This window comes from Enterobacter cloacae complex sp. HYC003_NIDB, assembly GCF_056673375.1.
Genome location: NZ_CP114221.1, coordinates 227,588 through 282,957, shown reverse-complemented (window position 1 = coordinate 282,957; position 55,370 = coordinate 227,588). Strand labels below are relative to the sequence as shown.

The 55,370-nt window shown below is 46.8% G+C and carries 64 protein-coding genes and 5 pseudogenes (1 of these 69 cut by a window edge); 34 read left to right on the top strand and 35 right to left on the bottom strand.

The genetic code is table 11. From position 1 onward, the window contains the following. The 5 genes from O1722_RS25050 to O1722_RS25030 form a co-directional block, all read left to right on the top strand. Positions 1-449 carry the 3' portion of a hypothetical protein gene (locus O1722_RS25050; protein ID WP_000004208.1) on the top strand. 352 nt of this gene lie to the left of the window's left edge, so 449 of the gene's 801 nt are visible here — the last part of the coding sequence; the start codon falls outside the window, past its left edge; the stop codon is at positions 447-449. Position 450: 1 nt separating this feature from the next. Further along, positions 451-963: a hypothetical protein gene (locus O1722_RS25045; RefSeq protein WP_001140952.1), complete on the top strand. Its 513-nt coding sequence runs from the start codon at positions 451-453 to the stop codon at positions 961-963. 591 nt (positions 964-1,554) lie between these two features. Beyond that, positions 1,555-2,601, top strand: a complete 1,047-nt coding sequence (locus O1722_RS25040; RefSeq protein WP_000196727.1) for a thioredoxin family protein — start codon at positions 1,555-1,557, stop codon at positions 2,599-2,601. Further along, on the top strand, positions 2,591-4,006 hold the full coding sequence (gene trhH, locus O1722_RS25035) for an IncHI-type conjugal transfer protein TrhH (protein ID WP_001257292.1): 1,416 nt from the start codon (positions 2,591-2,593) through the stop codon (positions 4,004-4,006). Before O1722_RS25040 ends, trhH begins: the two co-directional genes overlap by 11 nt. 8 nt (positions 4,007-4,014) lie before the next feature. Further along, complete coding sequence (locus O1722_RS25030; protein ID WP_000386160.1) at positions 4,015-7,965, top strand: conjugal transfer protein TraG N-terminal domain-containing protein; 3,951 nt, start codon at positions 4,015-4,017, stop codon at positions 7,963-7,965. Positions 7,966-8,087: 122 nt separating this feature from the next. On the opposite strand, the gene O1722_RS25025 is transcribed toward O1722_RS25030, so the two are convergent. The 4 genes from O1722_RS25025 to O1722_RS25010 all read right to left on the bottom strand — a co-directional run bounded on the left by O1722_RS25025 (position 8,088) and on the right by O1722_RS25010 (position 10,968). Next, a complete protein-coding gene (locus O1722_RS25025) occupies positions 8,088-8,594 on the bottom strand; it encodes a YrhA family protein (protein ID WP_000654195.1) in 507 nt (168 codons plus the stop codon). Between the two features lie 9 nt (positions 8,595-8,603). Continuing rightward, the gene (locus O1722_RS25020; protein ID WP_000902297.1) at positions 8,604-9,665 is read right to left on the bottom strand and encodes an HNH endonuclease signature motif containing protein; all 1,062 of its coding nucleotides are present in this window, start codon (positions 9,663-9,665) and stop codon (positions 8,604-8,606) included. A gap of 123 nt (positions 9,666-9,788) precedes the next feature. Beyond that, a complete protein-coding gene (locus O1722_RS25015; RefSeq protein ID WP_001371950.1) occupies positions 9,789-10,346 on the bottom strand; it encodes an HAD domain-containing protein in 558 nt (185 codons plus the stop codon). Between the two features lie 82 nt (positions 10,347-10,428). After that, positions 10,429-10,968 (bottom strand): lytic transglycosylase domain-containing protein, encoded by a 540-nt coding sequence (locus O1722_RS25010; protein ID WP_000494968.1) that lies wholly within the window; start codon positions 10,966-10,968, stop codon positions 10,429-10,431. 147 nt (positions 10,969-11,115) lie between these two features. Between O1722_RS25010 and O1722_RS25005 the strand changes: the two genes are divergently transcribed. From O1722_RS25005 to O1722_RS24995, 3 genes are all read left to right on the top strand, one after another. Next, the gene (locus tag O1722_RS25005; RefSeq protein WP_000720274.1) at positions 11,116-11,865 is read left to right on the top strand and encodes a thioredoxin fold domain-containing protein; all 750 of its coding nucleotides are present in this window, start codon (positions 11,116-11,118) and stop codon (positions 11,863-11,865) included. A gap of 24 nt (positions 11,866-11,889) precedes the next feature. Beyond that, positions 11,890-12,282 carry a hypothetical protein gene (locus tag O1722_RS25000; protein ID WP_000843243.1) on the top strand — a complete coding sequence of 131 codons (393 nt, stop codon included), beginning with the start codon at positions 11,890-11,892 and terminating at the stop codon, positions 12,280-12,282. 195 nt (positions 12,283-12,477) lie between these two features. Beyond that, positions 12,478-12,738, top strand: a complete 261-nt coding sequence (locus O1722_RS24995; RefSeq protein ID WP_001439466.1) for a hypothetical protein — start codon at positions 12,478-12,480, stop codon at positions 12,736-12,738. A gap of 59 nt (positions 12,739-12,797) precedes the next feature. On the opposite strand, the gene O1722_RS24990 is transcribed toward O1722_RS24995, so the two are convergent. Continuing rightward, on the bottom strand, positions 12,798-13,253 hold the full coding sequence (locus O1722_RS24990) for a hypothetical protein (RefSeq protein WP_223230168.1): 456 nt from the start codon (positions 13,251-13,253) through the stop codon (positions 12,798-12,800). Between the two features lie 262 nt (positions 13,254-13,515). Here O1722_RS24990 and O1722_RS24985 point away from each other — a divergent pair, with 262 nt between their 5' ends. Further along, the gene (locus tag O1722_RS24985; protein WP_000031378.1) at positions 13,516-14,325 is read left to right on the top strand and encodes a DsbA family protein; all 810 of its coding nucleotides are present in this window, start codon (positions 13,516-13,518) and stop codon (positions 14,323-14,325) included. Between the two features lie 45 nt (positions 14,326-14,370). On the opposite strand, the gene umuC is transcribed toward O1722_RS24985, so the two are convergent. Together umuC and umuD are read right to left on the bottom strand one after the other, a co-directional pair. Further along, positions 14,371-15,624, bottom strand: a complete 1,254-nt coding sequence (gene umuC / locus O1722_RS24980) for a translesion error-prone DNA polymerase V subunit UmuC (protein ID WP_001371894.1) — start codon at positions 15,622-15,624, stop codon at positions 14,371-14,373. After that, entirely contained in the window at positions 15,614-16,048 is a 435-nt protein-coding gene (umuD, locus tag O1722_RS24975) for a translesion error-prone DNA polymerase V autoproteolytic subunit (RefSeq protein WP_000111290.1), read from the bottom strand. The genes umuC and umuD overlap by 11 nt, the downstream gene beginning before the upstream one ends. Before the next feature lie 325 nt (positions 16,049-16,373). Here umuD and O1722_RS24970 point away from each other — a divergent pair. From O1722_RS24970 to O1722_RS24955, 4 genes are all read left to right on the top strand, one after another. Next, positions 16,374-17,071 (top strand): IS1-like element IS1B family transposase gene (locus O1722_RS24970; RefSeq protein ID WP_095033700.1). Its coding sequence is split into 2 segments (ribosomal slippage): positions 16,374-16,623 and positions 16,623-17,071, totalling 699 coding nucleotides; the frame shifts between segments, so codons are not numbered across the junction. A 287-nt stretch (positions 17,072-17,358) separates the two neighbouring features. Next, complete coding sequence (locus O1722_RS24965) at positions 17,359-18,273, top strand: IS5 family transposase (RefSeq protein WP_100185530.1); 915 nt, start codon at positions 17,359-17,361, stop codon at positions 18,271-18,273. Continuing rightward, positions 18,255-18,470: a hypothetical protein gene (locus O1722_RS24960; protein WP_122966916.1), complete on the top strand. Its 216-nt coding sequence runs from the start codon at positions 18,255-18,257 to the stop codon at positions 18,468-18,470. The genes O1722_RS24965 and O1722_RS24960 overlap by 19 nt, the downstream gene beginning before the upstream one ends. After that, positions 18,367-18,756: a hypothetical protein gene (locus tag O1722_RS24955; RefSeq protein WP_236689843.1), complete on the top strand. Its 390-nt coding sequence runs from the start codon at positions 18,367-18,369 to the stop codon at positions 18,754-18,756. Before O1722_RS24960 ends, O1722_RS24955 begins: the two co-directional genes overlap by 104 nt. 50 nt (positions 18,757-18,806) lie before the next feature. Here the strand turns inward: O1722_RS24955 and O1722_RS24950 are convergent, their stop codons facing one another. The 4 genes from O1722_RS24950 to O1722_RS24935 all read right to left on the bottom strand — a co-directional run bounded on the left by O1722_RS24950 (position 18,807) and on the right by O1722_RS24935 (position 21,033). Next, a complete protein-coding gene (locus tag O1722_RS24950; RefSeq protein WP_001371904.1) occupies positions 18,807-19,214 on the bottom strand; it encodes a hypothetical protein in 408 nt (135 codons plus the stop codon). 457 nt (positions 19,215-19,671) lie between these two features. Beyond that, positions 19,672-20,343, bottom strand: a complete 672-nt coding sequence (locus tag O1722_RS24945) for a S1 family peptidase (protein ID WP_000285959.1) — start codon at positions 20,341-20,343, stop codon at positions 19,672-19,674. Between the two features lie 44 nt (positions 20,344-20,387). Next, entirely contained in the window at positions 20,388-20,693 is a 306-nt protein-coding gene (locus O1722_RS24940) for a hypothetical protein (RefSeq protein ID WP_001100610.1), read from the bottom strand. A 22-nt stretch (positions 20,694-20,715) separates the two neighbouring features. Continuing rightward, entirely contained in the window at positions 20,716-21,033 is a 318-nt protein-coding gene (locus tag O1722_RS24935) for a hypothetical protein (protein WP_000785965.1), read from the bottom strand. A gap of 213 nt (positions 21,034-21,246) precedes the next feature. Between O1722_RS24935 and O1722_RS24930 the strand changes: the two genes are divergently transcribed. Next, complete coding sequence (locus tag O1722_RS24930) at positions 21,247-22,650, top strand: ISNCY-like element ISKpn21 family transposase (RefSeq protein ID WP_001567368.1); 1,404 nt, start codon at positions 21,247-21,249, stop codon at positions 22,648-22,650. Between the two features lie 28 nt (positions 22,651-22,678). Here O1722_RS24930 and O1722_RS24925 read toward each other — a convergent pair whose 3' ends face one another. Next, positions 22,679-23,311 (bottom strand): DUF6904 family protein, encoded by a 633-nt coding sequence (locus O1722_RS24925; protein WP_001567369.1) that lies wholly within the window; start codon positions 23,309-23,311, stop codon positions 22,679-22,681. 74 nt (positions 23,312-23,385) lie between these two features. Here O1722_RS24925 and O1722_RS24920 point away from each other — a divergent pair. Together O1722_RS24920 and O1722_RS24915 are read left to right on the top strand one after the other, a co-directional pair. Then, positions 23,386-23,757 (top strand): annotated as a pseudogene (locus O1722_RS24920) (IS5/IS1182 family transposase); the annotation flags it as partial. 31 nt (positions 23,758-23,788) lie between these two features. After that, positions 23,789-24,757, top strand: a complete 969-nt coding sequence (locus tag O1722_RS24915) for an IS5-like element IS903B family transposase (protein WP_013815099.1) — start codon at positions 23,789-23,791, stop codon at positions 24,755-24,757. Positions 24,758-24,814: 57 nt separating this feature from the next. Here the strand turns inward: O1722_RS24915 and O1722_RS24910 are convergent. From O1722_RS24910 to O1722_RS24880, 7 genes and pseudogenes are all read right to left on the bottom strand, one after another. Further along, positions 24,815-25,174, bottom strand: a pseudogene (locus tag O1722_RS24910) (SulP family inorganic anion transporter); the annotation flags it as partial. Between the two features lie 491 nt (positions 25,175-25,665). Next, entirely contained in the window at positions 25,666-25,941 is a 276-nt protein-coding gene (locus O1722_RS24905) for a hypothetical protein (protein WP_000864986.1), read from the bottom strand. Positions 25,942-26,081: 140 nt separating this feature from the next. Then, the gene (locus tag O1722_RS24900) at positions 26,082-26,279 is read right to left on the bottom strand and encodes a hypothetical protein (RefSeq protein WP_001371914.1); all 198 of its coding nucleotides are present in this window, start codon (positions 26,277-26,279) and stop codon (positions 26,082-26,084) included. A gap of 986 nt (positions 26,280-27,265) precedes the next feature. Beyond that, positions 27,266-27,523, bottom strand: coding sequence for a hypothetical protein (locus tag O1722_RS24895; RefSeq protein WP_000637193.1), 258 nt, complete (start codon positions 27,521-27,523; stop codon positions 27,266-27,268). Between the two features lie 73 nt (positions 27,524-27,596). Further along, the gene (locus O1722_RS24890; RefSeq protein WP_001005009.1) at positions 27,597-27,911 is read right to left on the bottom strand and encodes a hypothetical protein; all 315 of its coding nucleotides are present in this window, start codon (positions 27,909-27,911) and stop codon (positions 27,597-27,599) included. Positions 27,912-27,958: 47 nt separating this feature from the next. After that, positions 27,959-28,855 carry a hypothetical protein gene (locus tag O1722_RS24885; RefSeq protein WP_000975181.1) on the bottom strand — a complete coding sequence of 299 codons (897 nt, stop codon included), beginning with the start codon at positions 28,853-28,855 and terminating at the stop codon, positions 27,959-27,961. Positions 28,856-28,857: 2 nt separating this feature from the next. Further along, positions 28,858-29,373: a thermonuclease family protein gene (locus tag O1722_RS24880; protein WP_000464825.1), complete on the bottom strand. Its 516-nt coding sequence runs from the start codon at positions 29,371-29,373 to the stop codon at positions 28,858-28,860. Between the two features lie 214 nt (positions 29,374-29,587). On the opposite strand from O1722_RS24880, the gene O1722_RS24875 reads away from it, so the two are divergent. From O1722_RS24875 to O1722_RS24860, 4 genes are read left to right on the top strand one after another with little or no spacing between them, the layout of a single operon-like run. Beyond that, complete coding sequence (locus O1722_RS24875) at positions 29,588-31,015, top strand: DNA cytosine methyltransferase (protein WP_000833380.1); 1,428 nt, start codon at positions 29,588-29,590, stop codon at positions 31,013-31,015. A gap of 60 nt (positions 31,016-31,075) precedes the next feature. Next, the gene (locus O1722_RS24870) at positions 31,076-31,243 is read left to right on the top strand and encodes a hypothetical protein (RefSeq protein ID WP_000220758.1); all 168 of its coding nucleotides are present in this window, start codon (positions 31,076-31,078) and stop codon (positions 31,241-31,243) included. 22 nt (positions 31,244-31,265) lie between these two features. After that, positions 31,266-32,585, top strand: coding sequence for a DUF1173 family protein (locus O1722_RS24865; protein WP_000078513.1), 1,320 nt, complete (start codon positions 31,266-31,268; stop codon positions 32,583-32,585). 12 nt (positions 32,586-32,597) lie between these two features. After that, a complete protein-coding gene (locus O1722_RS24860; protein ID WP_000121164.1) occupies positions 32,598-32,801 on the top strand; it encodes a hypothetical protein in 204 nt (67 codons plus the stop codon). A 63-nt stretch (positions 32,802-32,864) separates the two neighbouring features. On the opposite strand, the gene O1722_RS24855 is transcribed toward O1722_RS24860, so the two are convergent. The 3 genes from O1722_RS24855 to rcnR all read right to left on the bottom strand — a co-directional run bounded on the left by O1722_RS24855 (position 32,865) and on the right by rcnR (position 35,623). Then, positions 32,865-34,070, bottom strand: coding sequence for a coiled-coil domain-containing protein (locus O1722_RS24855; protein ID WP_001371952.1), 1,206 nt, complete (start codon positions 34,068-34,070; stop codon positions 32,865-32,867). Further along, positions 34,067-34,885, bottom strand: a complete 819-nt coding sequence (locus O1722_RS24850) for a DUF4942 domain-containing protein (RefSeq protein WP_000193207.1) — start codon at positions 34,883-34,885, stop codon at positions 34,067-34,069. Before O1722_RS24850 ends, O1722_RS24855 begins: the two co-directional genes overlap by 4 nt. Positions 34,886-35,350: 465 nt before the next feature. Further along, positions 35,351-35,623 carry a Ni(II)/Co(II)-binding transcriptional repressor RcnR gene (rcnR, locus tag O1722_RS24845; RefSeq protein WP_000019951.1) on the bottom strand — a complete coding sequence of 91 codons (273 nt, stop codon included), beginning with the start codon at positions 35,621-35,623 and terminating at the stop codon, positions 35,351-35,353. Positions 35,624-35,745: 122 nt separating this feature from the next. Between rcnR and O1722_RS24840 the strand changes: the two genes are divergently transcribed. Next, positions 35,746-36,861 (top strand): nickel/cobalt efflux protein RcnA, encoded by a 1,116-nt coding sequence (locus O1722_RS24840; RefSeq protein ID WP_001572377.1) that lies wholly within the window; start codon positions 35,746-35,748, stop codon positions 36,859-36,861. A 257-nt stretch (positions 36,862-37,118) separates the two neighbouring features. On the opposite strand, the gene O1722_RS24835 is transcribed toward O1722_RS24840, so the two are convergent. Together O1722_RS24835 and pcoS are read right to left on the bottom strand one after the other, a co-directional pair. Continuing rightward, on the bottom strand, positions 37,119-37,553 hold the full coding sequence (locus O1722_RS24835; protein ID WP_000723070.1) for a hypothetical protein: 435 nt from the start codon (positions 37,551-37,553) through the stop codon (positions 37,119-37,121). A gap of 217 nt (positions 37,554-37,770) precedes the next feature. After that, positions 37,771-39,117, bottom strand: coding sequence for a copper resistance membrane spanning protein PcoS (gene pcoS / locus O1722_RS24830; protein WP_004248839.1), 1,347 nt, complete (start codon positions 39,115-39,117; stop codon positions 37,771-37,773). Positions 39,118-39,155: 38 nt separating this feature from the next. On the opposite strand from pcoS, the gene O1722_RS24825 reads away from it, so the two are divergent. From O1722_RS24825 to O1722_RS24810, 4 genes are all read left to right on the top strand, one after another. Then, complete coding sequence (locus tag O1722_RS24825; protein ID WP_072196614.1) at positions 39,156-40,124, top strand: IS5-like element IS903B family transposase; 969 nt, start codon at positions 39,156-39,158, stop codon at positions 40,122-40,124. Positions 40,125-40,312: 188 nt separating this feature from the next. Beyond that, positions 40,313-41,932 carry a phosphoethanolamine--lipid A transferase MCR-9.1 gene (locus O1722_RS24820; protein WP_001572373.1) on the top strand — a complete coding sequence of 540 codons (1,620 nt, stop codon included), beginning with the start codon at positions 40,313-40,315 and terminating at the stop codon, positions 41,930-41,932. 76 nt (positions 41,933-42,008) lie between these two features. Further along, the gene (locus O1722_RS24815; protein WP_001572372.1) at positions 42,009-42,485 is read left to right on the top strand and encodes a WbuC family cupin fold metalloprotein; all 477 of its coding nucleotides are present in this window, start codon (positions 42,009-42,011) and stop codon (positions 42,483-42,485) included. A gap of 165 nt (positions 42,486-42,650) precedes the next feature. Continuing rightward, positions 42,651-43,355 (top strand): IS6-like element IS26 family transposase, encoded by a 705-nt coding sequence (locus O1722_RS24810; RefSeq protein ID WP_001067855.1) that lies wholly within the window; start codon positions 42,651-42,653, stop codon positions 43,353-43,355. A gap of 33 nt (positions 43,356-43,388) precedes the next feature. Here the strand turns inward: O1722_RS24810 and O1722_RS24805 are convergent, their stop codons facing one another. The 3 genes from O1722_RS24805 to O1722_RS24795 are packed head-to-tail and all read right to left on the bottom strand — an operon-like array spanning position 43,389 to position 44,650. Then, entirely contained in the window at positions 43,389-43,613 is a 225-nt protein-coding gene (locus tag O1722_RS24805; RefSeq protein WP_148839772.1) for a conjugal transfer protein TraM, read from the bottom strand. A gap of 9 nt (positions 43,614-43,622) precedes the next feature. Next, positions 43,623-43,904 carry a transcriptional repressor KorA gene (gene korA, locus O1722_RS24800; protein ID WP_016338364.1) on the bottom strand — a complete coding sequence of 94 codons (282 nt, stop codon included), beginning with the start codon at positions 43,902-43,904 and terminating at the stop codon, positions 43,623-43,625. A gap of 8 nt (positions 43,905-43,912) precedes the next feature. Then, on the bottom strand, positions 43,913-44,650 hold the full coding sequence (locus tag O1722_RS24795; RefSeq protein ID WP_013279384.1) for a lytic transglycosylase domain-containing protein: 738 nt from the start codon (positions 44,648-44,650) through the stop codon (positions 43,913-43,915). 108 nt (positions 44,651-44,758) lie between these two features. Between O1722_RS24795 and O1722_RS24790 the strand changes: the two genes are divergently transcribed. From O1722_RS24790 to O1722_RS24765, 6 genes are all read left to right on the top strand, one after another. Beyond that, positions 44,759-45,064, top strand: coding sequence for an H-NS family nucleoid-associated regulatory protein (locus O1722_RS24790; protein WP_012561154.1), 306 nt, complete (start codon positions 44,759-44,761; stop codon positions 45,062-45,064). A 15-nt stretch (positions 45,065-45,079) separates the two neighbouring features. Beyond that, complete coding sequence (locus O1722_RS24785; RefSeq protein ID WP_012561155.1) at positions 45,080-45,424, top strand: hypothetical protein; 345 nt, start codon at positions 45,080-45,082, stop codon at positions 45,422-45,424. Next, complete coding sequence (locus O1722_RS24780) at positions 45,421-45,735, top strand: TrbM/KikA/MpfK family conjugal transfer protein (RefSeq protein WP_016338363.1); 315 nt, start codon at positions 45,421-45,423, stop codon at positions 45,733-45,735. Before O1722_RS24785 ends, O1722_RS24780 begins: the two co-directional genes overlap by 4 nt. 113 nt (positions 45,736-45,848) lie before the next feature. After that, the gene (locus tag O1722_RS24775) at positions 45,849-46,082 is read left to right on the top strand and encodes a hypothetical protein (RefSeq protein WP_012561157.1); all 234 of its coding nucleotides are present in this window, start codon (positions 45,849-45,851) and stop codon (positions 46,080-46,082) included. Between the two features lie 55 nt (positions 46,083-46,137). Beyond that, positions 46,138-46,779, top strand: coding sequence for a restriction endonuclease (locus O1722_RS24770; RefSeq protein ID WP_012561158.1), 642 nt, complete (start codon positions 46,138-46,140; stop codon positions 46,777-46,779). A gap of 4 nt (positions 46,780-46,783) precedes the next feature. Then, the gene (locus O1722_RS24765) at positions 46,784-46,990 is read left to right on the top strand and encodes a hypothetical protein (protein WP_001749967.1); all 207 of its coding nucleotides are present in this window, start codon (positions 46,784-46,786) and stop codon (positions 46,988-46,990) included. 10 nt (positions 46,991-47,000) lie between these two features. Here O1722_RS24765 and O1722_RS24760 read toward each other — a convergent pair. Continuing rightward, a pseudogene (locus O1722_RS24760) lies at positions 47,001-47,273 on the bottom strand (IS1 family transposase); the annotation flags it as partial. 98 nt (positions 47,274-47,371) lie between these two features. Between O1722_RS24760 and O1722_RS24755 the strand changes: the two are divergent. Then, the gene (locus O1722_RS24755; RefSeq protein WP_001288432.1) at positions 47,372-48,805 is read left to right on the top strand and encodes a DNA cytosine methyltransferase; all 1,434 of its coding nucleotides are present in this window, start codon (positions 47,372-47,374) and stop codon (positions 48,803-48,805) included. Between the two features lie 33 nt (positions 48,806-48,838). Here the strand turns inward: O1722_RS24755 and O1722_RS24750 are convergent, their stop codons facing one another. Next, positions 48,839-50,047 carry a type II restriction endonuclease gene (locus O1722_RS24750; protein ID WP_001749969.1) on the bottom strand — a complete coding sequence of 403 codons (1,209 nt, stop codon included), beginning with the start codon at positions 50,045-50,047 and terminating at the stop codon, positions 48,839-48,841. 61 nt (positions 50,048-50,108) lie between these two features. Between O1722_RS24750 and O1722_RS24745 the strand changes: the two are divergent. Further along, positions 50,109-50,174: pseudogene (locus O1722_RS24745) on the top strand (EAL domain-containing protein); the annotation flags it as partial. Between the two features lie 139 nt (positions 50,175-50,313). Here the strand turns inward: O1722_RS24745 and O1722_RS24740 are convergent. The 3 genes and pseudogenes from O1722_RS24740 to aph(3'')-Ib all read right to left on the bottom strand — a co-directional run. After that, positions 50,314-50,655: pseudogene (locus O1722_RS24740) on the bottom strand (IS6-like element IS6100 family transposase); the annotation flags it as partial. A gap of 106 nt (positions 50,656-50,761) precedes the next feature. Next, positions 50,762-51,598, bottom strand: a complete 837-nt coding sequence (locus tag O1722_RS24735) for an aminoglycoside O-phosphotransferase APH(6)-Id (RefSeq protein ID WP_000480968.1) — start codon at positions 51,596-51,598, stop codon at positions 50,762-50,764. Further along, positions 51,598-52,401, bottom strand: a complete 804-nt coding sequence (gene aph(3'')-Ib, locus O1722_RS24730) for an aminoglycoside O-phosphotransferase APH(3'')-Ib (RefSeq protein WP_001082319.1) — start codon at positions 52,399-52,401, stop codon at positions 51,598-51,600. Before aph(3'')-Ib ends, O1722_RS24735 begins: the two co-directional genes overlap by 1 nt. Before the next feature lie 157 nt (positions 52,402-52,558). On the opposite strand from aph(3'')-Ib, the gene intI1 reads away from it, so the two are divergent. Next, positions 52,559-53,572: a class 1 integron integrase IntI1 gene (gene intI1 / locus O1722_RS24725; protein WP_000845039.1), complete on the top strand. Its 1,014-nt coding sequence runs from the start codon at positions 52,559-52,561 to the stop codon at positions 53,570-53,572. Here the strand turns inward: intI1 and O1722_RS24720 are convergent. Genes O1722_RS24720 through O1722_RS24710 form a run of 3 tightly spaced genes read right to left on the bottom strand, consistent with a single transcriptional unit; the run spans position 53,559 to position 55,208 of the window. After that, positions 53,559-54,164, bottom strand: coding sequence for a hypothetical protein (locus O1722_RS24720; RefSeq protein ID WP_048228299.1), 606 nt, complete (start codon positions 54,162-54,164; stop codon positions 53,559-53,561). The genes intI1 and O1722_RS24720 overlap by 14 nt on opposite strands. A gap of 10 nt (positions 54,165-54,174) precedes the next feature. Then, positions 54,175-54,744: a trimethoprim-resistant dihydrofolate reductase DfrA19 gene (gene dfrA19, locus O1722_RS24715; protein WP_000019304.1), complete on the bottom strand. Its 570-nt coding sequence runs from the start codon at positions 54,742-54,744 to the stop codon at positions 54,175-54,177. Next, a complete protein-coding gene (locus O1722_RS24710; protein ID WP_000645230.1) occupies positions 54,744-55,208 on the bottom strand; it encodes a BRCT domain-containing protein in 465 nt (154 codons plus the stop codon). Before O1722_RS24710 ends, dfrA19 begins: the two co-directional genes overlap by 1 nt. Positions 55,209-55,370: the final 162 nt, after the last annotated feature.

Here is a 55,370-nt window from a genome sequence, read left to right as displayed (position 1 = left end):
AAAAAGTGACTTTTCTGAATGGTACAGTGGATATCTATAATCCCAAGAAGATTCATGAGTTGCGTTCTAAATGTGTTGATATACAGAATGACTACTTTATGCAGGTGTTCTTTATCTCAATGCTCGCACCAGAGTTTGTAAGTATTTTCTTTGGTTTAAAACCAACTACAGCTGATGCTATTAAAGACATTGGTTATTCATCGTTAAAAACAATTAACGATGTCGTTCTTTTCCCACGTACAATTGCTTTCTCACAAGGGCATATTGAAGAGAGTGTTTCACTTAAAACGAAAGTTTTTGCCTGGGCTTATGAATTGTCTGCTGACATCCGGTTAGGAAAAGTTAGTGATGATTTGATGGAACTATTACGTTATGACACTATGTTCACCAGTCACCGTCAGGATGTGTTCAACACTTTAACAAATAAAGTTATGTTAAAGGATTATTGATATGGCAAAGGTCGATCAAACAAAAGCTAATGCTCTATTGCGAGCAGCAAGAACTATGTCGCTTGGGGCAAATAAAAATACAATACGAATTTTGTACGGTAATCATGTTGCTGAAAATATCGATTTTGAGCCTGGTGCAAAAACAAAACTCAAAAAAGGTATCCGGGGCTGGAGCAAACGCACAGATAACCGCCGAGCCTTTTCTGCTGTTATTGATGTCGCAGTTAACTATTTTGGTTTTGATCCAATAAATCCGGAAGCGAGTTTTCGGCAAATTGACTTCAACCGAATAATGAGTGTCCTTCATAATCTGGGATACTTTGTATGCGCACCGGAAGTTAATAAAATAATAGAAATCCTTACTTCTATGAAAGAAATTGAAGAACTAGGTGCCTGCGAAAAATGTAAACGCCCATACATTGTGCCAGTGACAAATGATGCTCATTGTCCACGTTGCAGATTATCTTCAACTGCTTCAGCCATAGAGAGGTATTCTCAAGAAGAATTAGATTAAATTTAAAAAAGATATCGCGAAACTTGCCTTGTCTGAATCTAAATATTGACTTAAGTCAAATTCTGTTGTTTGCTTTACAATCAAATATTAGTTACAACTTAAATATCAACTCTTGACAAGTAAAGATATAATTTGATTTTTCTTTATTCAGTTTTTCTTCGTTCCAAAAATGTGCACCTTTTTTTCTGTTGAAAACGTAAAACTACTTAGGTTCTCAAAACCTTCTATGCATGACGACTTCTTAATCGCTTTCAATTAATATATTTTATATTCTTGTCTAAGTTCGCTTCTTTGATCCTTAGCTATTCCTTTTTTGAAATATAGAAACAGCATTACTTGTGATGATTTTTTTCAGCTCTAAATACACCTGTTTTCAAAGCAATATTTGCTTTTAGATATTCGATAAAACCATGTTTTTGTTACACCGGATTTTTGACAACGTGCAAGATGGATGATCTTTCCATCACCGAGACTATCTTCTTAGTCAGCACTCCTTTTCCGTCCTTTTCAACATAAAAACGACCATGCTATACGAGCTCTAACCTTTTTTTTGTATGCCATCATAACCGCATCAGAAAAGGAGAACGGTCTATGACTCGTATTGCATTAGCGCCTTCAAAGATGGTTTTGCTTATGTCTTTGGTAATTACTGGTGCCCACGCCAGCCCTGAGCAACCCCTAATAAAAGATACGCCCTTTGTATCTGGCCAGGCTTATAAGAAGGGTTTCTTCTGGTATGACGATCCTGCTAAAAAAAGCGAAGCTGAAGAAGAAGAGGTTTTGCCACCAACCGGTGCTGCTAGCTCGCCTTCAAAAGAGGAAATGGTAGATTTAAATTCAAAATGGCTAAAAGAGAATATGCCTCGACTGTTAACGCAGGCAATGGATAACCCTACCGCAGAAAATCTATCACGTTATTACACGGCGCAAAGGTTAATGCTGGATATCAGTACGCGTTTTTCTGACAAATCAAAAGATTATTTTCTTAAAAACCCGATGATGTCTGAAAAACGCAGGCAACCAGTGGAAAAGGTGGCACTGGATGCTCACCGCACTGTTGTTGAAAAAAATCAGCAAACGGTAATGAAAGATATCTTTACTAAGTCAGGTTTATTTTTCTTTTTCCAGAGTACTTGCCAGTTTTGCCACGAAGAAAGCCAAATACTTCAATTTATGCAGAACTATTATTCGGTAGATATTCTTCCAATCAGTATGGATGGAAGGCCATTGCATAATGGCCTTTTTCAGGATTTTAACATCCCCAACGCACAAATTATTGATCAATTTAAAATTCGAGAGGTACCTACAATTTTCCTGGTTTCAAAGGATGGGACATCAGCTCAGCGCATTAGTGAAGGCATGATCTCCGCTGATGAATTAAAGAACACTATTATACTTGCCGCGAAGGGCATGAATCTGATCGATGACGCTTCGTTCCAGTCAACTCTAGATATTAAAAGGCAATATACCATCGGCGATGATGGCGTTATTACCGTTAATAAATCCGAAATGGAATCAGACCCATTCCTACTTCAAAAAATAATGGACCAAAAACTCGAAGGCTATGACATGCCTACGGCCGATCCGGTCAATTATCTCAATGCTGGCGGCAGTTTTGGAGGCACTTATGCGCAGTAATGCCGTTTTCAACTTCAAAAAGTTACTTTTGTCTCTTTCTGTTTGTGCTGCAATTTTAGCCCCGACTGCAAATGCAGACAACGCAATGCGTAACATTTTCAATGGCATGATGACGTCTACCAGCCCGGCCACCTTTTCCACAGCAACCCGTACAGGCATAGTTGGCGGGTCAATGTCTTACCGAACAACAAACGTTAATACCAACCTTGTTTCCATGTCGTTTCCAAAAGCTTCTGTCGGTTGTAACGGTATTGACGTTTTTCTTGGGTCCTTCAGCATGATCAACGGGGACCAGCTTGTGCAGGTGGCCCGTGGTATTGCCCAGGGTGCGGCTATCTATGCTTTTAACGTTGCTGTTTCAGCTATTTGTGCTGACTGTGCTGCAACGATTAATGACATCCAAAACAAACTGCAAGCGCTAAATAAATTTGCGAAAGATTCATGCAATGCAACTTACTCTTTCCTTTCTGAAAACGTGGGTACGCCAAGCCAGTTCGCTAACTCAGTTAGCTCTGGACCAGCCTCAATTCTGGGATCGATTAATGGTCTTATTCCTGATTTTGGCTCATCGATGACAAAGTCACCTGAAGCTGTCACTTCTCAGGTTAAAGCAAAGGATCCCGAAGAGTTCGCTGAAAAATTCAGTGGTAACCTCTTCTATATGTCGTTCATGGATATTGATAAGGGAACGATGAACATCGGAGGGGTAACGGAGTTATCCGGTTATAAACTGGCAGAACAACTTATGTCTCTCGTAGGTACTGTCATTATCAACTGGGATAGCAAAGGCGAAAAAGCGGGAATGGAAGTCCGCCCGTCTACCATGACTGTCACGGATTACATCATGGGGCCACCAGCTGGCGGATCAATTAAAATGCTCAAGTGTTCTCCGGCACCAGATCCATCATCCCCACGAAAGGCTCAGTGCCTTGTCATGTCAGAAGTTAATGACGGTGGTTTTAAGGGATTGAAGGATACCATTTCTGATCTTCTTTTAAACGTACAGAAAAAAATCATCAACGACGTTCGTGTTTCAGATGATGAATTACGCATTATCTCCTATATCGGCATCCCGACCATTATCGACTCTTTGCAAACATTCGAAGCACCGGAAGGGTACGCATACATTCAGGACATCAGCACTATTGCTGCGACGAGCCTCGTAATCAACATGTTGCGCCAGGTTGAGGCCAAAATTTCAACCATGAGCATACCGAGTGAGTCGCTGTCGGGTAAAAGGGATGATCTCAACCGATTAACAGACAATCTCTCAAAACAGGTTAAAGCCGCCTATGAGCTATCGCACAGCCAGGTCGGTACCAGCTCGGACGTCATTTCAACCTGGGATAACCGTCGCCTGCAACGGAAGGCTTTCACTGAAAGTATTCGTGGCACACGTAACTGAGGTCTGACATGGATTACAACATATATACCCTGGGTGATATTGATTTTGTCTGGTCGGCTTTTACCGGTATTGCCCTGATCTTTTCTCAATATACTGGTGTAAAAGAGTTCCTGACCACGGCCGCCGTTGTAGCAGGTGTGAGCCTATTCTATAAAACGTGGCTATGGCTTCAGGCTCCGACCAAAAATGAATTACCGTTTTTCTCCTGGTTTTTGGGGTTGATCCTTTTCATGATGGCAATGGTTCGAGTGGATGTAACTATTGAATCTGTAAAGTCGGGAGAGGTCAGAAACGTCGACGGAATTCCAATTTTTATTGCTGCGATGGCAACCGTCACCACTAACTTAAGCCAGGGTTTGCTGAAGGATTATAAAACAGCGTTTGATCCGCTTTCTCCGGTGGACCTGTCTGCAACAACTCTGGACGATGACATCACCCTCGGTCCGATGATCCGATTCGTGAAGTTTTTGCAATGGGGCGGCGATAGCCAGGGCTACTGTTCCGCATTTCCTGAACCGGCCAGCGGGCTAGGGCCAATGAACGTATGTGCTACCGTTCAGTCTCTTGCATACAACTGCCTGAAGGCTACCCAAAACTCAAGCGCAAATATTGCCGGTAAAGAAACTATTTTTAACGATATTTTCTCAGCTAATCTGGCAGATAGCATGGACCGGATTAATCAGGCGATGAAAGGCGCACTGAAGAATGCCTCTGCCAGTATTGTTGGCGCTAACGGTTCAAAATCTGGTACGTGTGATGAGGTCTGGTCAACTGTGAAACAGGTTACCAGTACAGCTGAAGCTCGCCAGACTATTTCCCTTATAGGACAGACAAACGGCATCCTTACTCCAGACGAAGCAAATGGTGCACCTACCGGCGCAAGCTTTACTGATGTTATGGCGTCAGCAAATGGTATGTACGGTAAGGCTATTGGTTCGTATGACGCCACCCTGAACCTGTTCATTATGAATGAGCTCAGAAATGGCGCAAGCAAATATAAGACCCCACTCGGTCTGGCTTCCGATATGCAGTTGTTTGAGGCTTCTCTGAAGCGAACCAACACAATGGCTTCACAGGGCCAGTTGTGGTTACAACTGTCGGGAGCAGCAATCGCATTCCTTGAAATGTTTGCTTATATGGTTGCTCCATTTGCTTTGCTTATGCTGCTGGCGTTAGGTGGTAATGGTGTTGCCGCTGCGGCGAAATATTTGCAACTTATCCTCTTCGTGAATATGTGGCCGCTTACGGCAGTAATGGTCAACGCGTATGTGAAGAAAGTCGCGACGGCCGACTTGGATACCTGGAGCACCCTCAACAGCCAGAATAATGCCGTCACGTGGATGGGACTCCCAGGGCTTGCGGAAACATACAGTTCATACCTGTCTGTTGCTTCCGCCCTCTATGCTCTGATTCCGGTACTCACATTATTCCTGATGACACAGTCGATTCACCCGATGATGAATGCGGTTAAGGGAGTGACCCCCGATGCGCCGGTGGATACTGGTCATGTAACGCCCAAAGTATGGGATGGCCCTAACAGCGGTAAATCTTCATTTGGTGACGTGACACGAACCGCCTTAACCAGTACCGGTCAGGGATACAGCGATGGCGGCGCAGTTGATTCAAGTAATTTCCGTCTTGGAATGTGGAATGCTGGTTCAAGTATCGCTAACAGCCAGGGACAAGGATCAGCTGTAACCTCATCAGTTATGAGTGCGGCAAGTAATTCATTCCAGGCTGGTTACAGTCAGATGAGCGAAATTGGAAGGTCAGGACAGTCGAGCCAGCAGTTCTCAACCAACCTGCAAACAATGAAGCAGATCTCGGATAAGATTGGTGCCTCTGTAGCAGAAGGTATTGCAACGAAACATGGGGTGAGTGCGTCTCAGATGGCCAGCATTGCTTCAAATGTTATTCTCAACGCTGGGCTTAATGGAGGTGTTGGAACTGGCAATGGAGCCGGGCTGAAAGCGGCTGTAGCAGGGCAATTGAGTAGCGGTGCATCTAAGACCAATACAGGCAGTGACTCGCTTTCAAATGACCTTTCAAAAGCAATCACGAATCAGCTTAGCCAGGATTCTGCGTTAACTGACCAGTTCAGTAAAGCGGCGTCTCAGGTAAGCAGCGATCAGATATCCAATACTAATGCGTTTAAAGAAGCATCGTCGAAAATGAACCAGGCGACACAGACGATGGCGCAAAATATTTCTACATCGGTTTCGACTAACGCAAGCTCCAATAGTGGAATGAGCCTTGATTCTAAACAAAGCATTAACCTGGACAGGTTCTCCGATTCTATTCGCAACAAAAACTTCAGTGATGATGATGTAAGGAATTTTGCTCGTAAGAATGGGCTGGATGAGAATGCGTTTATGGAGAAATTCAACTCCTATAACGATACCTTCAAGGCCAGTAATCAGCTTGGATCGCAGCTTCAACGTACTGACGCGCTTGTGGCTGCAACCCGAGATTTCAGTGAGCAAAAAATTGCGATTGATACCGCCCGGGGAGAGACGGCCGAAAGTAATAAACAGGATCTCCGTGAAACCTCCAGCCTGCTTAAAAGTCTGGTTTCCGACTTCGGTGGTAATGCACAGCAGCTGCTACCTATCACCAATCAGCTCGACAGAATTTCAGGTGACGGGTCAGGAATTAATACTATCACTCAGGCACAGGATAGAACTCCTGACAGCGTAAATACGTCTGGCGTGATGAGTGCGTCACGCGTAGGGGAACTGGGTGGAAGTGTAGATTCGCAGGCTAAACTCGGTCTTTCCTCCAACGCTCAGGACGCGACACAGCATGTCCCTGGAAAAAGTGAAGCTGGCTTTACTCCGTATAACCTTGATAACGCGGGCAAAGGCGATATTCAGGGAATACATAACAACAACGTGGGCCGCACTTATTCTGATGAAGAAAGGAATGTGCTTAATTCTCTCGAAAAGAATGGACCTGTACTGAATAATCAGGGTGTAGAGAAAGTCGTCAATTCGGGTCAGGATGTCAGAAATGCAGAAGGCACATTTAACGATCTGGAAAAGGTTGGAGGTCGGGTGGTTGGTGATGGAATGGATCAACGAGCCACTGCTTTGAACAGTATGTATCAGAGCGGGCAAGTTCGTGGCTTATCTAATAACACTGATAACTACTTTAGTCGTGTTGCCAACAACCCGAACTTAAGCCGGGACGATAAGCGAGCTGAATTGGCACAGCAAGCTGTCTTTACCTATGGTGCCAGCACCATGGCTACCGGTGCCGAAAGAGAGCAGCTCAAAGCGGATACCCAGAAGATCCTTAATGAACTGGGTAACTATAACGTTAACTGGAGTATGAATGACGTTAAGAGCATCCATAGCAGTTTCAACACTCATAACAGAGCTGATGGTTCACTTGAGTCAGTCGTACGGGCAAACCTGGGAGAAGGTGGGTCGGGCGGTGGTCTCGTTGGTAACCGCACTCAGACCGTCACAGATCGCTTGGTTGGGGAAAAGATAGAGGCCAACACTGAGCGGGGCGCGATTTCTGGTGCGCTACTCGGGGGCCAGCAATTTGTTTCGGATACGCTAACCAGCGTTGGGGCGAAACCGGTAAATGAGATGCTTACGGGAGCGGGCATCCTTCAAACCCAGACATCGATAGCAAATGATGCCTCTAACCCTGCAAATATGCCTGATTCTCTCCAGGGTAAAGTCCTTAATCACATGCAGATGTCTGATGGCGTCGCAGCTGTAAGTGACCGGTATCAGAGTATTAGCAGCGACGGCGTTTCGACTTATGCGAATGCAGCGCAGAACTCTGAAAGGGCTATCCGGCAGCAATTGACGGATGACCCACGCTTTGGGCCTCAGAAAGCAGATGAATTCATTCAGTACATGAAGTCAGAGCTGAGCAACACAAATGAGCCTTACCAGTCACGTGTCGATAAAGCGGATCAGTGGCTTAATGAAAATAAAAAATAAGGGAGGTTGAATATAACCTCCTGAAATGACTATCAATAGATTGTAAATTACTGCTAAACAATTAAGGCCGCAAAGTATGTGTTTGCGGCCTTTTTTTCAGAAGTACCGCTCTTGCGGAACATTCAACTGACGGTTTGAATCAGTGAAGACAAAAATCTATCAAACTCTGTATGAGATTCAATAACATAATCAGTAGATGCTTTGTCTCTTATCTGAAAGCAGTCGTCTGCAAAACTATAAGCGAAAAGTGACATGCCATCTTCTCCGATTAACACCTTATCAGTGAGATTTGGGTCAACGTAGATTTCATTGTCTCGTGCTTCAAAGTTGCGTATGTAAATATTTGACCACAATAGATTTTCGTTCTCTGCCTGAACAAGGTTATAAAACGTAAGTCCGTTGTACTCAAAACCATCCATAGCATTAAACACTTGGGCATAATCAAGCCTGGTTTTAATGAGTTTCTGTATATCTATATAGGCGCTCTTTTTGTGATCTGCCCACTCCACTGGAGGCGGATTGCAGATTAAGTCTTTCAAGACTTCCGGGGCTACCGGGCTGGCTAAAGGGTAGTGATCTGCAACCATCAACCTCTTTAAGCTGCTGAGTAGTTGAGTTAAATCTTTCATGAGCGCCTCTTACTTTCCTACCGGGTAGATAACACCGTTCGGCGATGGCCATAGAACTTTGGTGCTTGAATTATACGGTAGATCCTTCGTAATGATGGATTGTGCTTTCGACAGTGCTGAATGGTATGGTGAATTCTGAATAAGTACCAGGTTGTCTATAGCGTTTGTGCCACCATCATCAAGAGGGATCTTGTGGTGAACCTGCCACCCAGAGGGGACCTTGCCTGTTGCAAGTTTCATCAAATCGTTAGGTTCAAACGTAGCCAGGGCATCTGGGTGGTCTGAAAGTGATTTAAGGAAGTTAGGGCGTACAGTATTGTTGAATTGTCCACGGAGAGCTAAATATTCAGCTCTGTCTCGGCGCATGTAGTTCAATTCGCTAACATTCATATCATCGAGCAAAACGTGTGCTTTTTTGTACTTGCCGAGATAACTTGTCAATTCATCCGCAGACCTTGGATTTCGGATAACCAGAAGTGAAGCCGCTGCAACCAGCATACCTGAAGTTGTTTCGTTCAATACCTGGTCATAGCCTTCAACAGCTTCGCCGCCAAGTTGTTCAGCCGTATGTCGAAATCCCTCCACATTTCCATTATAAAGCCCGCCAGCTGCGAGAAGACGACCAGCCGCTTTGGAATTAATGGTTTTTGTTGATTGGGCGTGCTGTGCTGGTGTCGTTGATCGAACGTAATACCCCGGGCGTTTCAACTGACGAGAGATGATATCGCGCAGACGGGTAAAGAGGGACAGGGGCAGGTCATTGCGTAGGTTGCCATTTGATATAACCCCCGGCCCGGCATTGCCGGTTATGTCTTTTCTAAGCAGAACGATCTTACCGTATCTGATGTCGTCAAGCGTATCGCGGTAAGCGAGCCAGGGGCGTTGATGGTGGAACTGGTGATACCGGCTGACAAACTGTGTATATCCCTGCGGTAAATTCCATTCCTGAATAATCCGGTTTGGCAGGGCGGTATCTTCGAGGTCATGTACCGCCGTGGCCGGATGTATGATGTGGGGAATATCCTCAAGGTATATGTCATCCAGTGACTTAGCCTGACAGTGATGCAGCATAATGTCCCTTTCTTGTCGAATTCATATGAGACATTATTGCGTATGGTATAAAACAATCAATCCTAAAGTGGATGGGCGTACGAGATCAGCAGTGACAGGGTAAAAGGAAAGTTACTTTGTTCATCAGCGTCCCATGAGCTGATGGTACCTTGCGTTAAGAGCTGCAAGGTCAGATTCGGTGAGGCCCGTGTAATAATCGGTTTTGTGCAAATGCGGATAACCGGCCGGAAATAATGATTCGTCGTCATCAAGGCAGATAAATGCTTTAACTCGATGTGAAAAGACAAAGTCCTCACACTCGGCAGCCCGCACACCAGTCTGTCCGTGTTTTAAATATACCGAACCGGTTGCACCTATGATTTTGTCTCTATAAGGCACCCGGAACAGAGATTTCAGATAACTTGTATTAGCGCACTCACGCCATGAGCTGGAGATAACAATCACCATGGCAGGGCAGTTATCCAGCAATTTCTCTAACAGTGGCATTCGCTCAAAGGTTTCATTTTTACACCTGTGGCAAACCCCATCGAAATCTAAGAAAAGCACGACATGCGAATCAGGGAGAGGGGCCCATAAACCAGCTGTTGTTTCTTCATGAACACATACTTCTTCATGATGAGGGTTTTTCTGGATCAAGAAAGAAGAGAGAATCTTAAATAAATTTCTTGCAGAAGAAGACAATATATTACTCCTGAGTCAGTGTGAAATATTTGTGGTGGTTTACCCAAGCCACTCGATGATCTTCTGTAATATCGGGTTGTATTTATTTAACAACAGGAGTCGGGTTTTGCTCCGGGACATTTTTAGCTATATGGCCATTGTATCGAGGAGGTTGCTGGGTCCATTGATAAAGCTCACCCATCCCGTTACGCTGCTGGATCCGGCGATTGTACTTTACCATGAAGTTAAATATGTACTTTGCACGTACCTTTGGGGTTTTGCTGTTGTAATCTGCAATCCCTTCAAACACATTGCCCTTGCGATCAACAATTTTTCTATAGAGCCACCATGTTCCAACCCAGAAACTTGCGCAAGCATCGTAAGCCAGAACCCGCCACGTTACCGTCGGGAAATGCTTTTTTATTTCAGGTAGATTGGATGAGTTGATCTGCATTGGGCCAATATCATAAGTGCCGTTAGTATTCCTGCTGAAAGTACCAACCTTACCGCCTTCATTGTCAAACAACGTAAAAACCAGTTCAGCATCAATTCCGAAGTAGCGGGCGGCATCCGTAATGCACTGAGTGTAAATCTCATCAGGAACGGGAATAGGTTTCACATCATCTGCTGGTGGTGTAAACACAACGATTTCTCCACTGAATCTACGTTTTATCTATTCTCCCATATATCTATCGACTTTCTTTCGGCTTTACCCGTTGATTTAAGCGTTTAAGCAAAATTCTGGAATTTTGGGGCGTGATAATATTAGTGCTCGATTTAAGGAGCGGAAATGAAAAAAATTATTAAGGCATCGGTATTACTTCTTTCATTAAGTACCGCCTTCACGATGAATGCCGAGCCGGTTAATACAATGGTACTGCCAGATGCAGCCCGGGATAAGCTCAAAGCCATTGGGCTTTCAATCGAGCACGTCGAACCCTCGCCAGTAAAAGATATTTTTACGGTGATTTCCAGGGAGGGGGTAAGTTACGTGAGCAAAGACGGAGATTACATTTTTACCGGAAGCTTATTCCACGTGAAAGGTAAAGATGTGGTAAACACCACTGAGCAGGCCATTTTAATGGGCGTCCGGGAATTCGCATCCAAAACAAAATCCATCGACTACAAATCACCAAACGAAAAATACCGGCTTGCTATCTTTACCGATATAACCTGTGGATACTGCCAAAAACTGCATCATGATCTGAAGTCTTATCTTGATGCCGGTATTTCGATTAAGTTTCTTGCATTCCCACGTGCAGGACTGAACTCGGTAGTAGCCGGGAACATGGCCAAAATCTGGTGTTCAGCAAAGCCAAACGAAGCTCTGGATGCAGCGATGAATCCGGTTTCAACTATCCCGGAAGGACGTCCTGATGAGGCTTGCTTAAACATTATCAAATCGCATTTCCAGGTGGCCTCAACAATCCCGCTGCAAGGTACTCCTACCATGGTGACACTAAGCGGCAAACCGCAGTTATTTACGGGGTGGCTGAGCCCGGAAAACCTGGTGACCCAAATGGGCGCTGCGCAAAAGTAACTTTTCCGACTGTAAGAGGTGTGTATGAAATCTACTTTACTGAGTACGTTAATGCTGGTTGCTGTAGGTGTACAGCCCGTTTTCGCTGCACAATGTCAGTACGGAGCCTGTGGAACGGAAAACGATCCCGGAATCGGATTTCTGATGTCATCGGTACAAATGGATAAAGGTGAACATCTAAAGGAACTCTCTGGTGTTGCGACCACAGGTGACACCATCTCTAAAAAGATGGAAAGCTACCTGGGAAATAAAAAGCTCAAGGTAAACACCGACAGTACCCGCAAGGGGCCGGGTAATACCACCATCAGGCCTACAGATGAGCTCGCCCCAACGAGGCAACTAAAAGTTATCCGGCCCGAACTGGTAAAAAATCCCGATTCGCAGCTCGTGGTAGCTTTCAATGAGCGCCTGGCCTGATTTATTGACTGAGAGCGTCCAGAAGGAAAAAAGATGTCGATACTCAGTAGCTTCGTCATCAGAGCAACGGGGATACCTGACAAAAAGTATCTCCGGGATCCCGTAATAAAACGTTGTTATAAACGTCTGAGTCGTAGGGTGCCTGCTCTAATGACGGGGTGGCTTCTGTGCATTCTGGGTTCAGGGTATGTCAGTATGGCACTGGAACAGCCTGATAGCACTGTATTACTCAGTCTGCTGCTGTTGTATGTTATGTCAGGCATTTTACTGATGCAGTTCCAGTATATGTATTCAGAGCGAAGCATAGGCTACAAGTTCTACCTGGAAGTGCTTATGAATGCAGCTGCCAGTACTCAACATAAAGAACAGTTACAGTATCTGTTCATTAATAAGCCCAATTCCATCACGATGGGCGATCTTTACCGACTTTATGATTTTAATGGGGGAGGGCGATAGCCACGTTAATGTGCGTGTCCAAAAGTCACTTTTGAACATTCTCTTCCCGCCGTCTGCTTTCAGTTCCAGGGGATCACTGCAACATAATTTCCGGAACGCAGCGGCGCATCAAATTTATCAGTAAAGGCGTCGATCATTGCTGAATAAGCAATGCTGTCTGACGGCACAGGTGCATTGCTTTGCATACTCACTTTCAGAACCTGCTTTGCTCCTTTCGCTGACGGGTATACCTCGACATCCAGCTGTCGCATATAGTGCATCTGCGACATCGTCTCAGTGCCTATTACCCCATCGACTGGCTTGTAGTCATAGTCAGTATGCAATTCGCCATGCTTGTCAGTTCTCGTTGTCTTTTTATCTACAACGTAGCCTGTCACCCCAGTAAGAAGCTGCTCGCTATACTGCATGTTCTCCTGTGAGCTGCTGATTCGGAACCTGAGCACATAATCTGGCTGGTGAGTGGAAATAATGACTCCTTTTTTTGCTAATCCATCAGCAAAACGGCCTGAAAACATTCTGGACTGAATACTTTCGTCCGGAGGGACTATCTGAAACCTTTTATTTGTAACAGGACGAGGCATTAGATCGTACGCATCTACCTGGTTTGCGAAATGATATCCGCATCCACTCAAAAGCATTGCGGTTGTGAGTATAAAGCCCTGCCTAATCATCCTTTAATCTCCAAAAAGCATTGTTTCACGAATAATTCCGATTTACCGGGCCAGTATAATCCATCGCAGGTTAATAACTAACAGGCTGAAAAGCATAAAGGTAGCTATGTCTAAAGAATTTTATTTAAAACCGATGGCCACGATTTTAATTTCTGCGGTTATTGCTACCGCTGCCTCGGCGTTAATCACGGCAACTTATTTTAAACCGAAGGTGCTCAGTGAGGAAGAAATTGGCAAAATTGCCGCTACTTACCTGGTAAAAAATCCCCATTATTTAGTGGAAGCAGGTAAGGCGCTGGAAAATCAGAACGTGAGTGCCTCAGTGGAACGAATAATTCCATATGCGCCAGCTCTGCTGGATACCAAGGAGACGCCAAACATCGGCCCTGATGACGCCGACGTCGCGGTAATCGAGTTCTTCGACTATCAGTGTATTTACTGCATGCGGGTTACACCTGTTGTTGAATCGGTAATGAATCAGAGCAAAGATGTAAAATTCTTCTTTAAAGAATTCCCGATTTTTGCCGGTTCAAAACCTGTATCTGCCATGGGGGCCGCTACGGGTCTGCACGTCTATCAGAATTTCGGTGCTGAAGCCTATCGTAAGTACCACAACAACCTGATGGCTGTGGCTCATACCTTCATGACCTCTCAACGCAAATTCGAACTCACTGACTTTAATACTGTGGTGGAAAAGTCAGGGTTTAACAGCACGTTTTCTGACAGGGAAAAAAACCGGTATGAAAACGTGATCTCCGGCAATATGCAGCTGGGCGAAGCGCTCGGGATCACCGGCACACCCGGTTTCATCATTATGAATATGAAAAAGCCGAATGCGGCGACTACCACATTTATCCCCGGGGCTATGGACGCAGCAACTTTGCAGGGCGCAATCGAAAAAGCTCGCGGGGCCTAAAGTTACTTTCACATTTGATGAGTACGGCCATGCCGGTCATGGCCGCTACGCTTTTACAACGAGTAATTCATCCCAGCGGGTCGTATATCTCGGTGATAGCATGGCCTGCTTCATACGAAAATCCTGTTGAATGCCTTCCCCCAGTAAAAACAGAGCTCCGCGCTTTTCTTTATTGAACCGGTCCATAACTTTCATCAGTGCCTGACTGCCAGGCCTGGCCGGGCGAGTATCAAACAGGCTGAGTTGCTCTGTGCCGTCAGTCATAGCGGAGAGCATTACCCCTGCTTTCGCATACGCTATCCCGGGTCTGTAAATGCGGTTCAGGATGGTCATGGCTGCATCAACCAGATCGCGGGTGTCCTGTGTAGCGGTAAGCGGCTCGATACCACAATTGCTGTAGCGGTTTTCACCTTGCGCATAATTGCTACTCTGAATGAAGACTGTGATTTGACGGGTCCACGAGCCATCCTTGCGCAGCTGCTCTGCCGCCCGGGCGGTAAAAAATGAAACTGCCTCATGTAGCTTGCCTATCTCATTAAGGCGCTGACCAAAACTTCTGGAAACGATAATCTGTTGCCTGACAGGAGGAGACTCGTGCAGCCGGAAACATGGTTCGCCATGCAGTTCCCGCCAGGTACGCTCGATTTCAACGCCAAAGCTTTTACGTAAAAAGCGAACGTCGCTATTATAAAAATCACCGGCAGTGATGATCCCGAAAGCCGACAGGCGTTCACTAATCTTTCGACCAATACCCCATATTTCTCTGGTACTGATCAGGCTCAGGAGCTTCCTGATCCTGGCCTGATCAGTCAAAACTACAACCCCGCCTGTAGCTGCCCATCGTTTGCTCGCATAGGTGCATAATTTAGCGAGGGTTTTGGTGCTTGAACAACCCACACCACAGGTAAGGGACAGATTATGAAGAAGTGTACTTCTGATCAACCGGCCGTAATCTTCATAATCTATTATCTTGTTCATGTTTTTCAATAACATGAAATTTTCATCTATGCTATATCGACTCGATTGAGGCGCGAAGCTTTCCAGCGTTTCATGGAAGCGATTTGAGTAGTCTTCATACAAAGTAAAGTTAGAGCTCCGGACTTCGATCCGGTGTTGCTGAATCAAATCCCTGCACTTAAAAATTGGGGTCCCACGCTTAATACCAACGCTTTTAGCCAGTTTATTCATTGCAATGACGGACGAATCGTTATTGCTGGCTATGATGAGCGGCTTTTTTGACAGCTTGGGATCCATCGCACACTCAAATGCCGCATAGGCTCCGTTAATATCAACGTGCATGTACATGGCTGAACTGATTCAGTGCAAAGGTGACGACGCCCCATATCTCAAGGGATTCAGGATTTACACGTATCGGCTTATAGGCTGGATTAGAAGGCATCAAAAGCAGCTCAGGATACGTGTGTAAGATCTTTACCGTAAACTCTCCATCCACCAGCGCAACGACGATAGAGCCGTGTCGTGCTGTTAAAGACCGATCCACAACCAGTATTGCTCCATCATTGATACCGGCATTGATCATACTGAGGCCCGCCGCCCTGACAAAGAAGGTTGAGGGGCGGTTGCGGACTACATATTCATGCAAATTTAATTCATTATCTTCATGCCCGGCGCACGGACTCATCACTCCACAGCTTAGTAAATCACTGAAAAAAGGTGCCATTTCGTAAGGCTTGTTGCTAATGTGCTCAAGGATAACAGACATAGCTACACTCGAATTCTTGTACTGTATGTATAAACAGTATTGCGAGTTGAAGAGAAAAGATCAAATCTCTCCGGTAACGCTATCAAGCCTGACGAAAAATTAAGCTTTATCATAAACATCAAAAACCATCTTTTACCGATAATGGCGAGCTGGCCTACGAAGAAGGTATACAAGCTAGGATGAAAGGATTCTGATGCTCCTCCCACCAAATTTTTTATCTCCTGAAGACCAGGCTGAGTACGATGCTTATATGGCAAGGTTCAGCGAGGTGGTGATGCTGCCAACTTACTGATTTAGTGTATGATGGTGTTTTTGAGGTGCTCCAGTGGCTTCTGTTTCTATCAGCTGTCCCTCCTGTTCAGCTACTGACGGGGTGGTGCGTAACGGCAAAAGCACTGCCGGACATCAGCGCTATCTCTGCTCTCACTGCCGTAAAACATGGCAACTGCAGTTCACTTACACCGCTTCTCAACCCGGTACGCACCAGAAAATCATTGATATGGCCATGAATGGCGTTGGATGCCGGGCAACCGCCCGCATTATGGGCGTTGGCCTCAACACGATTTTCCGCCATTTAAAAAACTCAGGCCGCAGTCGGTAACCTCGCGCATACAGCCGGGCAGTGACGTCATCGTCTGCGCGGAAATGGACGAACAGTGGGGATACGTCGGGGCTAAATCGCGCCAGCGCTGGCTGTTTTACGCGTATGACAGGCTCCGGAAGACGGTTGTTGCGCACGTATTCGGTGAACGCACGATGGCGACGCTGGGGCGTCTTATGAGCCTGCTGTCACCCTTTGACGTGGTGATATGGATGACGGATGGCTGGCCGCTGTATGAATCCCGCCTGAAGGGAAAGCTGCACGTAATCAGCAAGCGATATACGCAGCGAATTGAGCGGCATAACCTGAATCTGAGGCAGCACCTGGCACGGCTGGGACGGAAGTCGCTGTCGTTCTCAAAATCGGTGGAGCTGCATGACAAAGTCATCGGGCATTATCTGAACATAAAACACTATCAATAAGTTGGAGTCATTACCTAGGAGAGTTCAATCACTCAACGCCTTTTACATCTCATTTTATTTATATCACCGACTATCATAAAGATAATACATGGATGATTTCACTTTCGCAGGAGGATTTTAATACAACCAAAATTTTAACATCGTTAAGTCTAGGGAAGGTGCGAACAAGTTCCTGATATGAGATCATCATATTCATCCGGAGCGCATCCCAGAGGGACATCATGAGCCATTAACTCACCTTCGCCGATAGTGAATTCAGCACTAAGCGCCGTCAGACCCGAAAAGAGATTTTCCTCTCCCGCATGGAGCAGATTCTGCCATGGCAGAATATGACCGCTGTCATCGAGCCGTTTTATCCCAAGGCGGGCAATGGCCGACGGCCCTATCCGCTGGAGACCATGCTGCGTATTCACTGCATGCAGCATTGGTACAACCTGAGCGACGGTGCCATGGAAGATGCCCTGTACGAAATCGCCTCCATGCGCCTGTTTGCCCGATTATCCCTGGATAGCGCCCTGCCGGATCGCACCACCATCATGAATTTCCGCCACCTGCTCGAGCAGCATCAACTGGCCCGTCAATTGTTCAAGACCATCAATCGCTGGCTGGCCGAAGCAGGCGTCATGATGACCCAAGGCACTTTGGTGGATGCCACCATCATTGAGGCACCCAGCTCTAGCAAGAACAAAGAGCAGCAACGCGATCCGGAGATGCATCAGACCAAGAAAGGCAATCAGTGGCACTTTGGCATGAAGGCCCACATTGGTGTCGATGCCAAGAGTGGCCTGACCCACAGCCTAGTCACCACCGCGGCCAACGAGCATGACCTCAATCAGCTGGGTAATCTGCTTCATGGAGAGGAGCAATTTGTCTCAGCCGATGCCGGCTACCAAGGAGCGCCACAGCGCGAGGAGCTGGCCGAGGTGGATGTGGACTGGCTGATCGCCGAGCGTCCCGGCAAGGTAAAAACCTTGAAGCAGCATCCGCGCAAGAACAAAACGGCCATCAACATCGAATACATGAAAGCCAGCATCCGTGCCAAGGTGGAGCACCCGTTTCGCATCATCAAGCGGCAGTTCGGCTTCGTGAAAGCCAGATACAAGGGGCTGCTGAAAAACGATAACCAACTGGCGATGTTATTCACCCTGGCCAACCTGTTTCGGGTGGACCAAATGATACGTCAGTGGGAGAGATCTCAGTAAAAACCGGAAATAACGCCAGAAATGGTGGAAAAAATAGCCTAAATAGGCTGATTCGATGTGTTTGCGGGAAAAAAATCGGCCCAGATCCGCGAAATTTTAATCAGCGAGTCAGCTTGGGAAGAAATGACCTGCTTATTCGCACCTTCCCTAGATGCCTGTGTATCCATGCTCGGAAAGATACTAAAAAAAATGTCTAACAAAAACGGTATCTCACAAACGGAAGAATCTGAATTCGCATTTCTTTTAACAAACTATATTAAACAGACTTTGACTTTTAGAGAATGGCAACGCAATGCTGACGGAAATCAACGACTGCACTTTCTTATTAATATCTACGGTGCAAAAGAAGACGGTGGCGAAGTGGTTTTAAGACCATTTATTGTAAATCCTGATGAATTAATGCTTACTCCAGCGGATGTCGTTGAATTTAATTCGCAGGTTATCAACGTTGATCGGCAGCGTCATCCTGAGTGGTTCCGTTAACTGGTCACAAGGGTTAAGAGCCTGAAAGGCTGCGATAGTGTATACGCAGCCTATTCTGTATAGCCGTCGCGTAATAATTGTTCTAAATGACTATCGACCGTTTCCTGATCACCAGGAATATATCGTGGCCATCCTGTTATATCGTTGACGCGTTTCACTATGTATGGATGAAACCCAAACTGCTCGGAAGTGATGTCAATATAATATTGCACTTCTTCGAAGTTCAATTCACACCAATAATGGCCAAAGCCACCACTCTCTGTAAATATACCGCCATCATCTGCACCGTTACCCCCACGAACAACAGCATCTAGACCTTTAGTTTTTGCTAAATAACATACAAGATAGCTTGCAAAAAGGCATGTGCCTTTCGTCTTCTTTGTGCCGCACTCCGTCAAAACTGAAAGTAGCTTTTCATGCGCCACTCGTGCAATGCCTGATACCAATTCCGGGGACATGTCTGCTCCAATGAAATTATTAGATCGACTTAAACAGGTAATATGTAATTAGGCATTACGATAAGTCGTGCCCTATTGGTTGGTACATCGTAAGAAAAGTAACTTTTCTAATCCCAGCCTGCACTCCGGGAATGCTTCTAACCTGAATAAATCACGGGGGCAGTGCTGGATACTTGTCAACTGTATTTGGATTCACAGGCTAACTATTTTTATACAGTTTAAGTGAATAAAACTTACTTAAAGCAGCGAACCACGCCGAAAGTGTAATGAGGAATACCGCCAATTCATCAGAACCATTTTTGATAGCACTGAGTAGAGCGATTAGTCCAAGGAACACCGAAAGAAAGACTAGTATTGCGGGTAAAAGTTTATACATGATAGACGTTCCTTTTAAAGGTTCAGATAGGTAGACCAACGCAGATAACGTCGGAATTGCCTGTTGTAAGATTACGCTCATTTAATTATTTTTATAACCTATGAATCCGCGTATAATTTCATTTGTAGTAATCTTCGTAATATATATCTGATAGACATTGATCTTTTTAATGTCTTGTTGACTCACAACACCATATAAGCAACTCTTAGATTGGTTTAACACAGCGCTTCCACTAACTCCATTTTGATAAAAAGCAGTCAAACCATCAGAACCAACTATTCCTTTATAATAGTAGGTTGAGTCGGGGGAAGCATACGTATTTGAAAGCGTATTATACATTCCCGATAGAACCCAAACAGACTCACCTGGAGCTAGAACATTATCACATACTGGAAGCTTCCAATTAGGTGGGGCTTTGACAATAGTATTTTTTTCTACTTTTAAAAGAGCGAGGTCCCGGTTCTTAGGATCATCAATATTGATAACTGTTGCTGGTTGGCTCCCATTCCTTGTTATTATACTTAGACTATAATCCTTGCTTGCATCAAGCCATAAATGTGAAGCTGTAAGAATATGTTGTTCATCGATCCAAGTACCTGAGCCGGAGATTGTCTTATTTCCAGACTTGATTTGAATTTTTACAGCTGAGTCCGAAAGCTCAAAATCATTGTGGTGCATACTTTGTTTATGAGGATTATCGGTGGAACAAGCAGAAATCAGTAAGGCTGAAAGAGCTAAAACCTTTCTATACATAGTCAGTTTCCTTCGAATAAGGCGAGTTTGGTTTCTAGAATATTTTATCCAGCGAGGAATTCTTCTAACGTGCTATCTTGGTACTGGGGATATATCTGCTTCATCATGCCAAAAGCAGCAACCGCTACGCTTTCTAAGTCGGAATAGAATTTAGGCTCCGTATTAAGATCATCACCATTCTTCAGAACGCCCTCGAAGCAGCTATAATCATTTCCGAACTCTTGAACAATAATCCAGCGCCCATCACGGAAACCTACGAGCATAACCGCTGAATTAGGATAGTCGCCAGCAGGCGTTAGCCAATCAAAGTGATAGTGCTTTATCGTATCATATTTCAGATGTACATTCATTATTCCTCCGTTGGCGATTACATTATTTGAGTTTTTTCATGGACTCTAAAGAAGCGAGGTAGGAATTATAGCGATCACCAAATTTTTCTTTCGCACGCTTAACGCGCATTTTCTCCGCGAGCTCAGTCTTGTTTTCTGCCTGGTAGGTCCTATTATTTTGCGTCTTTACTTCGGCCCCTGGGCCTGCTGCGTACGTTTTGTTTTTCTCGCTAATACACGCTCGGCATTTACTCTTGAGGCCAAACTTGCCCTTGAGCTCTTTTCCAAACTGTTCAAAGGGTTTAACTTGCTGACATGATTTGCATTTTTTAAAGCCCGGGGGGAGGTAGGTGTCAGCCATGAGCTGCTCCAGTAGGTATTGATTATAGGTGATTTTAACTTAAAGACGACGTCACTTTCAAATAAATCGACTACTTAACGCTGATCTTACATAATATACATTATACGTACTAAGGTTGTAATGGCTCAATAGTAATGTCCGCCTGTGGCTCAATTCAGATGTCCGCGCTATGGTAAGCTTCACTGGTCCGTTTAAACTACCGGGAGGCATATCATGAGCGCAGAAAGCTCAGGAGTGTTTACTTTGAAAGAGATCAACCGGATCAAGATTATACAGGACGTCATTGAACGTCGCATCACAACGCGCCGTGCGGCCGAGCACCTCGGTATCAGCGACAGGCAATGCCGCAGACTTCTTGCCCGTTACCGTGAAGGCGGACCGCTTGGTATGGCCAGCAGACGATGTGGCATGCGTGGTAACCGCCAGTTGCCACCCGGGCTCGCAGATCAGGCTCTGGAACTGATCAAGACGCGTTATGCTGATTTCGGTCCGACTCTGGCGCGTGAAAAGCTCGAAGAACTCCACGGACTGTTTCTTGGCAAAGAAACTGTCCGGCGCATCATGGTGCGGGCTGGCTTATGGGTTCCCCGTAAACAACGTGCCGCAAGGATCCCTCAACCACGGTACCGGCGTCCGTGTACTGGTGAGCTGATACAAATAGATGGCTGTGATCACGACTGGTTTGAAGGCCGTGGCCCGGCCTGCACCGCGCTGGTCTATGTTGATGATGCAACCAGCAAACTGATGGAACTGTTGTTTGTTAAATCGGAGTCCACGTTTTCTTACTTCGAAGCCACGCGGCGCTATATCGATAAGCATGGTAAACCGCTGGCACTGTACAGCGATAAAGCCGGTGTTTTTCGTGTTAACAATAAACACGCCACAGGCGGAGACGGGCATACTCAGTTTGGGCGAGCCATGCATGAACTGAACATCCAGACTATCTGTGCAGAAACCAGTCCCGCCAAAGGGCGTGTAGAACGAGCTCACCTCACTTTACAGGATCGTCTGGTCAAAGAGCTGCGGTTACAGGGCATTTGTTCAATGGAGGCTGCAAATGACTTCGCTGAGGCCTATATGGCTGACTATAACCGCCGTTTTGGCAAAGTACCGCGACATGATTTTGACGTACACCGTGCTGTAGAACATGATGAGGACCTGGGGCTTATTTTCACTGTTCGTGAAAAACGTAAAGTCTCAAAATCGTTGACGATACAATATGATAAAATGTTGTACCTGATTGAAGACAGCGAACTGAGTCGCCGTGCAATAGGTAAATATATCGATGTGTATCACTATCCTGATGGCAGAAAAGAGCTGCGCCTGAACGGTACGCTACTTCCCTACTCTACCTACGACCGACTGTCAGAAATCGACCAGGGCGCGATTGTCGATAACAAGCGTCTTGGCCGAACCCTGGAGTTTATCAGTCTGGTGCAGAGCAAGCGGGATAACACGCGCTCTCAGTCAATTCCCGCTGGAGATGGCCCTTCCCGACGACGGCCAAAGCAGGAAGGGAAGAAATCCCAGCGCTCACTGGATAATGATGACATGCTCGAAGCACTCAAACAGCTTCAGTCACGTTCAGAGGACATTTTTGGTAAAAGAGCCCGCTGATGGTACTCACTGGCCGGACAGTGGTTGCTCACCAGTTGATATTGTCCGGCCAGACCCATGATGTATTATTCATTTCGTTCAGCATCTTTATGTCCTGCTTTTCACGGGCATACTTACCCCATAATGAATGAAAAGAACGAACAATACTGATTAACTGCTTTTTTCTTTGCTCCGGAGATAGGCTGATAAAATAGCAGCACCTGCTGTCAATATTATCCTCAATGAAATTAAAATCAGAGTCTGATGCATATTTTACTGTTAGCATAATATCATTCGACGTTGTTCTCTCAGACTCTGTTAATGCTGATTCTATCAGGTATTCAAAGGCATACATGACAGACAGCTGGTTTTTGTCTGTCTGAATATAACCCATTGAGTTTCTGAGTATTGAGGACTGTACCAGGACCAGAGGCCATAAAAGCTCAACACCATAAAGCTTATATGTATCATGTTGATCATACTGATGTTGCTCAACACGACGATTACCTTCCCGTGCTTTACGAATATCATAGGCAAGGGATAACATAAATCCGTCTTTAACTTTAATCAGTGGGCTTTCATCCACGATGTAATGAATGAGTTCATGTAATTCATTCAGGGCTTCTGAATCTCCCCACAGTATAAAACCTGCATTGTTCGGCGTTAACTCGTATCGAAGCATGGGCTCAATCATCCTGTTGTTTCAGTCGGAGGAAAGTCTATCGGCTTTGTTGAATAAATCGAACTTTTGCTGAGTTGAAGGATCAGATCACGCATCTTCCCGACAACGCAGACCGTTCCGTGGCAAAGCAAAAGTTCAAAATCACCAACTGGCCCACCTACAATAAAGCCCTCATCAACCGTGGCTCCATAACTTTCTGGCTGGATGATGAAGCTATTCAGGCCTGGTATGAGTCAGCAACACCTTCTTCACGAGGCAGACCTCAGCGCTATTCTGACCTTGCCATCACGACTGTGCTGGTCATTAAACGCGTATTCAGGCTGACCCTGCGCGCTGCGCAGGGCTTTATTGATTCCATTTTTTCTCTGATGAACGTTCCGCTACGCTGCCCGGATTACAGCTGTGTCAGCAGGCGGGCAAAGTCGGTTAACGTCAGTTTCAAAACGGCTTTGTTGAATAAATCGAACTTTTGCTGAGTTGAAGGATCAGATCACGTATCTTCCCGACAACGCAGACCGTTCCGTGGCAAAGCAAAAGTTCAAAATCACCAACTGGCCCACCTACAATAAAGCCCTCATCAACCGTGGCTCCATAACTTTCTGGCTGGATGATGAAGCTATTCAGGCCTGGTATGAGTCAGCAACACCTTCTTCACGAGGCAGACCTCAGCGCTATTCTGACCTTGCCATCACGACTGTGCTGGTCATTAAACGCGTGTTCAGGCTGACCCTGCGCGCTGCGCAGGGCTTTATTGATTCCATTTTTTCTCTGATGAACGTTCCGCTACGCTGCCCGGATTACAGCTGTGTCAGCAGGCGGGCAAAGTCGGTTAATGTCAGTTTCAAAACGCCCACCCGGGGTGAAATCGCGCATCTGGTGATTGATTCCACCGGGCTGAAGGTCTTCGGTGAAGGCGAGTGGAAAGTCAAAAAGCATGGCCAGGAACGCCGCCGTATCTGGCGTAAGCTGCATCTCGCCGTTGACAGTAAAACACATGAAATCATCTGTGCAGACCTGTCGCTGAACAATGTGACGGACTCAGAAGCCTTCCCGGGTCTTATCCGGCAGACTCACAGAAAAATCAGGGCAGCATCGGCAGACGGCGCTTACGACACCCGGCTCTGTCACGATGAACTGCGGCGTAAGAAAATCAGCGCGCTTATCCCGCCCCGAAAAGGCGCGGGTTACTGGCCCGGTGAATATGCAGACCGTAACCGTGCAGTGGCTAATCAGCGAATGACCGGGAGTAATGCGCGGTGGAAATGGACAACAGATTACAACCGTCGCTCGATAGCGGAAACGGCGATGTACCGGGTAAAACAGCTGTTCGGGGGTTCACTGACGCTGCGTGACTACGATGGTCAGGTTGCGGAGGCTATGGCCCTGGTACGAGCGCTGAACAAAATGACGAAAGCAGGTATGCCTGAAAGCGTGCGTATTGCCTGAAAACACAACCCGCTACGGGGGAGACTTACCCGAAATCTGATTTATTCAACAAAGCCCCACTGAGCGTGAAACAAAACGCATCAGCCCGCCAAGCTTCAGATATCCGGCTATCAGCTGGAATACCCCGGTCAGTATGGAGGCAGCCAGTAAATACTGTAAGCCATGATCTTTCACCAGCGTCACCATCAGGAGAGCCATTGCACCGGTGGAGGACGAAATCATCGCCGGACGTCCGCCAAAGAAGGCCATAACGAGAGGAATACAGAACGCCGAGTAGAGGCCCACCTGGGGATCAACACCGGCGATAATGGAAAAGGCGATCGCTTCTGGAATGAGTGCGAGCGCGACAACAATACCGGCCAGAACGTCACCACGGACGTTACCCAGCCAGTCCTTACGCGTCGAGGACAGCAACATAGTAATTTCTCAGTTTTTAGATACAGTCAGCCCTGGAGGGCTACATTTTTACGTACGGTAAAGCACATCCGCAGACGGGATGTTATTGAGTGCGTGCTGAGGCTTGCTCAGTACGACAGAGGAAGGAAAAACTCAGGGTGGCGTAATACGCATAGCGGTTGTCAGATTCTCCATAGCGGATGTGTATATATTGTCGGCTCTGTTGTCAGGAAGAACTTACAGAACACGTCGCGTTTGAACATGAAACACTTCAAAGCAGCCCAATACTACAAATAAAGCGAATACGGGGTCAACCCAACAAGGTACTCAAACGAAGAGGTTAAGATGCGATTTTTATCCAGGAATTCAATATTATCAAAGGACATTTGAACTTTGCCCCACCCCGGACATCTCTACTTAGCTTTGACATAAGTTATTGATTCATATGTGGTTATTTTTTAACATTTACGTTTCACGTACTGATAGATTGCCTTTGAAGCCAACGCTGACCGTCATTCATCTTGATCAGGAATTTGGGCATCTTCTAAAAACACCTTTGTACGGTAATCATCTTTCCAGCCTAACCAAACTGAATCTTCACCACCGGAAGAAACAACTTTACGGTTTCCTGTGAGATTATCAGCCTGTTCTAAGCATATTGACTGCATATCAATGAGCAAATCAGCTTCTGCGACTTCCGTGCCGCCGATCGTTTCATAGCCGGAAATCAGAACAATTGCCTCAGGGTCTCTTTCGTTCAGCATGGCGATCAACTCTTTCACTTTCATTTTAAGATACCAGTAGTTTATTTGTGTGCATTGCTGATGGATTTTATAGTGCTGCCGACCTTTTTCAAGGTGCTTCCGTTGCTTCCAACGATCATGCTAACGACCTTGTTGTCTGACCTGGTATTGCCGTGGTCATCCTTTTAGAGAAATGCTCCAAAGATCAACATGGCGGCATAGGTTTTCCAGCTTGACCAATCAATCGTGGAACCAAGCAACAGATAGAATGCCAGGGCTACCAGCCCCAGCTTTACTACTAGCGCGATTATTATGGTGAAGATAGACTCATCGCGTTCGCCTTTAAGTATTTTATACCGCGTAATTAAACTGTCGTTTTTCATGTAGCATCCGTTATAGTTATTAAAGTCCTGCATTAGAAGTTGTTATTTGCCGAAGTTACCTTGTATGAGTTAACTGTGGATCCAAAAATACAAAATATAAGCTGTGCCAATTGAAAGGATTAGAAAAGCACAGTTACTAATAAAATCTACTAATGCTTGTAGCTTCTTTATTCTCACAATTGCTGGACCGTGTTCAGTAGAGGTACTACTCAGCCCTTTTGTTCTGGCACTCTCTGCTTTTCTGAAAAAATTGTAATGCAATCCTGACCGCAAGCAAAACCATGCCAAACCAGTCGTTATTACGATATTTATGTAGAAAGCATATTGAATCATTTGTTCAGTTTCGAAGCTTTCCATTGAAAACCCTTTGTTGAAATGTTGAATAAAATTATTTTTAGTAAATGTAAGCAATAAATAGAACGAATATTAATAGTGAAAGATGCAATGCCAACATCTGCTTATGATGCCTTATGAGGATTTCTTCCTTCGCATTCATTAAATCGTACATCTCATCAATATTTTTATTGCTGGTATATTCGAGACGTTCATCACGAAGTAATTTGAACTTTACCAATACGACAAGTGATTTAATAATAAAGCTCGTAAGCATAACAGTTATAGACAAAAATAAAAAATAGGCCAAATTCATATATCACTCCATGGAGATTAATAGAAAAATTTATAATAAGTAATCTCATAGAGCATTACTTGAATCTTCTTCCCATACTAAGGACTCACCGAGAAACTTAGTTAAAGATGATTTGGCATACTGTGGTTCGGAAAAAAAACGTGGGAACCAGCCGTCAAAGCTTTGGGTACCATTGTGACGATTTTCAGGCGAGACTGATAAGCGGTACCCGTCTTCGTAAGGTGAAATGCTAAATGTGTATCCATCATCTGTCTTTGAGATCAGCGTTTTGCATGTCATATGACTGTTTGCTCACAAAGTTACTTTTCTAAGATATCGAAAAGTGTGGATTAGATCATCATTCAGATAGTCTTTTCATCACAAACTTTCCTGCCCACATTATCACAATTATAAAGGTAATAAAACCGATCTGCTCCCAACGTAAATTGGTTTGCTGTTCGGAATCATCCAAATGAATTGCATAAATGTAACATCCGAAGGTAAGCGTGAGTGGAACAACAAGCATCCCTACCTTTTTAGTAATATTTCCAATAAACCACCAATAAAGAACCCAGGAAATAATAGAAGAATAAAAAATTGCTTCTGAAACTATCATATGTAACCTCTTGAATTAGTCGATGCTGTGGGTAAATAAACCCGGACCGTCAAATGATGCAATTGCAAAATATTTAGTAACCATGAATCCTTCGGTTATCTATTTCAGCCATGTATGCAGTAGGCTTTTTTAAGAGATAGATTGGTGAAACGACATTCGTTTTGACTTTATAAGCCAGAATGAAAACACCTGCGGAGCTTGCCATAAGTACCGCAAGAAGAATAGATACCGTTAACTCCTTTGGTGTTTGTATCACCGAAAGAAGAAACAATGCGCTTATGGCTGCAAAAATCCAGCAATATAATGATGCATCCATAAAACCAGCTACAACACTCGATCCAAAAAAAAACCAAAATAAACTTATTAAGATTACTGAGTTTTCATTCATGTCTGTTCCTTGTTATTACTAATTATATTATGCTTTATAGTTGACCGTCAGACTACCCACGGGTTTTGACGAACAAAGTCACGCACTCCATTTATACATGCTTTTGAGATGACTTCAAAATAAGGATGGTTTGATGGAATCATATTCCCGGTATTATCAAGAAGCATAATAGTCCCTAAAGACCGAACCAGTTGATATTCATTGAGCTTACGCTTTAGCAAAGTTTGCAATCTATAAATTGTCTCACCGGAACTGTTACCTTCGATACCTACAACAGAGACCGTACAGTTCACTTCCTGATTATCAGATTGATAATCGAACCAGTAATTTTCGTTGCAATTTCCTTTTTGCGCATGCTCAATTTTGCCAGGCCATTTTACCCATAAAGAAGAGTTGTTTTTAGATCGTAAGATCTGCTTCAGCGTTTCCAATGGATTTTTTTCATCAACCTCAGACCAGGCCGAAATAAATTCTTTCTGCATTGCCTTAGGGTCTATAACGGCAATGAAATCAAATTCCTCTTTATTGATAGAGTTGGCTCGATCTTTGAGATAAAACAGACCGAGTTTATATCCCTTTTCACTTTTCCAGTTTGCTCCCACAGGCTGATAGTCTGTATTTATAAACGGTTTGAAAGTGTGAGTGTCGGGAGAAAAAATTACTGAGGGTGCCAGCACCCGGCCTCGGTATCGTATTGGATTTACAAATATTTTTTCCCCGTCACATAACATTTCAATAATTGCTTTTGTCACAACTACTGAAATAGAAGGTCTACATGTATTTTGATTTATTTCCCCGAGGTGCGCCAAACTTCCATCCTCACTCTTCAACACCTTTGTAAGGCAAGTCGGGCAATACTGTTGATCTCTATAATAAACAGGCATGGTTAGACGACCGGAATCGTTTAGTACCAACTGAAGTAACGGATGAGGCTCTTTCATCATGGTTATTTCTTCCCTTTCACCTTTCTGGGCTTTTCGTTTGCCTGTCTCCACTGCCATGGTGGGACAGGGTTGGTGTCTGCCCATAACCCTTTTGCCTCCTTTTGTGCTGCGGATTCATATTTGATATAGCCAGGGACAATGGCGTTATCTTCGAACCGATAAACCCACGCATATCCACTGTCCACCATAGAGGCATTGATATCATATCCATCTAACCAGATGGTACCTAACATACGGCCATAGATATCCGTACCATGGTCTATCACGGTAACGATTTTAGTTGCTATAGCTGTGGTTAAGGCCTGTTTTGCTTTTTGGCCAAAAGCCTGTTTAGATTCAGGAGCGTCTATACCATACATCCGTATTTTGATGGTTGTGTTTTGAGCATCCAACGCAGTTATGGTGTCACCGTCAACAATCTTAACCACCTTTGCCTCAAAAGTTGTTGAGTTCCCCCAGGACGCCACTGGGAATACAACAATCATGATGGGCAAAAGTAACTTTGTAAAAAAAAACATCATTTCACCTGAATTTGTTGAGTACAGACATGTATCCACAAGCCTATTTACAGGCAGTATTTTAACAAGTCATTATTTCATGGGCGGGCTTAAAACCAATCTTTTTGCAACTTAAAGGCAGAATAATCACAATAAATTTAGAACCTGAACCAAAAAATAATCCAAATTAAGCGTGTTAATCTATCTCAAAGATATTATTCCTGAGAGAGTTTGGATGAAACGTTACACTCATGATCTTGAGACAGACCTGAATGATGTGGATAAAACACCATCTCTGATCCACAAAACTTTGTTAACAGCTTCGACTATTTATGACCTGAAATATCTGGCTCAGGTATTAAATGATGAAAATGGCAGTAATTGGTCCCGTGCATCCCTTAAACGTCAGGTTACATGCATACCTGAGCATTGTGATCTGAGTATCGCAGATGGACGCTATCTACAGACTTTAATACCTTCACGACCTGCTGATTATGAGGACAGGCACTTTAGCTTTATCGATCTGTTTGCAGGGATAGGTGGACTGCGAAGCGGATTTGATGCCATCGGTGGTAAATGTCTTTTCACGAGCGAATGGAATACTTATTCCAGCCGTACTTACCGGGCGAACTGGTATTGCGATGAGAACGAGCACCGCTTCAATTCAGACATCCGTGACATCACTCTTAGCAACCGGCCCGAGGTTACTGATGACGAGGCATACAAATTTATCGATGCCTCTATCCCGGATCATGATGTTCTTCTTGCGGGATTTCCATGCCAGCCATTCAGCATCGCCGGTGTCAGTAAAAAGAACTCTATGGGTCGCAAACACGGTTTCGAGTGCGACACTCAGGGTACGCTCTTCTTTGATGTGGCCAGGATCATCCGGGCAAAACAACCTGCAATTTTTGTTCTGGAAAACGTAAAAAATCTGAAGAGTCACGATAAGGGTAATACCTTTAACATCATCATGAAAACGCTCGATGAGCTTGGCTACGACGTCGCAAACAGCGAAAGCACGGGCGCGGATGATCCTAAAGTCATCGATGGCCGTCATTTCCGACCCCAGCACCGTGAACGTATCGTCCTTATTGGTTTTCGCCGCGACCTACGTCTGAAAGACGGTTTTACTCTGAGAGATATTAAAGACTTTTATCCGGACAAGCGCCCTTCTCTCTCAGATTTACTGGATCCGAGCGTAGATAGTAAATACATCCTCTCCCCTAAACTCTGGGAGTACTTATACAACTATGCAAAGAAACATGCGGCAAAAGGCAATGGTTTTGGTTTTGGACTAGTAGATCCTTCCAATGTTAATAGTGTCACCAGAACCCTCTCAAGCCGCTATATGAAAGACGGATCTGAAATTCTTATTGATCGGGGCTGGTCTCATGAGCTGGGAGAAACTGATTTCCATAACACATACAACATGGACCGTCGGCCACGCATGCTAACGCCACGTGAATGCAGCAGGCTAATGGGCTTCGATAAACCCGGGGAAAGTGTTTTCCGTATCCCTGTGTCCAATACACAGGCTTACAGACAGTTTGGGAACTCCGTGGTCGTTGATGTCTTTGCGGCCGTCGCCAAACTGCTGAAGTCTCGAATTGAATTTGCAGCCTCCCAGCGCTTGCGGCAGTTTTACGACGAAGTCAGCTGACCTGAGCTCCTTCATCAATTTAAATGCTTAAGATTGTTGTAATAATGTCAGAGGTCAACCATGACGTATTTCGAATCAGCTGAAGGTGAGACGGTATCTAAAGAACGAGCATTACAAGAACTGTCCAGGCATTGCGTTCCCGAAACAGATTTCGAAGAATTCTTTAGCGACATGGGCGTAAAGGAACAGTATGACGCTCAGGAAGTGTTGCTTTGGTTGGGATATTAAACTTCCTGTTTAGGAGACTACTATGAGCCAAAAATTCGCAGTGATGATTGCTTACGACGACGATCCAAACGTCAAAAGGTACTCACCTGACTTTCAAACGCAGGATGAGTTTGCTAAAGGGTGGCAGTCGGCTCTTAAAAAGGCACACCACACCTCAGGTCAAAAATCAGTCATCACCTGCGGATGTCGTGGAAAAGGAGAAAAGCGACTTTATGTTCGTGCTTTACCGAACGGTGATGCCTTTATTCTCGTCAAAGCCGCTAACACGGGCATTGAGCATGATCCTTCCTGTGTATTCTTCTCCCTTGATGCCCGGCATACCGGCCTGAAAGGATATGCGAGTGGTGTGGTCCGGATTACAACCGAAGGTGATATGGCTGTAAGGCTCGGTATCGGTATGACAGAGAAAGATCCTCCTGAAAAATCAGAAGTGCCTCCCCTGCCCCATGTTCAGCGACCAGAAGGAGGTCAGGCCTCAATGACCCTCCTGGGCTTGCTTAGTCTTTTGTGGACAGAGTCTGGTCTGAATGTCTGGTACCCGAAAATGGCAGGGAAACGTAACGATTCACTGGTACGGTATCGTCTGCTTGAAACCGCTAAACAAATTCGTACCGGCAGAGCCTGCATAGGTGACCATTTATTCATTGGTGTACCTGACCCGAAACAACCTGTCGCTCAGTCGCAAATTCAGCGTCTTTCATCACAGGCGATGAGTGATAAACGTCTCATGCTCCTGTCAGTTTTACCTCGCTACGATGCTGAAAAGCATGAGAAGCCACTTAAATTTTTACCCCTGCGGAATTTTGGGGGGCTACCGCTGATTTTTTTCAATTCAGAAGGCCATTGGGATAGCGTAAAGAAACGATTTTCATCGGAGTACGCAGCATGGAAATCCGGGGCGAAAATAGTTGTCTTTGCGTTGACGTCACCAGCTGCGGTAACCGGCAGAGGCCCTTCTGTAAGAGCTCATCAAATTGTGCTGATGCACGTTAGCGAGAACTGGATACCTCTGGACTCCTCCTATGAGGCGGTTGTTGCAGAAAAGCTGGATGCAGAGCACCGGCAGTACGTTAAGCCCATGCGTTATGATGCGAGTATTAGTGAGGTGTTCCCTGACTTCTACCTGCTCGACACAAAAAGCGATAAGCCGTTCCCGATGGAAGTATTTGGTATGGCCACTCCTGCTTATCTGGCCCGAAAGCAACTCAAAAAAGATTATTACAACCGTGAATATGGGCCTTATGGATGGTGGCACTGGGATGCGACCACAGCATCTGAAACTATGGTGCTGCCTCATTTTCCAGAATCACGTAAACCTCTTTCAACTGGCACACCTGCTTAAAATGGAGAAAAAATGTCATACATGCTTTCACTAAGCGAACAGACAAAACTGAACGCTTTCCTGTCAGGGATCCTTGATGATTACAAGACTGGGGTTATCACTCAGATACAAGCTGTTGGTAAAATCGGTAACGTGTTTTCTGCACTGGAAAGTGGAGACTCAAAAAAGGTAGTGCATTTGTTGACTGAAGGACGAAAACTCCTGCGGACGGGCTGAATGTCCGCAGAAGGTCTACTGTGCCAGGGGATGCAGAGAAGTCTATCAACCTGGCTTCATTTATCATGATGTTTTTCTACTACGCGGCTGTTTTGACTTTCCAGTACCTCCCCCTGCCATTGCACCAGTCAATGTATCAATGGTGCCTTTCAGGGATTCTGAGATTGTTTTCTCTGCCTCCAGGGTAGCTTCCAGCTTCATTACTTTGGACTGGAGCGTTTTTAATTCACTGCTTTGTTCAGCCACTTCCGCTTCATAGCCCTGGCTGACCAAAGTTACTTTTTTCAGGTCGGCGCTCAGCGACTCGTTTAGTTTATGGAGTTCAGTAAGCTCGGCATTCACCGCCACCAGGTCACCCTCCTTCCCGGACAGTGCACTTTTCAGCTCAGCACAGAGGTTCTGTGCAGCAATCAATTCCTGTTCAAACCTGTCCCTCTCTGCCTTTGTATCTGACACAGTCTGACTTAACTGGTCGCATTGTCTGGAAAGACCGGCATTATCAGAACGCTGAGTGTTGATCTCTTCGTTCAGCTTTTTTTGATATTCAAGGTGACCAGCGATCTCTGTTTTACGTTCAGCCAGTTGCTGGGAGAGTGAGTCATTTGACTGCTGTGCGAGGCTTAATTCATGCCGTGTGCTATCTAACTGGTGATGGCAGGTTTCGAGTTCTGCTTCGGCAACATTCAGCCTTGTTTCTAACTCCTTGACGGTACTGTCCCGGATCTCTAATCGACCCTGTAGCGCCTGATTCTCAAGTTTCAGCTCATCCATATCGGTAGCGCTTTGCTCAAGCCGCTGTAAAAGCTGCGTTACCTCCTCCTCCAGCTGCATGCTACGTGCTTCAGCTTTTTTAACACTATCACTCTGTATTGCGGTATAGCTTCTACGGTAGTGCCAGGTGATGTACGAGATAATATCGCCGAGTGCAACCTTCACCTCATCGGGTATATCCAGGTAACGGGCCTCTTCAGGAACCTCTTTAACATACTTCTGGTACTCAGCGAACATCTCCTGTGACCTTGCAAACGAGCCGCCAACAGCGTTTCTGAGCCAGTGAACTTTGAAGCTCAGATCGATATTTTCCGGGTTAATTTTTTTCTCTTCGCACAGACGTTCGATTGCATTGAAGTAATCGATCATCGCAATAGATGAGTACCTTGAACGACCCATTTCCTTTGATTTTTCTGTGGATTCGCTGCGGATGTCATTCTGCACCTCTGGCGAGGTAGCATCGTTCAGGCTTTTTTCTTTATCGTTTTCGATCATCATTTTTTTCCTGCGGCCGGAAGCTGGTTTGCAAAATATATGCTGATAAGATCGTTCAGAGCATTCAGAAGCGAGATACTGTCGATACAAATATGAACGTTTCCATTCTCAAACAGGCGACACCGCCAGCCATTCTCATCGCAGACCTCGCCTGTGAAATCTGTATTTCTCATGGCCGTCAGCCTGTCGACCATACTCAGCCCACCGCCGGTTGCAGGTGTTGGAGTATCAGAACAGATGCATACAATATTCTCAAAGTCGCGTAAACAAAAGTGATTGTCCTGCGAGAAACCGTTGTACCTCAGTACGTTCACACCAGGAAAAATCCCCCGAAGAACAAGCTTTTTCGGCATTGTATATTGCCGTGCATTGCTTTTAAAACTTCGGTCAAGCTTGTTGAGAACATCAACGAAACCTTCTGCAAGCGTGTCTCGTCTGTTAGCCAGTGCATGCTGTAATGTTCCCTTAACAATCTCCAGGGAAGCGACGGGCGGATCCGTACGTAGGGATTCGTTAAAGGCTTCTTTTTGCTTATGGTTCCAGTACCGGTCCATACCTATTTCTTCAAAGAGCCTTTTCCACGTTTTACGGTCAATTTCCTTACGCCCCTCCTCGATGGTGCGATCCAGTGACGACGGAAGACCAAATGCGTTGGGCTGCATAATTCTGCTGGTGAAGAGAGAGAGACCGCACAGTTCCGACGCTTCCGAGATTAACCGCATCCCTTCTTCGAATTTCTGCATGGCCATATCCCGGGCGCTGATGAGCTGCCCTGTCCGGCTCGCCGGTACTGGCTCAGAACCCTGGTTTTGAGTCATTTTACACTCCATTTTGGTATGTCAGAACATTTTGATTTGAGCAAAGGTAGGTGTACACAGACATTAAAGTTGTCTCCTTTAACATGAAAAAGACTTTAAAGTTGTCTACTTCTTCAGATAGACCTACTTAACAGGATACTAAGTAGGTCATCTCCTTTCTCGCGTAGCATCTCTCGACGTTCACAGCAGAGGACACGTTTCAAAATGTCATCCAAAATTTTTTTCCATTATCTGACGTTGGGTGATTTTGATGGTCAGCGAGTAGAGGCTTTAACAATGTGGGTTGCCCTGAGCAAAGTAAGGGAAGTAGATGTACCAGAAATGTACGCGTTGCCTTGCATGAAGGGGGGCATCTTAAAGCTCATTGATTAAACAAACTCACTATGCCGCTACAAACAGCCCAAAACCGTCACTTGATAACGTGTTATTTAGATAAATTAATGCTCAGGGCTTTTAGCCAAACTGTCACTTGATGTAAGAATCCAGAACCTTCAGCACAACGTCCAGGTCTTCTTCTCGTTTCTGTTCTTCACTTTCATGAACAATATGTTCAGTCAAATGTCCTTTAATCACTTCACGCAATAAACCATTCACGGCACCACGTATGGCGGCTATTTGTTGCAGTACAGCGGCACATTCGTGAGGTTCATCAAGCATTTTTTTCAGCGCAGCAACCTGCCCCTGGATCTTGCTTGTACGTGCTTTCAGTTTTTGTTTATCGCGGATGGTATGTGACATGTGGGCTCTCACTCTCCTGGATATTTTATGTAACTATACCAGCGTTATTCTACTGGGGGGTAGTATATTTTACTGGGGGGGAGTAGAATCCGGCCTACACTTAATAACCAAGAATGATTCTCATGAACGAATTTACGACACTTCTTCAGCAAGGCAACGCATGGTTTTTCATCCCCAGCGCCATTCTGCTTGGCGCGCTTCATGGACTGGAGCCCGGGCACTCCAAAACAATGATGGCAGCATTCATCATTGCTATAAAAGGCACCGTACGTCAGGCCGTGATGCTGGGTGTCGCGGCAACATTGTCGCACACTGCAGTCGTATGGCTGATTGCTTTTGGAGGGATGTATATCAGTAATAAATTTACCGCAGAATCAGCCGAACCCTGGCTACAGATGGTCTCTTCAGTGATCATCCTTGGTACGGCTTTTTGGATGTTCTGGCGAACCTGGAGCGGTGAGAAAAACTGGCTGGAGGGAATGCAGGAGAATGAACATCATCACCATGACGAAACAAGGTTGATCGATACTGGCCATGGAAAAGTTGAACTGTCCATTTTTGAAGAAGGACAACTTCCCCACTGGCGGCTACGCACTCTTAGTGGCCAAAGATGGGCTTCTGAAGATATCTCATTAACCACACTTCGGGAAAACAGTACGATCTCTCAGACTTTTGAATTTGTTGATCATGGTGATTATCTGGAGTCAACATCTCCCATCCCTGAGCCTCACAGTTTCAACGTACGTCTGTCTCTGGGACATCGTGGTCATGTCCATGACTATGATGTGGCGTTCGCTGAACACGACCATGACCATGACCACTCTGAGCTTGATGGGCTGGATGTGAATTCGAAAGAGTATCAGGACGCTCACGAACTGGCTCATGCCAATGACATAAAACGCCGCTTCGACGGGAAAGAAGTAACCAACGGGCAAATCCTGATATTTGGACTGACAGGAGGGCTTATCCCTTGCCCGGCAGCTATAACTGTATTGTTGATCTGCCTTCAGCTTAAAGCGCTTACGCTGGGTGCCACACTGGTTGTTTGTTTCAGTATCGGCCTGGCATTGACCCTCGTAACGGTTGGAGTGGGTGCGGCGATCAGCGTTCGTCAGGTCGCCAAACGCTGGAGTGGCTTCAATACCATCGCCAGAAGAGCCCCCTATATTTCAAGCGCCCTGATTGCTGCTGTTGGGATTTACATGGGTATACATGGCTGGAATGGGCTGGTGCATTAACACCGGTACTGATGACACACACTCTGGGTACTTACAAAGTACATCCTAAGCGCCACCGTTGAGGTTATGAGCAGAAAAACCCGGAATATAAAGCTGCTCTTTCCGGGACTTGTTGCTGAGGCAGGGATTAAGTAACTGATTAAATCCATTCCCATAAGACTCAATGATAAATGAAAGAATAAAAAAAACGCTCCCGGACGGGAGCGTAAGCCAGTGACTTCGGCGTCAAATGAGGGTCTAACAAGTGGAGCTGCGGGTTAATTCTGGGTGATCTGGCTGCGATGCTTTTCAGCCTGCTGCTGATGAATAACGGAAGACTGACCATTATTCGCCTTCTCGTGCACAACAGCGGCTTTTTCATGCTCGTTCATTTCTGAAAATGACGTTGCTGATTCGTTGGTGGCCCCTGGTTTGCCTTTCATCATTTTTTTATGCATCTCCGCCATGTCCTGGTGGGCAGAAGCGTTGCCGTTTTGCATCATTTCATGGGACATTGCAGCCTGATCGTGTCCGCTCATATCCATCATTGTCATACTGTCTCCCTGAACAGCGCTTTTTTCAGAGGTTGACTGCATCTGATGGGCGGGTGCCTGGGCATTATTTACCTGGTCATGCATGTTCATTGTCTCTGCAGCCATGGCGGATGAAGCGACAGCCATAATGGCAACAAATGATACAAGGATCTTTTTCATGGTTGGGTCTCCGGTGTTTTCATACCCAAACAATCAACGGCTTATAACAGAGAAAGCATTTGATCTCAGGGCGGGTTATTCATCACTCCAGGAACCAGGCGATTGCGTTATCACTCTGCTCCTGATTTATGTATGATTATAAAAAACCGCCTCTGTTTATCGCGTGACTGAATGATGACAATTTTGTCACCTTCCAGGTTTCTCCTGAAGAACGGGATTAATCCATTAACAGGCGCACACTGAACACAATTTCCCGCCCCTGCTGTTCTGCTGACAGCTCGCCGCCATGAGCATGAATGATCGACCTTGTAATTGATAATCCCAGCCCCGCGCCTTCCGTGTTGTGGACCCTTGATGAATCAGCTCGATAGAACCGATCAAACAAACGTTCCAGATTAGCGGGAACCTGGCCGGACATCGTATTCGTAATCATCACGTTCACACAGTCACTGTCACGCTCAAGGTGTATCGCTGTACAGGTGTTATCGGGAGAATACTTGATTGCATTGGAAAGCAGGTTACTGAAAGCACGTCGCAGCATATCGCTGTCTCCGGCAACAACGCCCTCTCCTTCAACGGTGATTGTCTTTCCTGTTTCGTCTGCCAGAGGCTCGAACAGCTCACGTAATTCATTCAGTTCGGCGGCCAGATCCACATCATGTTTATCCAGCTGCAGCAGACCATGCTCTGAACGTGCCAGAAAAAGCATATCACTGGTCATTCGTGACAACCTTTTCAGTTCTTCCAGGTAAGCGAATAAGATTTCGCGGTAATGCGAAACATCCCTTTCCTTAGCCAGTGCAAACTGCGTCTGCATCATCAGATTACTGACCGCTGTGCGCAGCTCATGCGCGATGTCAGACGAGAAATCTGACAGTTTCCGGAATGACCCCTCCAGGCGATCGAACATGTTATTGAACTCCTGCATGGTCTCAGAAATTTCCGGCGGAGCCAAATCGGGATTAAGACGCTGATCCAGGCTGTGTACGGTCATGGAGGAAGCCAGACTGGTCATTTCCCGTAGCGGTTTCAGACCAATACGTGTGGTCAGCCAGCCCAGAAAAACAGAAATAAAGACCAGACCGATATTGAACCAGAACAGCCAGGTACTGAGCTTATCCATAAACAGGGTGTGATACCCAGTATCCGTGGCAACCGTAATGATGACATGTTTGCTTTTACCCTGTTCCGGCGTCACGGCAACCCGCCGCGAGATACTGCGGTACACGGTGTTATTTTCTTCCGTCTGGATCATATAGTCGAGAATATCACCCGACTTATTAAGCAGGACCGCTGGAACAACAGAATTTTTGGCATAGAGTTCAACAATTTTTTCATTTTCCATGTTTTTTATAGAAATGAATAAACCATTGTGCCCTACCATCGCATCGTTTATTTTTTCTGATAATGACTTAATATCCGTTTTGTTCCGGAACGTCTCTGTTTTAAGAAACTCTTCGGTGAGCTGAAGTTTACCTGTCAGAAAATCGCGGTCCTGATTATCGAAATAGCCATTAAGGGTGCTAATCAGGATAAAACTTGATAACCACCATACCGTAAGCATCACCGCGGCTTTGTTGAATAAATCGAACTTTTGCTGAGTTGAAGGATCAGATCACGCATCTTCCCGACAACGCAGACCGTTCCGTGGCAAAGCAAAAGTTCAAAATCACCAACTGGCCCACCTACAATAAAGCCCTCATCAACCGTGGCTCCATAACTTTCTGGCTGGATGATGAAGCTATTCAGGCCTGGTATGAGTCGGCAGCGCCTTCTTCACGAGGCAGACCTCAGCGCTATTCTGACCTTGCCATCACGACTGTGCTGGTCATTAAACGCGTATTCAGGCTGACCCTGCGCGCTGCGCAGGGCTTTATTGATTCCATTTTTTCTCTGATGAACGTTCCGCTACGCTGCCCGGATTACAGCTGTGTCAGCAGGCGGGCAAAGTCGGTTAATGTCAGTTTCAAAACGCCCACCCGGGGTGAAATCGCACACCTGGTAATTGATTCCACCGGGCTGAAGGTCTTCGGTGAAGGCGAGTGGAAAGTCAAAAAGCATGGCCAGGAACGCCGCCGTATCTGGCGTAAGCTGCATCTCGCCGTTGACAGTAAAACACATGAAATCATCTGCGCTGACCTGTCGCTGAACAACGTTACGGACTCAGAGGCCTTCCCCGGGTTAATCCGGCAAACCCACCGGAAAATCAGGTCAGCCGCCGCCGATGGCGCTTACGATACCCGGCTATGTCACGATGAACTGCGGCATAAGAAAATCAGCGCGCTTATCCCTCCCCGAAAAGGTGCGGGTTACTGGCCCGGTGAATATGCAGACCGTAACCGTGCAGTGGCTAATCAGCGAATGACCGGGAGTAATGCGCGGTGGAAATGGACAACAGATTACAACCGTCGCTCGATAGCGGAAACGGCGATGTACCGGGTAAAACAGCTGTTCGGGGGTTCACTGACGCTGCGTGACTACGATGGTCAGGTTGCGGAGGCTATGGCCCTGGTACGAGCGCTGAACAAAATGACGAAAGCAGGTATGCCTGAAAGCGTGCGTATTGCCTGAAAACACAACCCGCTACGGGGGAGACTTACCCGAAATCTGATTTATTCAACAAAGCCTCGTTAAGGTTAACCTAAGATTTCAGAATGATAATCTCTGCTTTGCAGCGAATAAGGCAATCATAATATTAGATTGAATTGTTGTAATTATCATCAATGTTTTTACTGGTTTACTATTTTCCGGAGGTGTTAATGCCTGTACTTTTCAGGGTGAAAGTTATTCCGCTGGTTTTACTTCTGGCAATGATCTTTGCGTTTTTACTTAACTGGCCAATATTGCTGCATTTTTACGAGATTTTGTCGCATTTAGAGCATGTCAAAATTGGTTTTGTCATTTCTATTCCCTTTGTTCTGGTTGCGGCGCTTAACGTTGTTTTTATGCCTTTCTCAGTTCGTTTTCTGCTGAAACCTTTCTTTGCTTTACTGTTTATCACTGGCTCACTGGTCAGTTATTCGACACTAAAATATAAAGTAATGTTTGATCAAACGATGATTCAAAACATTATTGAAACTAACCCCCAGGAAGCGCATTCCTATCTTAATGGCTCAATTATTATATGGTTCGTCTTTACCGGTATCCTTCCTGCCATCCTCCTTTTTTCAATAAAAATTCAATATCCTGAAAAATGGTATAAAGGCATTGCTTACCGTTTGCTCTCCGTGCTGGCATCGTTGAGTTTGATTGCAGGTGTTGCCGCACTTTATTATCAGGATTATGCCTCTGTCGGCCGCAATAACTCGACATTGAATAAAGAGATCATCCCGGCGAACTACGCTTACAGCACTTTCCAGTATGTTAAGGATACGTACTTTACGACTAAAGTGCCTTTCCAGACGCTGGGGAATGATGCTAAACGCGTCGTCGCTCACGAAAAACCCACGCTGATGTTCCTGGTGATTGGCGAAACGGCACGCAGCCAGAATTTCTCGATGAACGGTTATTCGCGTGATACCAATGCCTTTACCAGCAAATCCGGCGGCGTTATTTCGTTTAAAAATATGCATTCCTGCGGTACCGCTACCGCAATATCCGTTCCGTGCATGTTCTCGAATATGAATCGCACCGAGTACGACAGTAAAAAAGCATCTAACAGTGAAAATTTCCTCGACATCGTGCAGAAAACCGGTGTCTCGCTGTTATGGAAAGAGAACGATGGCGGTTGTAAAGGCGTATGTAGCCGCATCCCGACTGTCGAAATTAAGCCTAGTGATAACCCGAAACTGTGCGATGGCAAAACGTGCCATGACGAGGTGATGCTGGAAAACCTTGATGATGAAATCGCCAAAATGCCAGGTGATAAGCTTGTCGCCTTCCATATCATTGGCAGCCATGGACCGACTTATTACCTGCGTTATCCGGCTGAGCATCGCCACTTCATGCCCGAATGTGCACGTAGCGATATCGAAAACTGTACTCAGGAACAATTGGTCAACACCTACGACAACACCCTTCGTTATACAGACTATGTATTAGCTGAGATGATTGAAAAGCTAAAAAATTACAGCGATCAGTACAACACCGTGCTGCTTTATGTGTCCGATCATGGTGAATCATTGGGCGAAAGCGGGCTATATCTGCACGGCACGCCGTACAAACTGGCACCGGATCAGCAGACGCATATTCCGATGCAGGTCTGGATGTCACCGGGCTTTATCGCCGGGAAACACATCAACATGTCTTGCCTTGAAAATAATGCGGCGAAAAAATCATATTCCCACGACAACCTGTTCTCATCGATTTTGGGGCTGTGGGACGTAAGCACCAGCGTCTATAATCCTGACCGCGATTTGTTCCGCGAATGCCGTGGCTAATCGATTGTTAGTATAACAAAAAGCCTTACGGCAACCTGGTTGCCGTAAGCTGCAAGAATGCAATAAGGCTTATAATATGAAACAACTTACTTTCAACGACCTACGCAAGCAAAGCGCACAAGCCGCAAATTCCCCCCGCTTACGTGCCCATCATAATTTCCACCCTGAATTGAGCGACCCGGTGCAGCGTCTGGCTATTGCTATGGAACCGGGAACTTATGTTCGCCCTCATCGCCACCCGCATACTTTTGAACTGCTGACATCCCTTACCGGTCGCTTTTTGGTATTGAACTTTGATGACCTGGGTAACCTGACCCAGCGCGTCGTGTTAGGTGAGGACTGTAAAGTGCTGGAGATGGATGCAGGCACCTGGCATACCGTATTGTCACTGGATGAAGGCGGCGTTATTTTTGAGGTAAAACACGGTAGGTACCAGCCTGTTGCTGATCAAGATGCCGCCCCATGGGCCCCCGCCGAAAACGAGCCGGGAACTGCAGAGCTGATGAAATGGTACACACAGGCGCAAGTAGGTGATGGCGGATATCCGCGGTAATTAATGCGTTGCACGGAGTGCCATTCTCTCCTTCGCGCCAACTTCAAAGGCTAAGACGCTTCCTCCCAAATCACCTACTCGTAAACCTGTGGCAAGAGTAGAGGCACTGTTGCAAATAGTCGGTGGTGATAAACTTATCATCCCCTTTTGCTGATGGAGCTGCACATGAACCCATTCAAAGGCCGGCATTTTCAGCGTGACATCATTCTGTGGGCCGTACGCTGGTACTGCAAATACGGCATCAGTTACCGTGAGCTGCAGGAGATGCTGGCTGAACGCGGAGTGAATGTCGATCACTCCACGATTTACCGCTGGGTTCAGCGTTATGCGCCTGAAATGGAAAAACGGCTGCGCTGGTACTGGCGTAACCCTTCCGATCTTTGCCCGTGGCACATGGATGAAACCTACGTGAAGGTCAATGGCCGCTGGGCGTATCTGTACCGGGCCGTCGACAGCCGGGGCCGCACTGTCGATTTTTATCTCTCCTCCCGTCGTAACAGCAAAGCTGCATACCGGTTTCTGGGTAAAATCCTCAACAACGTGAAGAAGTGGCAGATCCCGCGATTCATCAACACGGATAAAGCGCCCGCCTATGGTCGCGCGCTTGCTCTGCTCAAACGCGAAGGCCGGTGCCCGTCTGACGTTGAACACCGACAGATTAAGTACCGGAACAACGTGATTGAATGCGATCATGGCAAACTGAAACGGATAATCGGCGCCACGCTGGGATTTAAATCCATGAAGACGGCTTACGCCACCATCAAAGGTATTGAGGTGATGCGTGCACTACGCAAAGGCCAGGCCTCAGCATTTTATTATGGTGATCCCCTGGGCGAAATGCGCCTGGTAAGCAGAGTTTTTGAAATGTAAGGCCTTTGAATAAGACAAAAGGCTGCCTCATCGCTAACTTTGCAACAGTGCCGGGATTACGTGAAGCATCCACATAAAGCAACTAACCATGATCGCAATAGCACAACCAATTGGAATCCATGTGCTCAACCACGTCTGGATTGATGTAGCGGTTGATTCACCAGTATCGGTGCCAGCGGCCAGCGCAATTTGCGGCAGGGCAATGGACAAAACGCCCATAACTACCGCAGGGCCATACTTCTTAAACAACGTGGTCATACTTTCTCCTTACTCACTATCTTCTGTTGATTGCAGATTTAACCGGCATTCTTCAACGCCACACTTATCTTTCAAAAACTCTGCCAGTAGCCTTAAATCAGCCCAGGTTCGTAGTTCATGCTCTTTGTTAACCCGAATGGAACATGCGATCTGGCCCAACTGTTCATCGTCTATCTGAAAAACGGGATACCACGTCTTTAATGAAACCCGTTTTATCGTTACCTCCTTCACTTTTCCTGTTTCAAATAGCTCCAGGATCTGTGATTGCAATACAAGGTACAAACGTTCCATCCATAACCTCACTCCCCCTTCGCTGTTTCCTGTTTGGTTAAAAAGGCATCCGTATTATTTCGGCTGAAGGCATCGCCATCACCCGAACCAAAAACATCTTGTTCACCGTCATACTGCGTGGCCGTACTTTTTGCCTGCTGAGGCTCAGTCGCGGTGCTGTCCTCACTGGTCTGGCCATCAGGTAGCAGCGTAGGGATTTTCAAATCAGTTGATTGACGCGCCACGTTGATAACTTTCGTGACATACCCGTTAGAAATCCCGTTTATGAGTGAGCCGGTGTTGTAGCAGGAAAGCGCGTGTCTCAGCGCAACCTGCCCGGCTGGATAGGATTTCAGGGCGCTATCATAACAGGCTTTAAGGATGGTCTGGCTCGCCCGCAGGTTGATGCAGGGCTTGAAAATATCGTCAACCGAAAGACCCAGGCCCACTAAATTATTTGAGTTAATTTGTGCAAGGCCCATATCAAAACTTTTATTATCCTTCAGCAGAACTTTCGAAACGCTGACGGCCTCAGCTTCAGTACGTGGTTGCTGTTTTAACTGGGTACTACCACCGTTAATATTGATCCTGTACGGCCCATTTGAGGACTCATGGCCGACGATGTACGCCATTGTTAAGGGTGAAACATCAGGCGCACATCTCTGCGCAAGCCTGGCAACTTCATCTGAGGCAGGCGCAGCACTGGCACGGCCAGCACAAGCAAGGCAGGCCAGAGCGAGAACCAGAAGTTTTGGATGTTTACTCATTTACGTTTCACCGCGTAATTGTAATTTCGACGACTTATGTTTATGATAAGGGCTAATGAGATCGTGTCAAGAAGAAACGAAAAGAAAACCTCTGAAGGAAGGAAGGTAATGCTGGTTCCCCTGAAATCAGAAAAACGCCCCAAAGGTGAACCCATGTATCGTGACCCGGATAACCCTTTTAATACGTGGACTGGTATAGGGAAGCGCCCGGCCTGGCTAACTGCAAAATTGGACGCTGGCATTAGCCTGGAAGCCATGAAAATGCAGGGCGTTGCCAACCCCAGAGAACATAGACAAGTAAAATACCGCGACCCCAGGAACGCAGAAAATACCTGGTCCGGGACTGGCCGCCGACCAACATGGCTCAAAGAGCTGCTTGATAGTGGTTTATCACTTGATGATCTAAAGATATAACCGGAGAGTATAAAAATGGGCGATGTTATTGATTTTGCGGAAAAGCAAAAAGGCAGAAGGAAGAAAAAGGCATTTTCCATTCCGCCCATTTTAAGAAAATTCCGAGTCCATGCTATCAGGTTACTCGCCAGCATCATCAAATCCGGCTCTTATTCAGTTGCTTATATCGTTAAGAAAATTACAGGAAAGTTAATCAAGTTGTTCGCAATGTTAACGATTTTCGTTTTTATTGTCGAATATATCGCAGGCGATATAGGTTACAAATCTATTTATAACTCTGCGTTATTATTAATATTACTTACCGTTATCAACATTCTGGCGGGTGTATATCTGAACAAACTGTTAAGGACAAAACAATGAAGAAACTCTTAATCCCTCTGATAGCAGCTGGTAGTCTGCTTTATCTTCCTGCCAGCCATGCTGAAGATCCCTGCAAAGTTATTATGTGCATGGCGGGCAAGCTCACCGGCGATAGCGGCGGAAGCGAGTGTAACAGTGCTGAAGCTGCTTTCTTCAATATCGTTAAAAAGAACAAGCACGGCTTTTTACCCAACCACACGAGGGATGCCAGGAAGGCTTTTCTTAATGAATGCCCGGATAATGGCGAAGGTGGAAGTAACCAGTCGATGATAAGCCAGATCATAAGTAAATACGGGAAAGTTCGCTTATAGGCGGGCTAGGAATAATCTCAATTTAAGGAGCCAACGTGAAAAAAATTATATTAAGTGCATTAGCCTGTACAGCTCTCTTAACTGGTTGCGTCAGCCAAGATAAAGGTAATGCGATGCAGAGCCAGATGAATAACCAGCAACGCCAGATTAACGAATTATCCGTTCGTTTGCAGTCTGCGGAGTCCCGGCTATCAAAGCAGGAAGAAAAGCTGCGCAACGAACTGCTGCAATCCAGCGGCTATTGCTATCTGAATGGCGCCCGCTACTCGACCGGCACCGTACTTTACGGGCGGATTTGCCAAAATCAGTCAGGCAGCGCTTCGTGGCAGGTTTACAGCCGTCGCTAAACACCAGGGCGGTTTAACCGCCCTTTTCTTTACCCACAGAAAGCACACTATCACCATGTTCCCCTTCCCCACTACAGAAAACCTTATTCTATGGGCTTGCAGCGCCATCGCACTGTTTGCCGTTGTATTCTTCCGGCGTTCAGTACGCAACCGACGACACAAAAGGAAGCAGCAAAGTGCGCGGCGGGTGCTGGAGCGCATAAAGACGTTGCCGGGCTTCCCACAAAAAATTAACTACCTGAGGAAAATTGATCCTTTTGTGTTTGAAGAACTGTTGCTGGAAGGATTTGAAGCGCATGGCTTCAGAACCATCAGAAACAAACGCTATACCGGCGATGGAGGCATTGACGGCCAGGTAATAATAGGAAAATATCGCTATCTTATTCAGGCTAAACGCTATCGCGGCCATATTGCTTTACAGCACGTACAGGAGTTCGAGAAGTTGCTTAAACGTCATAACTGTCGCGGTCTGTTTTGCCATACCGGGAAAACCGGCGCAGGTTCAAAATCTGTCAGTATTGCCAGTGAACGGATGGAGATTATCAGCGGCCAGCGCCTGATAGATTTGCTCACGCCCGGCAGCTCCTTCACTATCGCAACCGCCCCGCAGACGATGATGAAGCGTACCGCAGCAACACTAGAAACGAGCACCATTGTTAAAGATGCCGGTAAAGAAAATCGATACCATGAGAGTTAATTAAATGAAGTCAGTAACTATAGAAGCAAAAACATTTGCTGAAATGTTAGGAATAACAGAAGGTGAATTAATCTTTGCCATTAAGAAAACTGGCACATTCAAAAACAAGACCATCCCACAACCTCATGAGCCACATAAATCAAATAATAGATTTTTATATTCAGACGTAATGAGGTTTATAGAATCACTAAAAGACAAAGAGAACCGGTAATGACTCCAACTTACTGATAGTGTTTTATGTTCAGATAATGCCCGATGACCTTGTCATGCAGCTCCACCGATTTTGAGAACGACAGTGACTTCCGTCCCAGCCTTGCCAGATGTTGTCTCAGATTCAGGTTATGTCGCTCAATGCGCTGAGTGTAACGCTTGCTGATAACGTGCAGCTTTCCCTTCAGGCGGGATTCATACAGCGGCCAGCCATCCGTCATCCATACCACGACCTCAAAGGCCGACAGCAGGCCCAGAAGACGCTCCAGCGTGGCCAACGTGCGTTACCTAACAATAAACCTGTTTAAATATCCAGATAAAAACATTCAATCTGGGTCAAATGAGTGATACAGTTTCACCCATAAGACCCAATGGAGGCAATATGTCTGAATTTGAATTACTGGCGCAGGATCTGCTTGAGAAAGCAGAAGCGGAAGAACAACTGCGACAGGAAAATGATAAAAAGCTGCTCGGGCAGGTGCTGGAAATCTATGACCAGAAGTACGTGGCTGAACTGCTTAGAAAAGTTGGTAAAAATGAGTGGAGTCGCGAGACTCTTAATCGCTGGATTAATGGTAAGTGCTCACCTAAGACGCTGACGTTAGCCGAAGAGGAACTTCTACGAAAAATGCTTCCGGAAGCGCCTGCACATCACCCTGACTATGCCTTCCGGTTTATTGACCTGTTTGCTGGGATTGGAGGTATACGGAAGGGCTTCGAAACCATCGGTGGCCAGTGCGTTTTTACCAGTGAATGGAATAAAGAGGCTGTGCGCACATATAAAGCTAACTGGTTTAACGATGCTCAGGAACACACTTTCAATCTCGATATTCGGGAAGTCACGCTCAGTGATAAACCTGAAGTACCTGAAAACGATGCCTATGCTTACATTAATGAGCATGTGCCGGATCATGATGTACTTCTAGCAGGTTTCCCCTGTCAACCGTTCAGCCTTGCGGGCGTAAGCAAGAAAAACTCGCTCGGGCGCGCGCATGGTTTCGAATGTGAGGCTCAGGGAACGCTTTTCTTCGATGTGGCGCGTATTATACGCGCAAAAAAACCTGCCATCTTTGTTCTTGAAAACGTTAAAAACCTGAAGAGCCATGACAAGGGTAAAACCTTTAAAGTCATCATGGATACCCTCGACGAACTGGGCTATGAAGTTGCGGATGCAGCTGAGATGGGCAAAAACGATCCTAAAGTTATCGACGGAAAGCACTTTTTACCTCAGCACCGAGAACGTATCGTTTTGGTCGGTTTCCGTCGTGATCTGAACATTCACCAGGGCTTTACCCTGCGCGATATTAGTCGTTTTTATCCGGAACAGCGTCCGTCATTTGGCGAACTGCTGGAACCCGTGGTTGACAGCAAATATATACTGACGCCGAAACTCTGGGAGTATCTCTATAACTACGCCAAAAAGCACGCAGCTAAGGGTAACGGATTCGGTTTTGGCCTCGTTAATCCTGAAAATAAAGAAAGCATTGCCCGTACGCTTTCTGCTCGCTATCACAAAGACGGGTCTGAAATTCTGATAGACCGTGGCTGGGATATGGCCACAGGTGAAACAGACTTCGCGAACGAAGAAAATCAGGCGCATCGGCCCCGCAGGCTGACTCCACGAGAGTGCGCGCGCCTTATGGGTTTTGAAAAAGTAGATGGCAGGCCTTTTCGCATTCCTGTGTCAGACACTCAGTCGTACAGGCAGTTCGGTAACTCCGTAGTGGTGCCCGTGTTTGAAGCCGTAGCCAAACTGCTTGAACCTTATATCCTGAAAGCGGTTAATGCCGATTCGTGCAAGGTTGAACGAATCTGATCGCTCCTCCCGGTATTTATGCCGGGAGATAATCTATGGAATATCTGCGTAAAGCCCTGTCAGCTCAGCAATAAACGCACCTAGCGTCATTAGCTCAGCTCTCACCGCCTCCGGGTATTTTTTGTGCAGCGATGATGGCACGACCAATCTGACACCCGACTCCCGCATCTCCCGATATTGAGCCAGAGAAACTCCCTCTTGGAGTGTAAACAGATGCACCTGATGAATTTTATCGGCCTCATTCAGTATCTGACGCCAGCGATCCTTACAGGTAGTCTTGACTGCCAGCATGCGCAGATTTTCTACGGGAAACTCAGTATCGTGGTAAGCCCCTGCGGAAGGGAAAAGGAAATCGGGTTTTTTATTACCTTCTGTGATGGCCTGCGTCGCAAAGTGTCGCAGGCCGTGCTCAATGAATAGATGCTCCAGGTGCAGTTCCAGAGACTTCCCGGCTCTGGATTTACGGCGATTGCTGACAGAATTGGCCAGCGCAATAAATTCATCCACAGAGCCAAATCCTTTCCGGATGATATCCAGAACATGCAGTTCCTCAACCAATAGAAATATGTCGTACTCCACGCGCCGGCGGTCAAGAAGTTGCTCATCCGGATCAAGGGAATTTTTCACATAATGGCTGGCTGCATACTGAATAATTTCACTTCCCGACGGAAAGCGCAGGTGCCAGTCTTCAGGTAGAATATATTTATGATTTACTGGCGCTTGCTGTAGAGATAGTCCGCCTAGAATCTGTCCTGCGGGGCCGGATATAAGCGCTCCGGGTATAACTTCACCAATAGCGGTCTCAATGACGTCCTCTTCATCAGTGCTGGCGCATACCCAAATATTTACTTCCTTACAGTCCCCCCCTTGCTCATCAAGCTTGAAAGCCAGGAGCGTCAGAGCCCCTGTATTTTCAGGATCCTGAAGTGGGCTGCCTCTACCCCAGCGGGTAATCCTTTTTTCATTCCGGGTTTTACCAAAATGACGGCTGTTATAATAAATTGCCCTGGCTTCGCTGTCAGGGCAATCATGCGATGACACATGTGCGGTGAGAAAAACCGAAGGGTTCAGTTCACGGGTATGGTTGATAGACGGAAAGAGTTTTTCAACGATACCTGAAGGGATATAAAGCCCTACCTGGTGACCACCTGTTGCGCCGGTATCGTTGGCGGAAAGGCGTTTGATGTAGACGAAGTAATTCTCACATGCGATCTCAAGTAGCCAGTTGTGGAAAACCGACATAAGCATCCCCTGTTACCCTGAAACTCTACTCACCATTTTTTCATGATTATATACAAACAGTGTCATTTTCAGAAGACGACTGCACCAGTTGATTGGGCGTAATGGCTGTTGTGCAGCCAGCTCCTGACAGTTCAATATCAGAAGTGATCTGCACCAATCTCGACTATGCTCAATACTCGTGTGCACCAAAGCGAGGTGAGCATGGCGACGGAGGCTCTGTTGCAAAGATTGGCGGCAGTCAGAGGTAGGCTGTCGCTCTGCGCCGATCAGGCGGCTGCTGCGAAATGGTGGTTGAGCATGCCCATGGCCTCCGTCAGCGCCGAGGGCCCAATGCCAAAAGCTCTCTCCACAAGGCGCACCTCGCCCCTGATGCCGGGCTGCAGGCACCAGGGGCGAGCCTGTCCTTTGCGCAGGGCTCGCATGACTTCGAATCCCTTGATCGTGGCATAGGCCGTGGGGATCGATTTGAAACCGCGCACCGGCTTGATCAGTATCTTGAGCTTTCCGTGATCGGCCTCGATCACGTTATTGAGATACTTCACCTGCCGGTGGGCCGTCTCCCGGTCCAGCTTTCCTTCGCGCTTCAATTCGGTGATCGCTGCACCATAGGGGTCGTTTGCGGGAGAGGGCGAAATCCTACGCTAAGGCTTTGGCCAACGATATTCTCCGGTAAGATTGATGTGTTCCCAGGGGATAGGAGAAGTCGCTTGATATCTAGTATGACGTCTGTCGCACCTGCTTGATCGCGGCCGCGATAGCTAGATCGCGTTGCTCCTCTTCTCCATCCGCGTTCCAAGCTGCGGAAAGGCACCCATAAGCGTACGCCTGGTCGAGCAGGCGACGCGGATCGACGTCCAGCGCACGAGAGAATGCGTCCGCCATCTGTGCAATGCGTCTAGGATCGAGACAAAGGTCGTCTCTGTCAGCCGGATCGTAGAACATATTGGCGGCGCCAAAGCCCACTTCACCGACCAGACCGACGGGATCTATCACCAGCCAGCCGCGACTGGAGAACATGATGTTTTCATGATGCAGATCGCCATGTAGCCCACGCAGTTCCGAGGCATTGCTCATCATTTGATCGGCTATAATCGCCGCGTGGACGTAGTCAGTTTGACAACCTGCGTTTTGATCATCGCGCGCCCGCTGAAACAAAGCTGCAAAGCGATCCCGGATCGGGAGAAGGGCAGAAGGCAGGGGTTCCTCAGATGCGGCATACAGCTTCGCCATTAGTTCCGCTGCAATTTCGGTCGCCTGGTAGTCGCCGTGCTCGGCAACGATGTGAGAGAGCATTCGCTCCCCGGCATATTCGAGCAACATCAGATTGTTCTCACGACCGAGCAACCGGACTGCTCCCCTCCCATTGCGCCATACCAGATAGTCGGCCCCGCGCAGTTCATCAGCAATGTCTTCTATAGGTTTCAATCCCTTGACGATTGCAGGAGTCCCGTCTGGCAATGAAACTTTCCAAACGAGGCTGGAAAAGGTGTCCGCAATGAGAACAGGTTGCGAAACGTGCCAATGAGCAGGAAAAACAGGCGGCATGAACATCAACCCCAAGTCAGAGGGTCCAATCGCAGATAGAAGGCAAGGCGTTCGCGGTCGGGGGCTTCGATCCCCAATACATTGAATAGGACAGCGAAGGCGCGCTCTGCTTCATCTGGCGCTGCCCAGTTCTCTTCGGCGTTAGCAATCATGAGTGCCAAATCGGCATAGCGATCTGCTGTTCCGAGCCGCCCAAGGTCGATCAGACCCGTGCATTGAAGAGTTTTAGGGTCCACCATGAAGTTCGGCATGCAGGGATCACCATGGCAAACAACCATATCGGTGCGCTCTTGGTCGAGCCGCACCGGTAGCTCTCGTTCGACACGAGCCAAAAGATCGAGCTGCGGCGTACTCTTGTCCTCGTCCGGTAAGAAGTCGGGATTGACGGCATTGCGGGACACCACATCAACGGCGCGTCCGAACATTCGCGACAGCCTGCGCTCAAACGGACATTGATCAACCGATAGGCTGTGAACAGCGCCAAGTTGCTGCCCCATTGACGGCCACGCTTTGAGCAAATCCGCTCCAGACAGATCAGCCGCCGGTACTCCCGGAATTGCCGTTATCACCAAGCATGCACCCTCCTGTTCCTCCTGCCAGTTGATCACCTCGGGGCAAGCCACACCTCGACCTTTGAGCCAAATGAGGCGGTCACGCTCTCCAGCGAGCTCACCGCGGCGGGAAGCAGGTGCGATTTTCGCGAAGGCATGCCCGTCACCACGTCGAAAAACAAAATCACCAGATTCTCCGCCTCTGACAGGCAACCAGTCAGAATGCGATTCACCAAAAAAAATATTAGTTCGATTCAATGGAGGTTCCTTCAGTTTTCTGATGAAGCGCGGAGGTGGCTCAACCTGCGAAAAGAAACGAGTTGCTACGTAAGTCCGAGAACATGCTTTCCATGGTCTCTGAGCTCGCCTTGATGCCCGAGGCATAGACTGTACAAAAAAACAGTCATAACAAGCCATGAAAACCGCCACTGCGCCGTTACCACCGCTGCGTTCGGTCAAGGTTCTGGACCAGTTGCGTGAGCGCATACGCTACTTGCATTACAGCTTACCAACCGAACAGGCTTATGTCCACTGGGTTCGTGCCTTCATCCGTTTCCACGGTGTGCGTCACCCGGCAACCTTGGGCAGCAGCGAAGTCGAGGCATTTCTGTCCTGGCTGGCGAACGAGCGCAAGGTTTCGGTCTCCACGCATCGTCAGGCATTGGCGGCCTTGCTGTTCTTCTACGGCAAGGTGCTGTGCACGGATCTGCCCTGGCTTCAGGAGATCGGAAGACCTCGGCCGTCGCGGCGCTTGCCGGTGGTGCTGACCCCGGATGAAGTGGTTCGCATCCTCGGTTTTCTGGAAGGCGAGCATCGTTTGTTCGCCCAGCTTCTGTATGGAACGGGCATGCGGATCAGTGAGGGTTTGCAACTGCGGGTCAAGGATCTGGATTTCGATCACGGCACGATCATCGTGCGGGAGGGCAAGGGCTCCAAGGATCGGGCCTTGATGTTACCCGAGAGCTTGGCACCCAGCCTGCGCGAGCAGCTGTCGCGTGCACGGGCATGGTGGCTGAAGGACCAGGCCGAGGGCCGCAGCGGCGTTGCGCTTCCCGACGCCCTTGAGCGGAAGTATCCGCGCGCCGGGCATTCCTGGCCGTGGTTCTGGGTTTTTGCGCAGCACACGCATTCGACCGATCCACGGAGCGGTGTCGTGCGTCGCCATCACATGTATGACCAGACCTTTCAGCGCGCCTTCAAACGTGCCGTAGAACAAGCAGGCATCACGAAGCCCGCCACACCGCACACCCTCCGCCACTCGTTCGCGACGGCCTTGCTCCGCAGCGGTTACGACATTCGAACCGTGCAGGATCTGCTCGGCCATTCCGACGTCTCTACGACGATGATTTACACGCATGTGCTGAAAGTTGGCGGTGCCGGAGTGCGCTCACCGCTTGATGCGCTGCCGCCCCTCACTAGTGAGAGGTAGGGCAGCGCAAGTCAATCCTGGCGGATTCACTACCCCTGCGCGAAGGCCATCGGTGCCGCATCGAACGGCCGGTTGCGGAAAGTCCTCCCTGCGTCCGCTGATGGCCGGCAGCAGCCCGTCGTTGCCTGATGGATCCAACCCCTCCGCTGCTATAGTGCAGTCGGCTTCTGACGTTCAGTGCAGCCGTCTTCTGAAAACGACAAACGATGTCAGCCAATAAGTTGTTGTAATAATCGACAAGTGTTTGTTGCAACTCGCCGTCCTGTAAGACTGCATTATCAGTCTGATTCAGGGCGGCTATGGTGTCATTTATACACCATAAACCGATGACGGCTGCACGTAAATCTGTGGATGCTCTTGATGGCGATTCAACGTTTGCTGTCCCACGCATGGCGACAGCATTGTTTAGCCCAGCAATAATCCCATTATAAGTTGGGGGGAGGGGCTCCGACAACTGCAAAGCTATCTTTTCTGTATTGTTTTGGATGTCGTCCGCAAGAATGGTATTCTCGATCAGTTCTCGAGCCAATAATGATGTTTCGAAGCAGACGGCCAACACCGTCTGCTTCGTTTCTGGTTCTTGTTCTTCCACTGCCAGCGCGTTACTGATTGTTACGCACGTAAGTAGCAAAGTGAATGCGCTCTTGAGTCTCATCAACGGTTGCCTCCACAGTCTCGCTGGCACTGGAATCAATGTGAAAATTGTTCTGGATCGGATCAACAGGAATAAATCGATCACAGTCGAACTCTCTTGGAATTATGGTCATGTGCAGTTTCGTTGCTGATGAAAGAGCTTGAATGTACAACTTCTCCCCACCAATGACAGCAATGCGTTGATCGGTATTCTCATACAGGTTGATCACAGCACGAAGATCAGGAACGACAGTAGCGCCTATGACATCTTCTTGTTTTAACGTCGAGGAGATCACGAACGATTCGCGTTCGGGGAGAATTCCTTTCTCCTTGATTCGCTCCTCGGCGCCATCCTTTTCTAACTGCATGTCACGCATGTCAGTATACGTGTGTTTCCCCATAACGCACACGCGGATCTCTTTAGAAATCCGCGTAAATCGCGCCATGTCTTCTTTGCATTTCCATGGAATCTTGCCGCCTTTCCCGAATCCCAACTTAGAATCCACAGCGACTATTAGCTCAAGTTGTGGGTGACTCATTAAAACTCCAAACCAGTCGATGCTGGTTGTTCCAGATATTGCTTACGGAAGGTGGCCAGATCAATCAGTTTGATATTTGCCTTTCCGCTGTTGTTGAGATCGTGCACTTTCTTCAATTTGCCGGAAGATCCGGAAGTGGATGCCGCGATCACCATGGTGGTCTTCGACGAGACTGATGATTGCACTTCACCACCCTCAGCTTCAATCAGCTTCTCCAAGGCCGCGTCACGAAAACCGGTGATCACGATCTTCTCACCGGTAAAACGATCCCCCGAAGTGACCTGCTGTTTGAACCCGATGATTGATTGAATCTTGTTGAATAGCTCGGCATGTTCAGCCATACCTGCAAGCACTTTTGCGGCAGTTTTGTAGCTGAATTTGTCGACGCTAACGATCTGCTCTTCGGTGATGGCATTGAAATCATCCAAGGTCTTAATATCCAAGCCTTCACACAGAGCTTTCATCTTGCGGCGCCCAACGCCGCGCCCAAAGTGGGGCATCGACCCCAACCAAACCGACAGGGGAACACTACTGGGTATAGGAAGTATAAACCACCTTTTTGCTCCTCATCCGAAGTATCTTACCTGAAATTCCCTCACTCGTTTACCGCTCAAGCCCCAATTTTA

Excerpts from the sequence above, each read along its gene's own strand:
- O1722_RS25045 (WP_001140952.1), top strand. The coding sequence starts at position 451 with ATGGCAAAGGTCGATCAAACAAAAGCTAATGCTCTATTGCGAGCAGCA.
- O1722_RS25040 (WP_000196727.1), top strand. The coding sequence starts at position 1,555 with ATGACTCGTATTGCATTAGCGCCTTCAAAGATGGTTTTGCTTATGTCT.
- trhH (WP_001257292.1), top strand. The coding sequence starts at position 2,591 with ATGCGCAGTAATGCCGTTTTCAACTTCAAAAAGTTACTTTTGTCTCTT.
- O1722_RS25030 (WP_000386160.1), top strand. The coding sequence starts at position 4,015 with ATGGATTACAACATATATACCCTGGGTGATATTGATTTTGTCTGGTCG.
- O1722_RS25025 (WP_000654195.1), bottom strand. The coding sequence starts at position 8,594 with ATGAAAGATTTAACTCAACTACTCAGCAGCTTAAAGAGGTTGATGGTT.
- O1722_RS25020 (WP_000902297.1), bottom strand. The coding sequence starts at position 9,665 with ATGCTGCATCACTGTCAGGCTAAGTCACTGGATGACATATACCTTGAG.
- O1722_RS25005 (WP_000720274.1), top strand. The coding sequence starts at position 11,116 with ATGAAAAAAATTATTAAGGCATCGGTATTACTTCTTTCATTAAGTACC.
- O1722_RS25000 (WP_000843243.1), top strand. The coding sequence starts at position 11,890 with ATGAAATCTACTTTACTGAGTACGTTAATGCTGGTTGCTGTAGGTGTA.
- O1722_RS24995 (WP_001439466.1), top strand. The coding sequence starts at position 12,478 with ATGGCACTGGAACAGCCTGATAGCACTGTATTACTCAGTCTGCTGCTG.
- O1722_RS24990 (WP_223230168.1), bottom strand. The coding sequence starts at position 13,253 with ATGTTTTCAGGCCGTTTTGCTGATGGATTAGCAAAAAAAGGAGTCATT.
- O1722_RS24985 (WP_000031378.1), top strand. The coding sequence starts at position 13,516 with ATGTCTAAAGAATTTTATTTAAAACCGATGGCCACGATTTTAATTTCT.
- umuC (WP_001371894.1), bottom strand. The coding sequence starts at position 15,624 with ATGCACGTTGATATTAACGGAGCCTATGCGGCATTTGAGTGTGCGATG.
- umuD (WP_000111290.1), bottom strand. The coding sequence starts at position 16,048 with ATGTCTGTTATCCTTGAGCACATTAGCAACAAGCCTTACGAAATGGCA.
- O1722_RS24950 (WP_001371904.1), bottom strand. The coding sequence starts at position 19,214 with ATGTCCCCGGAATTGGTATCAGGCATTGCACGAGTGGCGCATGAAAAG.
- O1722_RS24945 (WP_000285959.1), bottom strand. The coding sequence starts at position 20,343 with ATGTATAGAAAGGTTTTAGCTCTTTCAGCCTTACTGATTTCTGCTTGT.
- O1722_RS24940 (WP_001100610.1), bottom strand. The coding sequence starts at position 20,693 with ATGAATGTACATCTGAAATATGATACGATAAAGCACTATCACTTTGAT.
- O1722_RS24935 (WP_000785965.1), bottom strand. The coding sequence starts at position 21,033 with ATGGCTGACACCTACCTCCCCCCGGGCTTTAAAAAATGCAAATCATGT.
- O1722_RS24930 (WP_001567368.1), top strand. The coding sequence starts at position 21,247 with ATGAGCGCAGAAAGCTCAGGAGTGTTTACTTTGAAAGAGATCAACCGG.
- O1722_RS24925 (WP_001567369.1), bottom strand. The coding sequence starts at position 23,311 with ATGCTTCGATACGAGTTAACGCCGAACAATGCAGGTTTTATACTGTGG.
- O1722_RS24905 (WP_000864986.1), bottom strand. The coding sequence starts at position 25,941 with ATGAAAGTGAAAGAGTTGATCGCCATGCTGAACGAAAGAGACCCTGAG.
- O1722_RS24900 (WP_001371914.1), bottom strand. The coding sequence starts at position 26,279 with ATGAAAAACGACAGTTTAATTACGCGGTATAAAATACTTAAAGGCGAA.
- O1722_RS24895 (WP_000637193.1), bottom strand. The coding sequence starts at position 27,523 with ATGATAGTTTCAGAAGCAATTTTTTATTCTTCTATTATTTCCTGGGTT.
- O1722_RS24890 (WP_001005009.1), bottom strand. The coding sequence starts at position 27,911 with ATGAATGAAAACTCAGTAATCTTAATAAGTTTATTTTGGTTTTTTTTT.
- O1722_RS24885 (WP_000975181.1), bottom strand. The coding sequence starts at position 28,855 with ATGATGAAAGAGCCTCATCCGTTACTTCAGTTGGTACTAAACGATTCC.
- O1722_RS24880 (WP_000464825.1), bottom strand. The coding sequence starts at position 29,373 with ATGTTTTTTTTTACAAAGTTACTTTTGCCCATCATGATTGTTGTATTC.
- O1722_RS24875 (WP_000833380.1), top strand. The coding sequence starts at position 29,588 with ATGAAACGTTACACTCATGATCTTGAGACAGACCTGAATGATGTGGAT.
- O1722_RS24870 (WP_000220758.1), top strand. The coding sequence starts at position 31,076 with ATGACGTATTTCGAATCAGCTGAAGGTGAGACGGTATCTAAAGAACGA.
- O1722_RS24865 (WP_000078513.1), top strand. The coding sequence starts at position 31,266 with ATGAGCCAAAAATTCGCAGTGATGATTGCTTACGACGACGATCCAAAC.
- O1722_RS24860 (WP_000121164.1), top strand. The coding sequence starts at position 32,598 with ATGTCATACATGCTTTCACTAAGCGAACAGACAAAACTGAACGCTTTC.
- O1722_RS24855 (WP_001371952.1), bottom strand. The coding sequence starts at position 34,070 with ATGATGATCGAAAACGATAAAGAAAAAAGCCTGAACGATGCTACCTCG.
- O1722_RS24850 (WP_000193207.1), bottom strand. The coding sequence starts at position 34,885 with ATGACTCAAAACCAGGGTTCTGAGCCAGTACCGGCGAGCCGGACAGGG.
- rcnR (WP_000019951.1), bottom strand. The coding sequence starts at position 35,623 with ATGTCACATACCATCCGCGATAAACAAAAACTGAAAGCACGTACAAGC.
- O1722_RS24840 (WP_001572377.1), top strand. The coding sequence starts at position 35,746 with ATGAACGAATTTACGACACTTCTTCAGCAAGGCAACGCATGGTTTTTC.
- O1722_RS24835 (WP_000723070.1), bottom strand. The coding sequence starts at position 37,553 with ATGAAAAAGATCCTTGTATCATTTGTTGCCATTATGGCTGTCGCTTCA.
- pcoS (WP_004248839.1), bottom strand. The coding sequence starts at position 39,117 with ATGCTTACGGTATGGTGGTTATCAAGTTTTATCCTGATTAGCACCCTT.
- O1722_RS24820 (WP_001572373.1), top strand. The coding sequence starts at position 40,313 with ATGCCTGTACTTTTCAGGGTGAAAGTTATTCCGCTGGTTTTACTTCTG.
- O1722_RS24815 (WP_001572372.1), top strand. The coding sequence starts at position 42,009 with ATGAAACAACTTACTTTCAACGACCTACGCAAGCAAAGCGCACAAGCC.
- O1722_RS24810 (WP_001067855.1), top strand. The coding sequence starts at position 42,651 with ATGAACCCATTCAAAGGCCGGCATTTTCAGCGTGACATCATTCTGTGG.
- O1722_RS24805 (WP_148839772.1), bottom strand. The coding sequence starts at position 43,613 with ATGACCACGTTGTTTAAGAAGTATGGCCCTGCGGTAGTTATGGGCGTT.
- korA (WP_016338364.1), bottom strand. The coding sequence starts at position 43,904 with ATGGAACGTTTGTACCTTGTATTGCAATCACAGATCCTGGAGCTATTT.
- O1722_RS24795 (WP_013279384.1), bottom strand. The coding sequence starts at position 44,650 with ATGAGTAAACATCCAAAACTTCTGGTTCTCGCTCTGGCCTGCCTTGCT.
- O1722_RS24790 (WP_012561154.1), top strand. The coding sequence starts at position 44,759 with ATGCTGGTTCCCCTGAAATCAGAAAAACGCCCCAAAGGTGAACCCATG.
- O1722_RS24785 (WP_012561155.1), top strand. The coding sequence starts at position 45,080 with ATGGGCGATGTTATTGATTTTGCGGAAAAGCAAAAAGGCAGAAGGAAG.
- O1722_RS24780 (WP_016338363.1), top strand. The coding sequence starts at position 45,421 with ATGAAGAAACTCTTAATCCCTCTGATAGCAGCTGGTAGTCTGCTTTAT.
- O1722_RS24775 (WP_012561157.1), top strand. The coding sequence starts at position 45,849 with ATGCAGAGCCAGATGAATAACCAGCAACGCCAGATTAACGAATTATCC.
- O1722_RS24770 (WP_012561158.1), top strand. The coding sequence starts at position 46,138 with ATGTTCCCCTTCCCCACTACAGAAAACCTTATTCTATGGGCTTGCAGC.
- O1722_RS24765 (WP_001749967.1), top strand. The coding sequence starts at position 46,784 with ATGAAGTCAGTAACTATAGAAGCAAAAACATTTGCTGAAATGTTAGGA.
- O1722_RS24755 (WP_001288432.1), top strand. The coding sequence starts at position 47,372 with ATGTCTGAATTTGAATTACTGGCGCAGGATCTGCTTGAGAAAGCAGAA.
- O1722_RS24750 (WP_001749969.1), bottom strand. The coding sequence starts at position 50,047 with ATGTCGGTTTTCCACAACTGGCTACTTGAGATCGCATGTGAGAATTAC.
- O1722_RS24735 (WP_000480968.1), bottom strand. The coding sequence starts at position 51,598 with ATGTTCATGCCGCCTGTTTTTCCTGCTCATTGGCACGTTTCGCAACCT.
- intI1 (WP_000845039.1), top strand. The coding sequence starts at position 52,559 with ATGAAAACCGCCACTGCGCCGTTACCACCGCTGCGTTCGGTCAAGGTT.
- dfrA19 (WP_000019304.1), bottom strand. The coding sequence starts at position 54,744 with ATGAGTCACCCACAACTTGAGCTAATAGTCGCTGTGGATTCTAAGTTG.
- O1722_RS24710 (WP_000645230.1), bottom strand. The coding sequence starts at position 55,208 with ATGAAAGCTCTGTGTGAAGGCTTGGATATTAAGACCTTGGATGATTTC.